Below are 57671 nucleotides of genomic sequence, written 5' to 3'. Positions count from 1 at the left end.
CTGCCCTGAGGCTGGGCCTGCTGCTGGCGGTTGACCCGCTGGTGGCGGCGCTGGAGGGACTGCATGCGGCACTTGATGAAAAGGCGCGGGCGTTCGGGGCGATCCTGAAGGTCGGCCGCACGCAGTTGCGCGATGCCGTGCCCATGACGGTGGGGCAGGAATTCGGGGCGTTCCGCACGATGATCGCCACGGAAATCAGAAGCATAAGGGAACATGCCACCGCCTTTGAGCAGGTCAATCTGGGTGGCACGGCCATCGGGACGGGACTGAATACCGATCCGCGTTATGCGCACACTGCCGTGGCGGAACTGCGTGCCCTGACGGGGCGGCCCATGACCGGTGCGCCGGACCTGATCGAGGCAACATCGGATGTGGGGGCCTTTGTCCTGTTTTCCGGCGTGCTCAAGCGCCTGGCGCTGAAACTGTCGAAGATGTCGAGTGACCTGCGCCTGCTGTCGAGTGGGCCGAGGACCGGGCTGGGCGAAATTGCGCTGCCTGCGGTGCAGGCCGGGTCCTCCATCATGCCGGGCAAGGTCAATCCGGTCATCCCCGAGGCCGTCAATCAGGTTGCCTATCTGGTTGCCGGGCATGACCTGACCATCACCATGTGCGCCGATGGGGGGCAGTTGCAGCTCAACCCGTTCGAACCGATGATCGGCTACTGCCTGTTCACGTCCATCAGGATATTGCGGGCGGCCATCGAAACCCTGACAACGCGCTGCATCAATGGCATTTCGGTGGACCGGGCGCGGTGCCAGTACCTGTCTGACATCAATATCGGGGTCATCACGGCGCTGGTGCCGGTGCTGGGGTATGACACCTGCTCGACCATTGCGCGGCGTGCGCTGTCGGAAAACTGCAGGGTGACGGACCTGATCGTGGAGGAACGGCTGCTCAGTGCCGAACAGCTTGCGGTCCTGCTGCAACCTGATGCGCTGACCAGCCCCAATGTCGGACGGCAGCCTGCCTGATCCGTCAGCCGAATGGCTGGGTGCCGGGCCAGTTATGCGCGGCCGCCATGGCCTGCGCCAGTTCGATCAGCAGTTCGCGCACCGCGACGGAGGCCTCCGTTTCCGGGATGATTTCAGGAATGCACAGCGAGACGTCTTCCTGAATGACCGGGTTGCGCAGCGGATAGATGCGCGACCTGCCCGGCACGACAATCCGGCTGGCGACGGACCATGGCAGGATGGTGCTGCCTATGCCTTCTTCTATCGCGCCCTGTAGGGTGATCAGCGCCTCGATTTCCGCGACGATGCACGGTTCAAGCTGCCTGCGCATGAAGGCCATGTCCACGCTCTTGCGGACAAAATTATGCTTGGGTGGCAGCAGCAGGGGTATGTCGGCAATATCGGCCAGTTGCACGGCGCCGGATTCATCCTGCGGGAATTCCAGTCCGTCAGGGGCAAGCAGGAAGAATTCCTCCTTCATCATGGGCGTGAAAATGACGCCCTTGATCGGCCCCGCGCCATGGATGACCGCCATGTCCAGCCGCCCGGTCATGATCAGTTCGCTGTAGATGTCATCAAAGCTTTCGGTCAGGTGCAGCGTGATGTTGGGCAGGTGTTCACGCACGCGCTGCAGCAGCTTGACCGACAGCGTGGAGCCCGCGCTGTAGGGGGACAGCCCGACCGAAACCTTGCCAACCAGCGGGCCGACGCCACGGCTGATTTCCACCATGGCCCGGTCGAACTGCTTGGTCAGTGTCTGGGCATGCCTGTACAGTTCCTGTCCGGCCGTGGTGGGCGTCACGCCGCTCTTGCTGCGGATGACGAGTTTCTGCCTGAAGGCGTTTTCAAGTGTCGCCAGTTGCTGGCTCAATGCGGGCTGGGCGATATTGAGCAGGTCAGCAGCACGGGAAATGCTGCCAAGGTCGATGATTTTAACAAAAGCCTGCAGTCGTCGTATATCCAACTGGAACTCCATAAATGTTATGGGCGTGTGGCTTTATTGTATTGATAATAAGGATATTTTCGGAATTGTCAATCTGTTGCCGCCCTGGGGCGGATGTTTTCGGGGGCGGGTATTTTCCGGGCGGCCCCTGGCGTTTTTGCCACGGCCTGGGTGTGAAATAGGGGGCATGATACTTGCGGGAGTGGGCAAAAAACGCGACACTTTCAAAATATGTAGCATTTTCAATTGTATAATTCATTGTTGATAAGTAAGAATCCGCCTTGTTCCCCAACATATCAATAATCCATATGACGCCAAATCATAACGGATGCGCATCATAACCCTGCACATGTTCGTTGCGAAACGTCGGGTCGAGTTGCAGGGGAATTCAGATGGCACGCCTATCAAAGCGGAAGTTATATCTGGTGGCTGGGGTTGCGTTCGGTACGTTCGTGCCGGCTATGGGAGACGCCGCGACGGCAACTGTCTCATCCCCTGAAAAACATTACAAGGTCGATACGCGCAAGAAGGCAGCCAGCCCGGCCCATGTCGCACCCACGTCGGTGCATGCCTCCGCGCAACCGGAAGTGATCCATGTGGGGGGACATTCGACCAATTCCGTCTTCTCGCCCGCCACGGCCCAGCACAGCACCACGCAGGTGACGGTCGTAACCGGCGCCGAACTGCTCAAGACCGGTCAGACCAACGTGCTGTCCGCCCTGGCGCAGGCCAATCCCGCCATCACCACCGCGGCCCTGCCCGGTGGTGGCGCGAGTTCGTTTGTCCAGACCATGCAGTTGCGTGGGCAGTCCCCTGACGACACGCTGATCCTGGTCAATGGCCACCGCCGCCATATCGGTGCGAACTTCAATTCGAACTCGGGCACCAACTGGGGCAGTGAACCGGCCGACATCTCGCTCATTCCCATTACGGCGATCGACCATATCGAAGTCATCACCGAAGGGGCTTCGGCGCTGTATGGTCAGGACGCCATCGCGGGTGCCGTCAATATCGTGCTCAAGCGCGATACGCACGGGGGCACCGTCAATTTCAAGAACAGCGGTTATTACGCGGGCGATGGCCAGGGACTTGACGGTTCGGCCAACTATGCGATGGCGCTGGGGAACCGGGGCGGCTACCTCGACCTTGCGGCCCAGGTCACGCACCAGTTGCCGACGACCCGGGGTGGCGACTTCTACGGCACCATGTTTGCCGATCCCACCCGCAACGCCACGGCGGACCGTGACGTGCAGCGCGGGCTTGGCCTGCCCAAAAGCACGCTTGAGACCCTGAGCGAAAACATGTCCATTCCCGTGGCGCACGGGTTCAGTTTCTACAGCACGTCCACCTTCTCCCACCGCCGCGCGAATGTGCCGGAAACATTCCGCGCCAATTCGGGTTCGGACATATGGGTCAATCCGACGCTTTATCCCAATGGTGATCAGCCCTACATCACCATGGACCAGTACGATTTCGAAACGGATAACGGAATTCGTGCGCGTAAATTCGGGTTTGCGTGGGATGCCTATGTCACGTACGGGCGTGACCAGCAGAAATACGGCACCAAGGATTCCGAAAACGCCACGACGTCGGGCGGCGAATATGTCTATGACCCGACCCAGACGTCCTTTTATGATGGCCAGTCGATTTCCTCCGAACTGACGGCAGGGCTGAAGGCGTCACGTTCGTTCCACACCGGCCTGCTGCCCCGGGACATCAACCTGAAATTTGGCGCGGAATACCGTCACGACACCTTCCAGATGACCGAGGGCGAGACCGCGTCATGGGGCGGGCAGGGGGCGACCGACCATCCGGGCAACGTGCCCATGGCGGTCACGAACCAGAACCGCGACGTGTATGAAGGTTTCATCAACCTTGATTTCTACCTGACGAAGAAATGGGAATGGACACTGGGCGGTCGTGTTGACAGTTATAACAACCTGGCCACTGTCGCGACCGGGTCCGTTGGCACGCGTTACAATTTCAACAAGCGCTGGGCCATCCGGGCGAATGTCAATTCCGGATACCGTCCGCCAACGCTGGGCGAGATGTCCTATTTCTACTCGGCGCCCTATCCCGGCTATACCGTGGACCAGGTGCCGGCCAACAGTGCGATTGCCAAATATCTTGGCGCAGGCAGCATGAAGGGCGAATATTCGCGCAGCTATACGATCGGGCTGGATGCGACGCCGGTGGATAATTTCCACATCACCGGCAACCTGTATTACATCGCGATCAATGACCGTCTGGGCAGCACGCAGTCCTATACAGTCAATCAGAATGACACCGTGCTGAAGGGACTGCTGGACGCGGCCAATATTTCAAGCGCGACGTCGCTGTCATATTACGCCAATCTCTATAACACCCAGACGTTTGGCGGGGACCTGAGTGCCGATTATACCCTGCATACGAACAGGTTTGGTAAATTCCGCTTTGCCATGGGCATCAACTTCTCCGATAACGAGATCCGTTCCGCCCGCAACAATCTGGTGAATGAATATACCAAGGAAATGGTGCTGCATTCCGCGCCGAAAAACCGTGAACAGATCAGCGTAAACTGGCAGTACAAGAAGTGGTCGGTCTTCCTGCAGGAAATGCGTTACGGTTCCATCACCTACATGGCTGCGCCCACGGGTGCCGGTGCCGTGCCATTTGAACAGAATCCGGCGTTCATCACCAATCTGGAGGTCGATTATAAGCCCATACCGCGCTGGACGATCGGGGTTGGCGCCAACAACCTTGGCAATAAATACCCGACCCGTATTTCAAGTGCGATTGCCAATTCGCAGCAGGGACTTGCGAAATATGCGTCCTACTCGCCCTATGGGTTCAATGGCGGACTGTATTACGTCAAGACATCACTTGATTTTTAAGGAATATGCAGGAATTTTCCGGTCATGGCGTGCGGTGGTGAGCAGGCCGGAAAAGGAAGCATGACCGATACGGATGATTCCCCTGATATTTTGGGAATCGACTTACCACGCATGATGATTTCAAAAACATAACTGATAAGATAATAAAAACTTTTGGGTGCCGCCTTTTCTCTGAAAAGGCGGCATTCTTTTTTTGGAGAAATTTCATCCCCAGATCCTTCCTGATGACAGGATATGCCTGCCCCTGGGTCATCATGCGACCCTGAAGACCTGACGTGCGCCCACGTTCAACGGCCGCACAGTTCATTGCAGGCCGGAGGGGAACCAAATCCACATGGGCGCTGTTTCTTCAGGACAGGTGAGGGAGACATGTTCGCACCTGCCTGTTGATCGCGGATTTTCCCGAAAAAGAGAGCAGTCCAGCCATGACGTTTCCCTTTGATGCCCTGTCGGCCTGTTGCGCGGATCTTGAGGCGGAGGCAAGCGCCAATGACCCGCAGGCTGCATTCCCGGCCGAAGGGATCGCCCGACTGCGAAAACTTGGCGTCCTGTCGGTAACGCTTCCTGAAACACTGGGGGGGCGGGGATCAGGCACCGGACATCGGGGCGGCATGGAACTGTTGCAACTGCTGCAACTGGTGGGACAGGGAAGCCTGGCGCTTGGCCGTATCGTGGAGGGGCATATCAACGCCATCCGCCTGATTGCATGTTACGGCACCGCGGACCAACTGGCCCGTGCCGCCATGGATGTGCATGATGGCGCCCTGTTTGGCGTATGGGTCACGGATGGGGCGTCACCGCTGCGCATGGAACATTCGGATGGGGGCATCCGGTTGCAGGGGGAGAAACTCTTTGCCTCGGGCGTGCACCATGTCACCCGCGCCCTTGTGACTGCCCGCACGCGGGCCGATACGACGTACATGCTGCTGGTTCCACTGGATGGGACGCGCACGGTGTCCCCCGCTTTTGGTGGCCTTGCGGGTATGCGTGGCGCGGGGACAGGGCGATGTGATTTCAGTGCGACGCGATTGCCGCCAGATGCGATGATCGGGCAGGAGGGGGACTATCTGCGCCAGCCCGAATTCTCCGCGGGTGCATGGCGTGGCATGGCCGTGGCGCTGGGCGGGATCGCGCGGTTGACCTCCCTGTTGCGCCTGCAGTTGGTCGAACGGGGCCGCGCGGAAAGCCCCGCCCAGCAGGCGCGCATCGGCAGGGCGCTGATTGCGGCGGAAAGTGCGTATCTGTGGACGCGGAAAGCCGCGCTGACTGCCGCCGTTCAGGACCGGTATGACGTGGACGAGGTCGCCGCCACCGTCAACCTGGCGCGCATCGCGGTGGAACGGGCCGGTCTGGATGTGCTCGAACTGGTGCAGCGCGGGCTGGGGCTGTCGGCGTTTACCCGCGCCAACGTGGTTGAACGCCTGGTCCGCGACCTTGCCACCTACCTGCGCCAGCCTGCGCCGGATGAAACCCTGTGCGAAGCTGCGGCATGGTTCACCCATCACGACCTGCCCCGGCCGGAGGACATGTCATGAAGGCCGCTGTCCTGCATGACACCTTGCGCGGTCTGCCCGTGGCGCCGTTATCGGCGATCGTGCCGGGGACGGCGCTGATCCTCGCCCCGCATGCCGATGATGAGAGCCTTGGCTGCGGTGGACTGATTGCCGCGTGCTGTGCGGCAGGCCGTCCGCCGCTTGTGGTGATCCTGAGTGATGGCGTGGGATCGCATCCCCATTCCCCGTCATGGCCGGCACCGCGCCTGCGGGCGCAGCGGCAGCACGAGGCGCTGCGTGCTGTATCCTGCCTCGGCCTCGCGGCGGAGCGTCTGCTCTTCCTCGACCTGCCCGACACGGCAGTGCCGCATGCCGGGCCGGTTTTCGAGCGGAGCGTGCGACAGCTTGCGCATCTGTGCAGGGACCATGGCTGTGGCATCGTGCTGGCCCCGTGGCGGGGCGACCCGCATTGCGATCACGAAGCGGCGTGGAAGATGGCCGTTGCGTTGCAGGCGCGCTGCGGGGTCGGGCTTCTGGCCTATCCCGTATGGGGCTGGCTGCTCGCGGCGGAGGCTGAGGTGGAACATGAATGGCCCGTGGGGATGCGTCTGGACATCGCGCCCTATCATAGGGCGAAGGCCCGTGCCGTCAGCATGCATGAAAGCCAGTATGGCAACCTGATTACCGATGACCCCACCGGCTTCAGCCTGCCGGCGGCATTGCTGGCGGCGCTGGTCACGGATTTCGAGGTTTTCATCAGGCCATGACGGGTGCAAGCTGGCCCCGCGCCGTGTTTGAGCGGATGTACGAACACCATCCCGACCCATGGGGGTTTGGAACGCGGGCGTATGAACGCGACAAATACCGCCAGACGCTGGCCCTGCTGGAAGGGCGGCATTTCCATCACGCACTGGAACTTGGCTGTTCCATCGGGGTCATGACGGCCCGCCTTGCGCGGCAGTGTACGCATGTCCTTGCGGTGGACGTGGCGGAAACAGCCATCAGACGCGCCCGGCGTCGCTGTGCCGGATTGCCGGGGGTGTCGTTTTACAGGGGGCAACTTCCCGAAGCGTTTCCTGCCCTGCCGCCACATGCGTGTGATCTGATCGTGATTTCGGAACTGCTGTATTTTCTTGCCGCGCGGGATATCGCCCGCCTTGCGATGCAGTGCCTGCATGTGCGGCGGCCGGGCGCGCCGATCATCCTGGTCAACTGGACCGGTCCGACCGACACGCCCTGCCATGGTGACGAAGCGGCGGCTCATTTCATGAAACAGTGCGCCACCGAAGGCGTGCGGGTGGTGCATGCCCGGCGTTATCCCGGCTATCGTCTGGATATGCTCAATGACAGGCCATCGGCGCGGCAGGTGGAACCGTCACACGCAGGTGGCGGATCGTGATGCATGGAGTTGGCGCAGGATCTGTTCGGCCTGCCATGCATGCAGGTCCAGTTCGGCGCGCCTGACGGGCCTGCGTTCCAGTGTCGGGCTGGCGGCTTCCAACTGGCTCCATGCCATGCCGAAAAACCGCTCCTCCATGACTTCGAGGACGCGGGACAGCGGCAGGCCCAACTGATGGGCCAGGGAGCGGGCTGTTTCATGATGCTGCCTGCCCGGCTGGGGGAGTGCGCGCACCCGGCGCAGGGTGGTGCGTGCCTGCGCCCGAAGCAGGCATGTCCCGGCGGGTTCAAGGCTTTCATCCAGCATCTCGTCCTGCCGGATCAGGCGACGGGCCATCGTGTCGGCCATGCCGCCACGTGCCCGCCCGACAGTACGGCCGGAGACGCGCACCGTGACATCGGGCGCATGCCGGATGGCGGCGTCCCCCTGTCGTAGCGCCGCGAGGAAGCCGCGATCTTCGCCCAGCGGCAGGGGCGGGATGCCCCCCGCCTGCCGCCATGCCCCGACACGCACGGCAATGCTGGCGCCGGAATGTTCCGTATGACGCGGCCACGGATCATGCGGGTCGGGATCGATCAGGTCATGGATACGGTCCAGCATCGTGGCATAGGCCACTTCCGCGCGGTCGTCTTCATGCAGGGCGTGCGGGATCAGCAGGGCTTCCGCCGGGTCGATCAGCGCACGTCCACACACCGCATCGGCCCCGGCATCCAGTGCCGCGACGTTGCGCGCCAGCCAGTCCGGCGCGACGACCCCATCGGCATCGGTCGTCAGCAGGATGCCATCCGGGCCAGACATCGTGCCGGCAATTTCCATGGCTTCGCGCCGTGCGGTTCCCGCATGGGCGATCGGCAATGGATAGGTCCGCTCGATCAGGGAGAGGGAAAAGGGCAGATGCGGGCTTATGGCCCGTATCCTGTCGGCGGTGGTGTCGGTGCAGTTGTTCAGCAGCACGACGGCATGCGTCAGGCCGGCGCCCTGTTGTGTGGCAAGGGCATGCAGGCAGTGGCCGATACGCTCTGCCTCATTACGCACGGGAATGGCAGCGACAAGGGAACGGGCAGGCGGCATGGAACACCCGTTGAAAGGGGATCGGTCAACGCCGGGCCTGCCGCCATGGTTTCATGAAGCAAAGGGCAAGAAGGAATATCGCACAAATCAGCTAAAGGTTTTTGGTGAAGATTTTTTCAAAAAGCTTCAGGAAACGCTGCCTTTTGAAAAAAGGCAGACCCCGGAAATCCTTTGTCCGTCATTCACCATTGCGCACGACAACGCCCCCCTTGGCAACAAAACGCACGGCATGCAGCGTGGTGATATCGCGGGTCGGATCTCCCGCGACGGCCACCAGATCGGCCAGAAGGCCGGGCCGGATCGCGCCCAGCCGGTCATCGATATGGAAGATCCGCGCATTGCCCGATGTCGCCGCCTGCAGGACCGCGGCGGCCGGCATGCCCGCGGCGGCCATGGCCTCAAGTTCCCGGGCGTTGGTGCCATGGGCAAAGACGCCGACATCGCCCCCGACACACAGCGTCACGCCTGCCTTGCGCGCGGCGGCAAAGCTGGCGCGGCTGGTCTGGACGGCCTGCGGGGCCGGTTCCACGCCGTTCCAGCCGCGATAGCGGGCGATGGCTTCCATGGCCGACAGGGTGGGGCACAGCGCCGTGCCGTGATCGTGCATCAGGCGAAAGACCTCCGGCGTGCCTTCCGATCCATGTTCGACGGTATCAACCCCCGCCAGGACGGCACGGCGCATGCCCTCGGCCGAATGCGCATGGGCGGCGACGATCCGGCCCGCCGAGTGGGCCGCCTCCACCGCCGCGCGCATTTCCTCCATCAGGAAGGTCGGGCGGCTGGGCTCACCCGGTCCCCAATGGTAATCCGCATACAGCTTGACCACATCCGCACCCGCCGCGATCTGCGTACGTGCCGCACGGACCAGGTCGGGACCGTCCGCTTCCTGCGCGCCCTGCGGGATGGCGACGCCGGGTTCAAACCCCTTTGGCCCGTAAGAGCCGGTCGCCACCAGCGCGCGCGTCGCCACCAGCATGCGTGGACCGGGGATGATGCCCTGCTCGATGGCCTGTTTGAGGCCCACATCGGCGTAACCCGCCCCCTCGGTCCCCAGGTCGCGGACCGTGGTGAAGCCTGCCATCAGCGTCGCCTTCGCCGCGACGGTGGCACGCGCGGTCCGCAGCGCCAGCGGTTCATGCAGGACCTGATCGTCCCATTTCGTCTCGTTATAGGGATGGAGGAACAGGTGCGAATGACCCTCGATCAGGCCGGGCAGCAGCGTCATGCCCGGCAGGTCGATCACATGTGCGCCAGCAGGCGCGACCAGCGCGGGGCCGGCAGCCACGATGCGCGTGTCATGGACCAGGACCGCCCAGCCTTCGTGCGGATGGGGATCGACCCCGTCAAAGACCCGCGCGGGGCGGATCAGCAGGTCATCGGCCCATGCCGGAACCGCAAGGAGGCTCAGCAGCGATAGGCCCAGAAAATATCTGGCCAAACGCATCATGGTCTTTCCCATGCGGGCGGTCTGTCGGTCTTGCATGTCGTTGCGCCTGTGGATAGATTTTTGCCGATGATAACCCTGCCTCTTCGTGTTGCAACCTCCCGCATTCTCTTTCTTGGGGCCCTGTTCGCGGGAACCGTCCCCTGCGCGCACGCCGCATCGTCCGATGACGCGGCCCGCCTGCGGCAGGAGGCCGGCAGGGTGACGATCACCCGCGATGACTGGGGCATTGCCCATGTGCGCGGCCATACGGATGCCGACGCCGTTTTCGGTGCCAGCTATGCGCAGGCGGAGGATGATTTCAACCGGGTGGAGACGAATTACCTCGTCTCGCTCGGCCGTCTGGCGGAGGCGGAGGGCGAAAGCGCGCTGTGGCAGGACCTGCGCATGCGGATGTTTGTCGATCCGATGCGCCTGCAGGCGGATTACGCCGCATCCCCGCGATGGCTGAAACGCCTGATGGATGCGTGGGCCGATGGCCTCAACTGGTATCTCCGGACACATCCGCAGGTGAAACCGCGCGCCATTGCCCATTTCGAGCCATGGATGGCGCTCAGCTTTACCGAGGGCAGCATCGGTGGCGACGTGGAACGCATCTCGCTCTCGCAGCTTCAGGCGTTCTATGAAAAACGTCCCGTCGCGCCGAGCGCGGAAGAGCGTGGCGCGAAACCGCGGGAGCCGAAGGGGTCGAACGGGATCGCGATCGCGCCCTCCCACACGGCGGACGGGCATGCGCTGCTGCTGATCAACCCGCATACCAGCTTCTTTTTCCGCTCCGAACTGCAGATGACCAGCGATCAGGGGCTTGATGCCTATGGCGCGGTCACATGGGGACAGTTCTTCATCTATCAGGGGTTCAATCCCCATGCCGGGTGGATGCATACGTCAAGCGGCGTCGATGTGGTCGATGAGTTCGCGGAGACGATCACCCGGTGCGGCAGCCAGACCTGTTACCGTTATGGGGGCAGGGATATTCCGGTGGAAACCCGCACGGTCACGCTGCGGGTGCGCACGCCATCAGGGACACTGGCGGAGCGCGAATTCAGCGTCAACGCAACCCGCCATGGACCGATCGTCCGGGCGGACGGGGATAAATGGGTCAGCACCGCCCTGATGTGGAAGCCCATTCCCGCGCTGGAACAGTCGTTCCTGCGCACCAAGGCGAAGGATTACGCGCATTTCCTGAAAGTTTCGGCACTTCAGGCCAATTCGTCGAACAACACCATCTTTGCGGATCGCAAGGGGGAGATCGCCTACCTGCATCCCCAGTTCGTGCCGCGTCGCGATGACCGTTTCGATTACCGCCATCCCGTCGATGGCAGCGACCCGGCGACCGACTGGCATGGGCTGCATGCGCTTTCCGAACTGCCGCAGGTCGTCAACCCGTCAAGTGGCTGGGTCATGAACACCAATGACTGGCCCTGGTCCGCATCAGGTCCCGACAGCCCAAAGCAGGCAGCCTTTCCCCGGTACATGGACATGGTGGGCGAAAACCCGCGTGGCGTTCATGCGACCCGCCTCCTGAGCGAGGGACGGGATTTCACCGCACATTCCCTGATGACGGCGGCCTATGACCCGTGGCTGCCGGAATTTGGCGTAATGGTGCCGCAACTCGTCTCCGCATGGGAACGGCTGCCTGCCGGGTCGCGGCAGAAAGCACGGCTGGCGGGGCCGGTGGCGCTGCTGCGGAACTGGGATGACCGGTGGTCGGCGCAGTCCACGGCAACGTCATTGGCGGTGTTCTGGGGGGATGGGCTGCTGGAACGGGTGCGTCCGCTGGCGAAGGCGGAGGGCGGGTCGCTCTATGATTACCTGAGCACACGGGTCAGCGACGGGGAAAGGCTGGACCGGCTGGATGCCGCAGTGAACCGTCTGGTACACGATTTCGGAAGCTGGCAGGTCCCGTGGGGGAACATCAACCGGTTCCAGCGGATCAATGGCGACCTGACCCAGTCCTTCAGCGATGCGAAACCAAGCCTTCCCGTCCCGTTCACGTCCGCCATATGGGGATCGCTCGCCTCGTTCGGGGCGAAGCGCTATCCGGGGACGAAACGCTATTACGGCACAAGCGGCAACAGCTTTGTCGCCGTGGTGGAGTTCGGCAGGAAGATCCATGCCTGGGCGGTCTCCACCGGGGGGGAGAGCAGCGATCCGGCCTCCCGCCATTTCACCGACCAAGCCCAGCGATATAGTGATGGAAACCTGCGCGAGGTCTATTTCTACCCCGAGCAGTTGCAGGGCCATGTCGAGCGGCGCTACGCGCCCGGCGAATGAGGGAGTGGGTCTGCGTCACGGGGAACAAGTTTCCAGACGGTTTCCGTTGCCGGACAGGCCCCCTTCAGGCCGCCTGGAACGTCGCGCCGTTCCAGGCAGGTCAGCGTAAATTGTTCCTCATAATGCTGCCGTACCTCGGCTTCACCAACGCTGAATGGCGGCCCCGGCCGGCATGGCTGGTCATAATCGAGACAGATCAGCAGTTCGGGGGCCGCGTTCGTGATGGAAACCAGATGCCGGGCATAACGCTGCCTGACGGCGGCGGGCAGGGCGATGAGTGCTGCGCGGTCATAGACCCCGTCAACATGGCCAAGGTCCTGCCGGGTCAGGTCAAAGAAATTGCCGACGAAAATGCACAGGTTCCCGGCGTCGAAACGCTGCAGCGCGCCGAGCGTCGTAATGCGGGGGGACAGGCCAAGTTCGGCAAACAGCCGTTCGACCGCAATGGGGCTCAGTTCAATGCCGCCAACCTGAAATCCCTGTGCCAGCAGCCAGTGGATATCGAGGCTTTTCCCGCACAGGGGGACGAAGATGCGCGCCCCGGCCGGAAAGTGCATCTGCGCGAAATGGCGGAGGAGGAACGCATTGGGCCGCGGTTCATGGAAACCGATTTCATTGCGCTGCCATTTCGCATGCCAGAAGGCATCATTCACAGGATGTTCTTTCATGCGTTCACCCTATACGGCGCAGCCATGGCAGTCACGGGATTGAGAACGGCACAGGCGCGCGGGCGGGGTTATGATGGCGGGGAATGTAGTGCGTTTCGCAGGGGTAATGCCGATCATGCTGTCATCCTTTCTTTCGCGCTGTGCGCTGATACCTGTCCTGTACTGCGCGCTTGCCGGGGGCGGGCAGACTGCGCAGGCGCGGATGGTGGCACGGCCCGTATCGTGGGATTTCGAACATACCCGTTTTGACAGTGTCCTTGTCTATGACGATGCGGTTGCAACAAAGCGGCCCGGCCTGCTGATGGTGCCGGCATGGTTCGGGGTCAATGAAACCGCAATCCACAAGGCGGAACAGATTGCCCGGCAGCGTTATGTCATCCTGCTGACGGACATGTATGGCGCAGGTATCCGGCCGCGTGACACCGCACAGGCGCGTGCCGCCGTATCCCCATTGCTGGCGGATCGGGCGCTGATGCGCCGTCGCGTCGATTTTGCGTTGCAGCAGTTCCGGGCGCAGGCGAAAACCGCGCCACTTGATGCGTCGCGTCTGGCGGCCATCGGGTTCTGTTTCGGCGGTGCCGCTGTCCTCGACCTTGCGCGCAGTGGGGCGGATATCGCGGCGGCGGTTTCGTTCCATGGCAACCTCGGCACGGATAATCCGGCCCTGGCCAAGGATATCCATGCACATGTGCTGGCGATGAATGGCGCGGATGATGCGGCGACTGCGCCCGATTTCGGTCCGTTCATGCAGGAAATGCGGCAAAGCCCCGCCCCGTGGCAGTTCCTGGTCATCGGGCATGCGGTCCATTGCTTTACGGAGACGGAGGCAACCGCCACGACGGGCCAGTGTCGATATGACCCGCAGGCGGCGGCGCAATCCTATGCACTCATGGATCAATGGCTGGTGCGCAGTTTTGAAGGCAGCAGCCCTTAGAGACTGTAGAACATAGTGAAATTTTAAAAGTTTTTGGTGAAGCTTTTTTCAAAAAGCTTCAGGAGATGCCGCCTTTTCAGGTAAAAAGGCGACGCCCGGAAACGTTTATTGTTTTTTTACCCAAAGATTATTTCAAACAAGTCCCCTGACCGTCACTTTACATGGCTGGACATCATCCCTTGCCGGATGGGAAGGGGCCTGCATCTGTTTCGTAAAATCGTGATCATTCCTTATCCCAGCCCTGAGGCAAGCGGAAGCGCCGTATGGTGCGGCCTCGCCGGGAAGAGGGAAGTATGGGAAATTTGAGCACGGGCGTGGGGGGAAGGGGAGGAAGCCTTGCGAAGATCTGTTTGATCTCCGGCGTCATTTCCTTGTGGTCGCCCTGAGATTCCAGTGTTTTCATAAGTTTATGCCCACGCCTGAGCCACTCCTTGTTGGTATCGGGAGCAGATGCGCAGATCGGATCAACAATTTCATGCAGGATCTGCATGAAACGTTCGACGGTGACAAGCGATAGCACGCGAATGAAGGTATCGGTTGTCTTGTCGGATTGCAGATCCAGATACCATCGTGCCTTGATCAGGGGATCAACCTGCTCTGCTGACAGCAGGTGTATCCCGCGCTGCCCGAGGTCGCGGACACGATCCAAATAAAGCAGTGTATCAAGGGCATGTCCGGGAACATCCTGCCACTGTCCCAACTGTGTCAGCAACCGCTTTGTGCTCCATTCCATCAGCGTGGCACGCGCGAAGGGCGGTTCCATGCTTCTGGCGGCACGGTTACGGGCATCCTGCAGTTGCCGCATGGTGGTGTGGTCCGCCTCGGCGCCGCAATATGGCGCCAGTGGTACCGCGCGCCCGCTTCGGTCAACAAACCGCAGTCGGGTACGTGATACCGCGCAGAGTTGCGTCATATGGTTTTCGGGAACCAGTGGAGGGATATCACCACAATACCATAGCGTATCGTCATCATTACGCAGGGCGATATGACCTTCTTTCACCTGTTCGAAACAGGGGCCGGCCCGATGGGGAAGGCCCGTGTCAACCCTGTCGGCAGGATCAGGCGTCTGGCAGGCATCCACCGGCAGTCCGGTCAGCAGGTCATGGCGGGTCTCATCATCATGGAAGTGAAAATATCCATCCCGTGTGACCCTGACCGAAGATGGCAGTATAAGTCCCACTCCCGCCTGCCAGCCCGCCATTTTCGTTTCCTGCGCTTCATCGGACAGGATCAGGACAGGATATCCTTCCATCGGGAAAAACAGGGAGGCAGACAGGTACAGGTCTTCCGCATCCCAATCCAGCAGGTACTGACCCGCCTGTCTGCCATTCCGGTCATAATAGACCAGGGGGGTTAACGTCTGATAGGATGGGTCCGATATCTCCGGACTGGAGACGACCAGCGCGCCTTTCGGCGGTTGATATGCCGACAGGCCCCAGGTCGAGCCCGGACCACAGGTCGTTTCGTCTTTTTCCGCTGTTACCGTAATGCCGGGGGTACCGGATTTGTCCCAGTCGTCCAACTGCAAGACCGTGCTTCGCAACAGGGTCCCCATCTCCATATTCTCGGTGGCAAGCAGCAGCATCCGGTCCGTGTCCAGCCATTGACAGGTATCGAACATGACGGAATGGCTGCTGTCATGATCCTTGTCCAATGTATCAAGTTTCAGGTCATAAAGTATCCCGCTCATGCCAAGGATCAGTATGCCCCCGTCATAGGACTGAAGGGGATCATTATTGTCCTGTGTTCCGTATGCGATGATTTCACGAAGGGGAACATTATATGCCGGCCCCGATGGAAGCTGGCAGATGGACAGGGACTGTATGGTGGCGAAATCTGAATCGGTTCCATACCGGACAACGAATTCATCCCGTCTGCCGTCCTGTGAACGGATGAGGATGGTTTTGTCATACTGGTACGACTGGATCGGAAGCCTGGGCAAGGGGGCGGTATAGGGCGGAAGTATGACCTGGATACTGTCCTCCTGTATCACAAGGATCATGTCACCATTGATGACCTTGACTTTGACGCCGCCCCCCGGTTCGTCCATCTGCATCCACTCTGCTGTCGCCAGACACAGGCCCGGACCTGTTTCGCCCGGACGCCGCAGGACATGGCTCTGCTTGTAGACGTAGTAATAGGCATCATCATCCGGATACCCGGGTGACTGTTCTTCCACGAGGGAAGTACAGACCCACACGGATGCGCCATCAGGAAGCGTGAAGAGACGATACCCTGTATCAGACGGTGATGACCCGGCATTGTCCCGCAGATGGTCACCGCCTGCGGGGCGTGTTACCCGCTTCTTTTTCGGCCGTATGGTCTGGGACGCGGGTTGGGATTCAGGCTTCCGGCCGGGCAGGGTGGAAAAGTAGGCAAAGACCGTTTCCCGTCCCTCTGCGTCACGATGGATGCACGTATCCCCGTCGGCCTCGAAGCTTCCGGCATCCTTTTGGGCTTGCAGGGGGAGTGTGAGCGTTTTGTCAGGTCCGGTCGGTTCAGGCGGACCATAAAGGGAATATGCTCCTTGCGCTTCGACGGCCAGAATCCTGCGTTCGGCGCTGAACAGAAGGCGACGATGCTGGTCCGCGGGCGGAAGGGACAGCACGGTGGTCATCTTCTGTCCCGCCGCATGGTCCTGATCCAGCGAAAGCAGGCAGAGATCAAGGCCGCCTGACAGCTTGATGCCGATCCATGCCTGTTCGATGCCGCGACTGTCACGTTCCATGGCCAGAAGGTAAAAGGCGACGGAAGGAGCATCGGTGGGGGGATAACCGATCGTCACCCGCCCGCGTTCATGCCCGTCGCGTGCATCGAGCAGCATGAAGATGCTGCCATCATACTCATTGTGACGGAGCGTGGGGGAACGGGTGTGAATTCCCCACATAATGACGGCATGTTCCGATCCCGGCCCATATCCCGCCGGGAACTGGGGCCGCATGCAGATGTCCTTTACCCTGCAGTTCGGATCAGCAAGGATGTCCAGCGGCGCACATACGACCCGCAGGGGGGAGGGGGCCTCCGCCATGTGGCGCAACCAGCGGAATGTTTTTCCCTCCCCGCGCAGCCAGTGCATGGCCATGGCATGCAGCGGAGTGTTTTCCCGTTCCGCCAGAAAGACATTCATCAGGCGGGACACCACCATGGAAAACCGCTGCATGATGCCGGTTTCATGCGCGGAGGTGCCATCTTCCATCTTCGGGGTGACGATCAGGCGCTGTATGTAACCGCCCTGCTGGAGCAAGATGTCCAGTAGCGGCGTTATGAACTCCGGCAGGGGAGGGACGGCGCTGGACGACATCTGCTGCAGGCGCCTGAGGTCGTCGATCACTTCCACAAGCAGGCCGGCGGCAATGCGTATGCCCAGTGCGGCCACATCGCCCAGTTGGGCGCAGGCTTTTTCCAGGGCGTCCCGTGGGGTCAGGCACGTCGCCTTCTCTTCGGGAGCAGCGGCGACGTCAAGCAGGAGTGCCGACACCTGCCGCAGTGCCCGCAGGTCGGCCGGGGTGATGTGCCGCCATGCCTGTTCAGGGGCCGTATCCTGCCCGCTCGGGTGAAGCCAGGCATGGGCGACCCTGTCGAACCACAGGGCCAGTGCGCTGCGGCATGTTCCAAGGGAGGGCAGGGACGTGCCGGTTGGTGCGGTAAGCAGGCGTTCGGTGAATTTCTGGTGGAAATACCGGATTGTAATGCCGGACAGGTCCGTCGTGGCCGTTTCGATCAGGAAGGGTTCCAGACGCCCCAGAACGCGTGCGACCAGTACGGGGGGAATCATGTCCGTCCAGATATCCTCCATCTTCCAGTGGGAGGACTTGCTGATACATTCTTTCATGCCGGGAATAAGGCTGATGCTGCCAGCCAGTTCCCGGCGCGACAGGCCAAAACGCGCCAGCGCCAGCATCCTGACAACAGCGGTCGAGACCTCCCTGATGCCGACATGTTCGGCATTTTCCAGCATGGCCTGCACCCATTCCAGCAAGGTCCATGCCTGGCCGCTGGTGCGGGTGCAAAAGACCTGCGTCTCCTCGATCCGGGGATAGGGCGCAAAGGCCAGCGTGGCGGCAATGCGTATGGCAAGGGGTTCGGGCGCATCGCCCAGCAGTTCAAGGAACAGGCTCCGCCTGCCCGGAGGCTGCGTATCATTGAGCCTGCGCGGTATCTTGAGAGTGGCGGTCAGGGCATCGAGCAGGTCCTGCGCCACCGGCGCGTCGGGGTCCGTGGCCGAAAGGCGCAGGACAGGCGTCTCCTGCCTGACGGGCCACCACCCTTCCTCCGGAAGCTTGATCGGCAAGGACCAGTCCGGATCGGCCGGGGTGCCATCTTCGCTGCGGATCCCGACGCACAGCACGAACTGGCGTTTTGTCGCTGTTTCTTTTCCCCTTTCCCTGTTCTTCTCCATTTCCGCGGCTTTGCTCTCGATCGTGCCGCGGAGTCTGGAAAGGCTGTGCGGACCCAGATGCTCAAGCCCGTCAATGACCATCCACAGGGGGGCGGTGTCGGTGCGCGACAGCCAGGTACTTACGTCCTGTTCAAGCCTGTCAAGGCGCAGGCTGTCGGGTGTCGCGCCCACGTAATATTCATGCAGGGCAGGTTCGGGCGTGATCCCCTTCTTCGCCTTGCGCAGCCGTGCCACCAGTGCGGCCATCAGCGTGGTCTTGCCCGCCCCGCCATTGCCGGTCACGATCTGCACGGCGCTTTGTGTCGGGTCCTGCGTGAACAGGGATTCCAGCCTGTCCAGTGTCGGCTGGCGCCCCTGGAAGACGGGCTTGTGGTTCGTCTCGTCCCCCGGGAAAGAATAGAGGGGCAGGCATCTGTTTTCGCCAAAAAACCGGTGGGCATCGGGCAGGCTGACATGTTCATGCAGCAGTTCCTCGACATGCATGCTCAGCCGTTCAAGGACAAACCCGGTATCGAATTTCCAGTACCCCGGTGAAAAATCATCCTGATGGTCACTCCTGCTGAAGTAACGCACCAGTTTATCACGCATGTCGGTGCTGAGCAGTTTTCCCATCTGGCTGTCGGCATCACTGCCGGACTGCGTGCAGAAATCCTCGCGCAGCAGGATGATCGGGTTTTTCACCACCCTCAGCCCCAGCATGACCTCCTGGAATGTGGCGCTGGCACACAGGGCAAGGATACTGTCCCGCTTCCCCGAATGCGACAGTACCCTTATGCTGTAGGCGTCAAACAGTGCCCGCAGGGTCTTTTCGGCCCTTGCCCACGCCGCCTTTTCTTCGGGATCTGTCGTTGTCGGGGCAAGGATACGGACGCTTTCGCCCGGCTCCACCAGGGCGGAGAAGCGGCGGGCGTCATTATTCAGGACCGTGATGTCGGGTTTGTACCAGGTCTCAAGAACCTGTTTTTCGCCAGTGTCATCAGCCAGTTCATAAAGCGCGTCATATAGGTTCTGGCCAAGGATGTTGGGCAGGGGGCGCCAGCCGACGCGGCCGCCCATCAGGCCAAGGAAATTCGGTTTTTCCGTCAGGCGCTGGCAGCGCAGGATTTCATCAAGGCACAGTTCAAGCGTATCCTGGGTCCGGGCATCGGTCTCATTGACGCCCCAGCGCAGGTCGATGACCTCCAGTTCAATCCCCGCATGCGCGAATTTCTTCTCAAGGGCCGGAAAGACCAGTGTATGTAGTAAATGACGTTCTTTCCTGAAGTCCAGAAAGGTGGAGCTTAAGAAAATCCGGAAAACCTGCACTGGACTTATCCTCCAAGCTGGAATTTGATCGGGTGTGCGCGGTGGGCCTGTATCCATGTGCCGTTTTCGGCAAGGGCTTCCTTGCCGAGGGCCGTGGCCAGGTCATTCCAGTCCTGCCACCATATTTTCTGGTCTTCAGCAGTTGCCGGAAGATTGTCCTTCAGGTGTTCCGCCTGCTGTAGCGCGGTATTGAACAGGGCAAGCCCCTGTTCACAGGAATCCCGGGTGTCATCATAGGCACGGGCTTCCTTGAAAAAGAAAAAATACGCAGCCAGCGCCGGCAGGAAACCGATCAATACCGTTGGGGCTTCGCGCAGCCATTCAGGGTCGGTTTCGGGCAACTGCCCGCCATACAGGATCTGAACCACCAGCAGGGAAACCGCCACACAGACAGACCCCGCCAGTGCCCCGACCGCCATGATGTTCACCCATTGCAGGGCACGCTGGTAGGTTTTCTCGGTCTTCTCGAAATATGCGCTCTGGGAGGTGATCCATTGATATAATGGTTCCTTCGTGACGCACGCGGCATCGACCATCTGGATGCCCGTATCCTGCCGTCGCCGCTGGACCAGCAGTGCGGCCCCCACCCCATACAGGGCTGGACCGCGCAGGGCCTGCCTTATCCAGCCCAAGGTTTTTTCCTGATAACGCAGGTAGTTATCTGATACGCCCAGTGACACACCGGATGTTGCCCAGTAGATCTGAACACGAAGGGCCTCTGCAAGGGCGCGATAGTCCTGGTAATTGTCCTGCCAGTTGGAATTCTTGACGACCCGTGCATAAAATGCCCCTGACAGGCCAAGGGTCGTAATGTACCCAAGCAGCCAGAACAGGTTCTTGCCATATTCGCAGTAAATTTCAAAACATGCGGAAGCAATGGGCAGGGTAATCGCAAATACGAACAATGCTCCAAGCGGATACGGCCAGGACCAGAGTTTGGACAAGGGCAGGCCGGGCGCCCATCCCCCCAGAAGTTTCCCCTGACAGCGGAGGGAGAAGACATCGGCGCCGGCATACAGAAGCTTGATCTGGTTCAGCAGGCTGTCAGGAACGTCCTTGCTGGCGGGGACAGACAGATAGCTGATGGACTGCTCACAGCGGCCTATATCCTGCGCCCATGTTTTACGCAGCGTATCGCTGACCTCGACGATCTTGTCGAGATCCTTTGGCAGGACGGCGCGCAGTTTCTCCGCCCCTTGCGCCGTGCGCAGGTCAAATTCCCTGGGGTCGGGCACACCGTAGGATGTGGCCTCAGCCGCGTACCAGATGGCGTGTTCCAGTGGCAGGTCGCACGACGGCGCGCTTTCGCGGGGGGTCACGATATGCAGGACGGGCCCGCTACGGGCGAGTTCCAGACGGGGAAGTCGTTCCGAAAACAGTTCACTGCCTGTAAAAGTAGACACGGGAGTATCGGCATATTCCCCATAAAGCCGCATCGAGACGATGTGGGCCGTTCCCCCCCGTGTCTTGCGCGTATGGTTGACGCGTTTACTTGTCGGGTCCGTATCCTTACCGTTCCATAATGCAATTATGATGTGACACAGACGGCACAGGACGATGCCCATCTGTTCATATTGCAGGATGTCTTCTGCGTCCTCCCTGGCTTTTGTATCGTCCGGTGCAGCCGTAATTCCTTTACTGTCTGTCCGGGGGGGAAGGGTGACCTGCGGAAGTTCAATGATTTCTTCAATGCCGGGCTGGCTCAGGAATTTATCAAAATTATCTTGTGCGAATTGATCTTTCAGTGTGAGCCGGAATTTATCTCGTGCCATGGGAAGCAGCGCGATGACAGGAATCGAACGTTCCAGCGCAAGCTGAACGACAAGCCGATCTGCACCCAGGGCCATGCCGCACACGATCCGTAGATGTGTCTTGTACTTCTTCAGCAGCATATCCAGTGTATGGGCCACCTGCTGGCGGATGGTGTCCTCGGCAGAGGAAGCAATATCTATATGGCCCGCCACACCAACCAGAATAGGCAGATCTGTATTCTTGATAGTTTCAGCAGAAAACGCACTTCCCATATTCGATTTTCCGTCCCGGATAATTATGTGGTTACATGAATACAAAACACAGTATGAATTTATGTATCTGCATGAATGATTTATGGAAAATTGTCATACATGGAAAAATACCGTGTCATATTTTTTGAGATATGTTTACGGTCTATATTTCCTTCCTGCGGGGGATATTGTTCTTTATCGTATCTGCAAAGCAGCCTCGAAAAAAGGTGGCATCCGCTATTTTTAACGATGCGGGGCAAAAAATCGATTGGCCGCCTTCACTTCCTGAACTGGCGCCAAGGAACCCTTTGGGCCGCCAGTCGGCGGTCCTGATCCTTGCGGGGAAGAAAACATGGCGCATGTGACAGACGATCGCGAAGCCCGAGGGAAGCTGGAACCTGCGGGACCCAGCGAATGAGTTTGTGAAGGCAGATATATATACCATGTCGTCCATTTCGGAAGACGGAATGATGCAGGCCATAAAAATCTTTGATCATGGCCGCCGCCCGGCAGGGTGGCCGCATTACCCTGCCGCCGGAGTGGCAGGAAAGCCCATGACCATGGAGAGAAAACGCTGGTTTCCCGCGCTTGCCGGACTGTTTGCACAGGCGCGGAAACAGTGGCGTTTTGAAGCCAGCCCCCCGGTTGTGACCCTGTATCCACGCATTACTGAAATATGCCAGCGGTCTCGTCAGCGATCGCGCTCGGGCAGAGGGTATCGTGCAGGAGTCATGGCTGCGTTTCGTCCGGATTGTCGCGGGCACCCGGCCGGCCGATCCCCTGCGCTATCTCGCGATTGACCATCTGCGTCAGAAGATCGGCGGAAAAGAGGGGGCGCCTGACCGGGTCATGCGCGACAGGCACGCGATCGAATCCTTCGGCGCGTGCGGAGCAGTCGTGGCGCTTCTCATTCACGCTGAAGCAGATACGCCCCGGCATGGGGACAGCCGGAAAACCGGAAGGGCGCGCCGGGACGCGGGTGTTGATGACGTGGCCCGACTGCGCATGCCAATCATGGACATGCAGTCGTGTGCGACATGGATCAGCCCTCTTGCAGATCCGCAGTATGAAGGAAGCATAACGCGATCAGAAGCGGGATGGGAAACAGGAAAAAAGCCGATGTCAGGTCCCGCGCCGGCACGGACAGGAAGGCCCCGGCGATGCAGCAGCCCCACCCAAGGCCGGGCAGCATGGAGATGGGAGACAATGCCCACTTTCCGTCCTTCAGTCCCCACAGGTACGCGATGATGTTGTTGGCGAATTTGATGATGTTGTTCGTGACGACGATGGTCTGTACGGACGCACCGGAAAAGCGCGACAGCACTTCCCCCTGCATGGCCATGGCCACGGTCAGGAGCAGCGTCTCGGTCCGGGAACTGGTGTCAGCGGCATGGGACCAGTGCACGAACTGCGCCAGCAGCAGCAGGACTGCGATCCACAGCCATTCATACCGCCACTGCCGCAGTGACCGGCGCACGATGGCGGCGCCCAGCGCACCCATGAAAAACAGCCCCAGCACGGTCCCCACACTGGCGACCCGCCCCCAGTCATGCCGGGCCAGCGACACGCCAAAGGTCGTGGAATTCCCGGTCATGGCCGCGCTGTAGATACCGTGGAGTTCGACATATCCCACGGCATCCACATAACCGGCGATCAGCCCCAGTGTCGCGACACGCAGGACAGGGTACAGGGCTGGGTTCATCAGACGATAAGGGGCTTGTCCTGGCGCAGTTTCGACAGGGTTTCCTCATCAAGGTTGAGGTGTTCCTTCACCATCTGGCGCGGCGACAGGCCCAGCCACTGGTTGGCAGAGAAATCGGCGAACCTGTCGCTTTTGAAGGCTTCGAGGAACACCATCGGCTCGTCACCGATGTTTTCAAGGTAATGGCCCATGCCAAGCGGCACATACCCGACATCCCCCGCGCAATAATCGAACGTGCGCGCCTTCCCGCCGGAGGCAAAGACGGTCATGCGGGCGCGGCCACGCACGAAATACTGCCACTCATCATTGTTGGGATGCCAGTGCAGTTCACGCATCCGACCCGGTTCGACGACATTGATGGCAGCCGCGATGGTCGAGGCCACGGGGAAATTGCGCGAATCCACGACGCGCACGGTCCCGCCCGCCGCCTTTGCCGGGGGCTGCTGCAGGAAGCGGTGCGTATAGCGGATGGGGGACGGACCCTGCGGGCACCTGATCGCGTCTTCCTTGGCGACGGTGGGTTCGGTGCCGTTGAAGATCCAGCGGGTCTTTTCCACGTCGGTCGGCAGGTTGGCGAACGCCGATTCCGGCACGCCGAAATTCTTGGCAAGGATGTGGCGGGGCGTATGCGCGAACCAGTCGCTGATGAGGAAGGTCTCGTTTTCCGAAAAATTGGCATCGTCGAAGACCAGCAGGAATTCGCATCCTTCGGTGCCCAGTCCCTGGATGGAATGGGGAATGCCGGCGGGGAAGTTCCAGATGTCTCCGGCCTCCACATCATCCACGAACGGGCGGCCTTCGGTATCGAGTGCGGTGACCCGTGCCTTGCCCGCGATCATGAAGCCCCATTCGGCTTCCTTGTGATAATGCAGTTCGCGATACCCGCCCGGCTTGAGGCGCATGTTCACGCCAGCCAGCGTCGTGGCGGCAGGCAGTTCGCGAATGGTGATTTCGCGTGCCCATCCGCCCGATCCCAGGCGGTTGCGCGCGTCGGCATAGGAGAACTTCAGGTTCGGGATGGTCCCGGCGTCCGTATCGGGGGAGGCGAGGAGGTCGGGCACCTCGCGTTCACGCGGAAGGTTGCGGGGGCCAAGAATGCTTGCGCCACGATCACCGCGGATGGGTTCCGGTGCTTCAGGCTTGGAGGTGAGCCAGGGAAGGTCGGTCATTGTCTGGGATTCCTGGAAGATTGCCGCAGTCACGGTATGGGGTGGAAGATCCGGCGCATTGATTGATATCAATATCCGGCCGCCTGCTGCGGTCCTGAAAAGGTCAAAATGGCCATGGTGGCGTGTATGGCAACATATCGAAAAATGGATGGGTATCACTAAAACTATGATGAATGGGTGTTATGCGCGCCTTTGTCGTTGCACCGGCATCGGCATCAGAAACCTGCGCCGGGGGAGGCAGGATGCGGCGTGTCGCGTATCGTCGCCTCGGGCCATGGATGTTGCGTCAGCCAGTCAGGATGACCGTGCCGGGGTCGGATACGCCTTGCCGCCGCAGGGCAGTTTGGTATGAAGGGATATGGCTTCAGGAACGTGCGTTCATGGTATCGTCAGGTTGTGCGGGTTTGCTTCCAATGCTTCGGCGTTCTGTTTTCCTCCTGCTCCTCCTGGCAGCGGGGCTGGCGGGCAACGCACCAGAAGCCATGGCCACAGGGACGTCTTCAGCCATTTCCGTTCCCACCATTATTCTCGATACCCGGGGGGCTTCGGAATGGGTGCGCTGCATGCGCGCCACCAGAACCGACATTGCCCGATGCAACGCCCTGAGTGCCGCTACGGACGGTGGTAAACTGGCGGAACTGTCAGTTCCCACATTTGGCACCTTGCCCGCAGGCACCATTCCGCAGCCATCGGTCCAGAATGTGCAGGAACTTCTGGACAGCATGAACCACTGGCCCATGCACGATATCGCCCGCGATGTTGCCGCCTATGTCCCGCCCCTGAAAGGTTCCGGCCACACTTTGCGCATTTTCGTGGTGGGGAACGGGGTTCCGTTGTTCAGTGACATGTATGTCCGTCATTTTTCATGGCGGCACGGCATACCGTTCCTGAATGAAACATCCGGCGATCCCGTGATGCTGATTGATGCACGGCAGGTTGCATCATACGGAGATACCGGAACAAATTCGGCAGATATCGTAAAAGATCTTCTGCACCATGAAATGTTCCATATCTATTTTTCATGGTACCGTGCCACGGATGCCCGGTGGCAGGCTTTCATGAAAGCCATGACGCCGGAAAGACAGCTTCTGCTGGATGTACAGGACGAAGGCATTGCCCATTATCTGGGGGATCCTGCCTGGAAACAGACCGGCTTTCCCCGTGCGCGTGGACAGGCCGCCATGGATACGCTGGTTAAGGTCATCCTTGCTTTCAGAAATGGCACGGTAACGCCAGACATGCTGCAAAAAGCCAATGAAGGACCATTCTGGGAAAAATATGCCGATATTGCCGGGGGACTGTTTGCGACCGGCATCGATCATGTCTTTGGCCAGGCCGCCGTGCGCCAGTCCGTGCAGGACGGCCCCGCCTGCTTCATCCTGAAATATGATGCCGCCACCCGGTATGATCCCGGCCTTCCTCCCCTGACCGACACCATCCGCCAATGGGCGCGTCAGTCACAATGGAGGCTGTGAGGCACAGGGACATGGCGGGTTATTATGGATGATGGTCTGTCAGGGGCCTGACCCATCTCCATTCCGATGATGGGGCGTAAACGGCACACTGGTGGAAAATCAGGAGCTTTGGCTGCTGCCTTTTTAAATCCGGCATTCTTTGAAGCTTTTTGAAAAAAGCTTCACCAAAAACTTCTTTATGTTTTGGGATAACATTGTGCGGGGGCAATGGTATTGCCCGTTATACTGACGGGGCGTTTTGCCATATTGCCTTGCCTGCTGGCTTCATAACCATCGCATTCAATGGGAAAGTCCGGGCAGGACCGCCTTGAGACCCGCGATGACCATGCCGACGGAAATGGCCAGCAGGATCATCCCCATCAGGCGCGTCGTGATGGTGCGCATTGTCTCGCTCATGACCCTGCCGATTTCCGAGGCAAAGAACAGGGTGGCAAACAGGACAAGAAGTATTCCCGCGATAATGCCGCCTATTTCCACCGAATTGGTCAGGGAACCGCCATGGCCGGTATAGATGATGATGGTCGCAATGGTACCGGGACCAATCAGCATGGGAAAGGTGAGGGGATAGAAGGCCAGTCCCGACAGGTTCTGCAACTGGGCCTGTTCCTGATGGCTGCCCTGATGGGAAGGGATGCTGCTGCCGTTGAGCATCGACCATGAAATCTGGGCCAGCACAATGCCACCCGCCACACGGAACTGGTCAATGGTAATGCCAAAGAAACCGATGATCTTCTGTCCTGCCAGCAGGATGACCAGACACATGATGGCCGAATACACGGTCACCTTGACGGCAAGCGTGCGCTGCTGGGCCACCGAAAACCCCGTTGTCATCGCCAGGAAGACAGGCAGGCTGAGAAAGGGGTTCATGATGGCAAGAAAAGTGCCAAGCGCCTTGACGAGTTCCGTATGGTCCAATGGTTGGTATCTTTCGTAAGATGGCGTGTATGTAAGGGAAAATGAAATACGTCATATGGTTATAATTCCCGCCTGCCAACCTTTTTGCCCTGCGCCGGCAGCGGGGAAGATATGTGCCATCCGTAGCAGGTGCCTTGTTCGTGTCCAGGATGGGAATGGCCCCGATGGCCGGAAAAGAAAAACATGTTCCGATATATCTTGACAAACGATATATCGTGAATTATATCGGGGGTCATGAAACACAGAAACAGACATTCTGGCGGTCATGACCGCCGCGTTTTCTCTCCCGAAGGCATGCCGGCCCCTGCCGGTTCCATGCGCCATCATGGCCGGGGTGGTGGCCGCCATGGGGGCCGGGGTGGTTCCCGTGGTGGCAGGCTTTTCGATTATGGCGAGATGCGCCTGCTGGTCCTTGGCCTGATTTCGGAAAATCCGACCTATGGCTATGAACTCATCAAGACCATCGAGGAAAAATTCGGTGGCAGCTATACGCCAAGTCCCGGCGTGATCTACCCGACCCTCACATGGCTGGAGGAAGGGGGGTATATCCGTCCGACCGGGGACGAAGGGCGCAAAAGCTACGCCATCACTCCCGAAGGGACGGCATTCCTTGCCGCGAACCGCCCGGCGCATGAGGAGATCCTTGCGCGCGCCGCGACGGCCGGCACCGAAGGAAAAGGCAACCGCAGGCACGCGTCGGTGCCGGTGGTGCGGGCCATGGAAAACCTCAAGACGGCGCTGCGCCTGCGGCTTCGCCACGGCAGTCCCGATCCTGAGGCACAGGCACGGATCGCGGCCGTGCTGGACGAGGCCGCCCGCGCGATCGAACAGGCCTGAGGACCCACAGGTCGGGGAGGGGGACATGCACGATATGGATGACAGGATCCGGACGGTTCTCGATCTCTACCACGCCCGCATGGCGGAGGAACGAAGCCGCCCGCGACAGGAACCGCCCGGCGGGCGCGATGGTGGCCAGGACCAGCGCATGCGTGCCATCGGGCCGGATACCGGGCGGATGCTCAACATCCTTGCCCGCAGCCTTGGCCGGGCGACCATTCTCGAACTCGGCACGTCGTTCGGCTATTCCGGGATCTGGCTGGCCGAGGCCGCGCGTGCGACGGGCGGACGGCTGATCACGATGGAACGGCATGGATACAAGACGGACCATGCCCGCAAGATGGCCGACAGGGCCGGACTGGCGGACTGGATCGACTTTCGTGTCGGCGATGCCGTGGCCATGATCGGGGAGTTGCCGCAGAAGGTGGATTTTGTCTTCGTTGACCTGTGGAAAGACCTGTATGTGCCCTGTCTGGATGCATTCTATCCCCGCCTCAATCCGGGGGCGATCGTGGTGGCGGATAACATGATCCGGCCCGCGACCGAGGACGTGAAGCGTTATGGCCGGGCCATCCGGGCGCGTCCCGGTATGTCCAGCGTCCTGCTGCCCGTGGGGACAGGGATCGAGGTCAGCCGTTTTGCGCCGGAAGTGATGTGACGGCGCACCCTCTATCGACTACGACCACAAATATCCGGGGCCGCCGATACCCGTCATGGGGCATCGTGCGGCCTGTCTTGTCATGACGGGAAATCTTCGTGCAGTTTTCTTCCACGGCGGGAACAGCTTCCGCCGCCCGTAACGCGCCACGGCTGATGGTGTTCATCGGCCTGATCCTGACCATGGTCATGGGCGCGCTGGACCAGAGCATCGTTTCCACCGCGCTGCCGACCATCGTCAGCGACCTTGGCGGACTGGCGCACATGTCCTGGGTGGTCACGGCGTTCATGCTGACCTCCACCATCGCGACGCCCCTGTATGGTCGGTTGTCCGACATGTTCGGGCGGCGTCCCCTGCTGGCGTTCAGTATCGGTTCGTTCCTGTGCGCCTCGCTCCTGTGCGGGATGGCGCAGGGCATGTGGGAACTGATCCTGTTCCGCGGGTTGCAGGGCGTGGGGGCCGGCGGCCTGATGACACTGTCGCAGACGGTGATCGGTGACATGGTGACACCACAGCAGCGTGGCCGTTACCAGGGGCTTTTTACCGGCGCGTTCGCGGTCAGCAGCGTGACGGGGCCGTTCCTTGGTGGTGTACTGACCAGTGCGCTGTCATGGCGGTGGGTGTTCCTTGTCAATCTTCCGGTCGGGCTACTGGCGCTGGCGCTGATCATGTTCAGCCTGCCCGCCCGCCGGGCGGAGGCAAGGCCGCGGATCGATTATCCCGGCGCGGCATTGCTGAGCGTCGCGACGGCGGGATTCCTGCTGCTGTTCAATGCGCTGGGAACCTCGCTGCCATGGACATCGCCGCTCACATTTTTTCTGCTGGGCGTTACCATGGCGCTTTTCGTGCTGTTCATCCTGCAGGAACGGCGCGCACCCGAACCCCTCATCAATCTTCACCTGCTGCGCATTGCGGAGTTTTCCGTCTGTGTCGCCGCGACCGGCATAATGTCGTTCGCGATGATGGGGTCTATGATTTTCCTGCCCCTCTATTATCAACTCGTGCTGGGCGAGACACCGGCGGCGTCCGGCCTGATGATGCTGCCGCAGGTCGGCACGATGATGGTCAGTTCGGTGCTGGGGGGCTATGTCTCCTCCCGCACGCAGCGTTACGCGCTGCTGCTGGCCATTGGCGTGGGGATCGAATTTGCGTCGCTGACGCTGATCGCGGTGTGCGCCCATCATGGCGCGCCGGCCCTTTTCTTTCTGCTCAGCCTCGGGTGTCTGGGCCTTGGCATGGGGATCGGCATGCCCAATGCGACCGTCATGATCCAGAATGCCGTGCCGTCTGGCGCGCTGGGTATCGCCACCGCCATGATGTCGTTCATCCGCTCGCTTGGCGGTGCGCTCGGTGTGGCATTATCAGGCGGCGTGATGGCGCTGACGTTGCAGAACCGGCTTCAGGCCCTGCCGCAAAGGATTGATGTATCAGCGTTTCTGCAAAAGGGCATGGCGGCCATCCAGACGCTGTCCCCCGCCATGCACGTACAGGTGACGCAGGCCTATAAGGGGGCGATCAGCGCAAGCCTGAGTGTCAGCAGCAGCTTCATGTTCCTGGCGTTCATGATGATTGTCGGGCTGATGGTGCGCAGGGCACGATCCGCGAAATGAGGTAAGGTCCGGCCCGGTTGAGTATCGGCGTCTACGGGATCAGCCTGCGTGCGCGCATGCTGTCCAGATGGGCCAGCAGCACGTCATCAGAGCGGCGCGTCATGCCGGGAAATCCCGCCTGCCGCGCCCTGGTCACGTCAAAGATCGCATCCTTGCGGACGTGGAAGATGAAGTCCCCGAACGCGCCGGGCGCAATCCGGTCCGGATTGGCTTCGGCCAGTCCGTCGCGTGCCGCAAGCCGTGCCCAGACAGGCCGGAGCGCATGCAGCCGTTCGGCAAGGGAGATCGGTTGCGGTTCCCCCACATCCAGCCCGAACCATTGTGCCAGCCTGGGCCAGACGTGGCACCAGCGAAACACATCCCCGTTGGTGATGTTGAAGGCGCCATCCCTGTTGTTTTCCGCCGCCCATAACGCGGCTTCGCCCAGAACTTCGGTGCCGGTAATGTTGACCAGCGTGTTGCGATAGGCTTCCTCCGGACCCGGGAACTGCATGGCCGTGTTCGTTTCACGGCACAGGGTGCCGTACAGCCCGATGAGGTTGCCGAGGTTCATCGCCGATCCCAGCGAAGGACCAATGACGATATCCGGCCGCAGGGCGGTCCATTTCAGCCCCTCGCGTTCCTGCGCACGGGCGAAGTCCTCATGCCGGAAATAGAGGTTTGGCGGGAAATGACGGCTGTCGTCCTCGCGCGCAGGGGTCTTGTAAACGCCCAGATGCGCGCCATAAACCTTGCCGCCCTGAACGAAGATCAGCCGTTCGAGAGGGGCCGCGGATCTGCGCAGGGCCGCGACAAGGTTTTCCAGCATGGCGGCGTTTTCATCCGCTTCGATCCCCGGATCGGCATTGGGCCTGAGCGCCGCATAAAAGAGATGCGTGATCCCCTTTAGCGCATCGCTTTGGGATGCCAGACTCTCCGGGTCGAGGAGGTCGGCGCTGATATGGGGCGCCTTGCCCGGGCCTGCTGGCGCACGGCCAAGCGTGGTGACCGCCCAGCCAGCCCCAAGGAAAGCCTCAAGCGCCGCAAGGCCGACGACACCGCTGGCTCCGGCAATCAGGACATGGTGACTGTTCATGACATCTCCCGTGGAAAAGAAAATATGTGTCGCTGCAGCCCATCGGGCATCGGTGGCGACAGCGGGACGCACCAGGCGCACTATGACGTGATGACATGCGGGGAAGAACTGATTTCAGCGTGAGGGTTGCCTTCAGTCTCGGGCATGGATGCCGGCTGTTGCGGGGGCGTCGGCGGAAGGCGGGCCTGTCCGGCTGCCTTGGGGGCAGGACGGTCATGGAGAGCGGTTTCGTAGGAAATGGATATCGAAATGTATCCATAATGTAAAAATATCACCTATTTTTTACATGTATGTCAGAGATATACATACAAATGTATCCAATTAGCTGATACCCGTTGCGGATAGCCCTGACCGCTCCCGCGGTCGGGATGTCATGAAGGAACAGGCATGATGCGTACCATTCCTCTGGATCCCCAGGCATCATGGGTGCAGCTTTGCGCGACACAGGATGACTGGGACGCGATGGATCCTGCCATTCTGGATACAATGCTGGTCCGGCTCAGCCTGATACGGGCGTTTGAAGAAAGTGTCCTTGACCTTGCGGGAAATGGCCTGGTCCATGGCCCGGCCCATTCCTCGATCGGGCAGGAAGGCGGCGCGGTGGGAAGCATCCTTCCCCTGTTGCCCGGCGATCAGGTCAATGGATCCCACCGGGGACATCACCAGTTCCTTGCCAAGGCGCTTGGTTATGTCGCGCAACAGCAACCCCTTGTGCACGATGCGCCCCTTGACGGGGCCATCCGGGAAACCCTGCAGGGCGCGCTGGCCGAAATCATGGGGCTTCGGAGCGGGTTCTGCCTCGGGCGTGGCGGGTCGATGCACCTGCGATGGGCCGAAGCCGGGGTGACGGGAACCAACGCGATCGTGGGTGGGGGCGTCCCGCTTGCGGCCGGGGCCGCATGGGCGGACCGCATGGCGGGCACGGACAATGTTTCGGTGACCTATTTCGGGGACGGGGCCGTCAATATCGGTTCCGTCCTTGAAACCATGAACCTTGCGGCGGCATGGAAACTTCCGCTGGTGTTCTTTATCGAAAACAATCTCTATGCCGTCTCCACCCATGTTGACGAGGCCACGGCCGAACCGCGCCTGTCATCGCGGGGACTGGCCTTTGGCATTCCGTCATGGCGGGTCGATGGCATGGACCCTGTCGCCACGTACATGGCGATGCAGCAGGCGCTGTCGGTCTGTCGCGCGGGACAGGGGCCGGCGGTTATCGAAGCCACGGTCTATCGTTATTTCCACCAGAACGGGAAACTTCCCGGCAGCGCCTTTGGCTATCGTGACAAGGGGGAGGAGGCCGCGTGGCGCGAGCGTGACCCGATAGAGCAGGTCGGTCGGGAAATGATCCGGCGCGACCTGCTGACGGCAAAGGATATCTCCGACCTGCGTGAACGCTGCCGCGCGGTCATGGAGGAGATCTCCGCCGAACTGACGGTCATGGAGGGCAACCGCCGCGCCGTCCGTTCGGAACTGTGGCCGGCAGCCTCCTTCCGGGATGTGGGGATCCGCAGCGACCTTGACGAGATCAGTGCCCTGCCGCGCCTTTCGCAGGGAACGGCGGGAGAAAGCACAAAACGAAAATTTGTCGATGTTGTCGCCGATGTCATGAACCAACGGATGGAACAGGACCCCCGCATTGTCGTGCTGGGCGAAGATGTCCATCGCCTCAAAGGCGGGACAAATGGCGCCACGCGTGATCTGGCCGCCAATTTTCCGGGGCGCGTGTTCGGCACGCCAATCAGCGAGAATGCGTTCATGGGCCTTGCCGGCGGCCTTGCCATGGATGGGCGTTTCAGGCCGGTGGTGGAGTTCATGTATCCCGATTTCATGTGGGTGGCGGCGGACCAGGTGTTCAATCAGGTGGGCAAGGCGCGGCATATGTTTGGCGGCGCGATTGATGTTCCCCTTGTCCTGCGCACCAAGGTTGCGATGGGAACGGGATACGGGTCACAACATTCCATGGACCCGGCGGGGATTTTCGCAACGGCGCCGGGTTGGCGCATCGTGGCGCCGTCATGTCCTGCCGATTATGTCGGGTTGATGAATGCCGCCCTTGCCATCAATGACCCGGTGCTGGTGATCGAACATGTGGACCTGTACCAGCAGATGCTTCCGGCTCCCGTTGACCTCGATGGCATTATCCCGCCGGGTTCCGCCGCATTGCGCAGGTCAGGAAGTAAAGTGACGGTCATTACCTATCTTGCGATGGTGCAGCCTGTTCTCGATATTGTTGATGAACTTGATGCGGATGTGGACGTCATTGATCTGCGCTGGCTGGATCGCGCCAGTCTTGACTGGGACACGATAGGAGAAAGTATCCGCAGGACAAACCGTGTGCTTCTGGTGGAACAGGGCGCGCGTGGAACGTCCTATGGCGGGTGGCTGGCGGACGAAATCCAGCGACGCCTGTTCGACTGGCTGGATGGCCCGATCATGCGGGTGACGGGTGGCGAAGCCTCCCCCAGCATCTCGAAAGTTCTGGAACGCGCGGCATGTGCCGGACGGGAGGAAATCAGTGCGGCCCTCGGGGAACTGCTTGAACTGGCCTAGCGGCCATTCCCGGAGAGGCCTTCTGGCACCGGTCCCGTTTATCTATGGAGACTGCAATGCAGGAATTTACAGGTCGTGCCCTGCTCCTGACCGGGGCGGCAGGGGGCATTGGCCGCGAAATCGCCGCGCTTTTTTTCGCGCGTGGGGCCAGCCTGCTTCTGGCGGACCTTGATGAGGGCGCCGTCACGGAGATGGCGCGCCAGATGGACCCGAAGGCGGAGCGTGTCATCGCGGCACGTTATGACGCGGGCCGCGAAGATGATGCGCAGGACATTGTCGATCGTGCGGTCCATCATTTTGGTGGCATTGATTTCGTGGTGCCGGGTGCTGGCATTTACCCGGAATGTCCGGTCGTGCGGATGGATGCCGCCGACTGGCGCAGGGTCATTGCCATAAACCTGGATAGCGTCTTTTACCTGTGCAAGGCGGCCATGCCCGCCTTGCGCGATGACAGCGCGATCGTGACCCTGACATCCGTCGCCGCCCATCGTGGCAGCCAGAACCATGCCCATTATTCCGCCTCCAAGGGCGCGGTTCTCAGCCTGACGCGTTCGCTTGCCATGGAACTTGCCGGGCGCACGCGTGCCAATGCGGTGTCACCCGGGATCATCGAGACCGCGATGACACGTGACCTGCGCGGCCAGAAAGGCGAGATGCTCAAGGCCCAGACACCGGCCCGACGTTTCGGCCAGCCCGGCGAAGTGGCGTCCGTCGTGGCGTTCCTGTGCGGGAATGATGCGAGTTTTGTCAACGGGGAAGTCATTCATGTCAATGGCGGCCTCTATATGGCCGGGTGACGCCTGTCAGCGAGGTAGACCTTCATGGCTGTCAATATTTTCATGCCGGACCTGTCCGCATCCTCAGGGACGGTTACACTGGCCCGCTGGCTCCGGGCCGAAGGGGATGCGATTTCTGCCGGGGACATCCTTGCGGAGATGGAGGCGGACAAGGCCACGATAGAAATAGAAGCGCCAGCGGACGGCATCCTGGGGCGTATCCTTGTCCCGGACGGTACACAGGGCGTCTGCGCGGATCAGGTGGTCGGTATCGTTGTCAGGTCGGATGAGAAGGTTCCCGACATATCCGGCATGGATGTCCGAACCGTACCGAACCCGGCGCAGGAAACTGTGGCGGAGGTTCCTTTGCCGGTCAGGGAGGAGAAGGCCCGCGCCCCTGTTGTGTCAGGCAGGGAAACACGGGCACGTATTTTCGCATCCCCTGTCGCACGTCGCCTTGCGCGCCTGCATGAAGTGGACCTGAAGCAGGTCGATGGCAGCGGCCCACAGGGCAGGATCCTGCGCCGCGACATCGATTGCCTGCTGTCCGGTAGCAAAACGGTTGCTCAGGAAACGGAAAAACCGAAGGACGAAGGTGACCGTGTCGCCATGTCGGGCATGCGGCGCGTCATTGCGGAGCGCCTGACGAAAGCCAAGCAGACGATCCCGCATTTCTATGTCTCCGTTGATGTGCAGGTCGATGCCCTCCTGACGCTGCGTGATGAACTCAACCGCGTTGCGCCAGCACCGGATGCCCCGGATACGTTTTGCCTGTCGGTCAATGACATGCTGATCCGTGCCGCCAGTGTGGCGTTTGTCGCGGTGCCGTCGATGAATGTCATGTATTCGGAGGAGGCGCTGCTATTCCCGCGGCAGGTCGATATTGCCGTCGCGGTCTCGGTGCCCGACGGGTTGCTGGTGCCTGTCGTGCGTGATGCGGGGCGCAAGTCGCTTGCCACCACCAGCAGGGAGGTCCGTGCCCTGATTGAACGTGCACGTGCGGGAAAACTGCGCGCGGATGAAATGCAGGGTGGCTGTTTCACGATTTCCAATGTCGGGATGTTCGGTGTTGATACGGTCACCCCCATCATCAACCCGCCCCATGCCGCGATACTTGGGATCGGGGCCATCAGTCGCAGGCCGGTGGTCAGGGAGGAGCAGTTTGCGATTGCGTCACTCATGACCTGCACCCTTTGTGTCGATCACCGCGTTGTCGATGGTGCACTGGCCGCGCAATGGCTGGGCACATTCAGGAATATCGTTGAACAACCCATAAGATTGCTGACCTGACAAACATTTTCTTCAGATGACGCCCCGGAAGAAGGGCGCGGGAGACAGGATAATGGCTGACAGCAAATTACGGTGCTACATGCCCGACCTTGGCCGTCTGCTGGAACAGTTGCCCAAGAACTGGGGGCGGTGGGGCAAGGATGACGAGGTCGGTTCCCTCAATTTCCTGACCGCGCAGGAAGTCCTGCGTGGTGTTGCCTCCGTAAGGCAGGGAAAAGTATTTACCCTGGGGATCCGTATTGCAGCACCGGAAGGGGACCCGATCTGGCCCGGACGTGCGACGGCGCACCGGGTCAATGTCATGGATCGCGCCCATTTCATGTGTGGAAAGGCCGAACCCCTGTCGGGTGGGGGCGAATGGGCCGATGACATGGTGGTGATGTACCTGCAGGGATCCAGCCAGTACGATGCGCTGGGACATGTCTGGTACGACAATACCCTCTATAACGGCTATCCCGCGACGACGACGGTGGGCGCGATGAGCAAGGCCAGCGTGCTGCCCATCGCGGAACGTGGCGTGGTCGGGCGCGGTGTACTGATCGACATGGCGCGTTTCCGGGGCAAGGACTGTCTGGACCGGGGCGAGACCTTCACGCATGAGGACCTTGAGGCGGCGGCGGCACAGCAGGGCGTCGAGATCATGCCCCATGACGTGCTGGTGATCCGCACGGGCTGGATCGGGAAATTCTATCGCACGCCCAAGGAAGAATTCTACAAGGACTTTCTGGAACCCGGCCTGACCTACAGCCCTGAACTGGTCCACTGGTTCCACAAGAAGGAAATTCCCAACCTTGTGACCGACACGATCGCCAACGAGGTGACCGTCGATCCCGAAAGCGGGGTTGTCCTGCCGTTGCATTGTGCGCTGATGCGTAATCTCGGCATCACCTTTACCGAGATCATCGCCCTTGATGCGCTGGCGGAGGACTGTGCTGCCGATGGGCAGTGGTCGTTCCTGTACACCGCCGCCCCGCTGAAGGTTGTCGGCGGTTCCGGCGCGCCAGTGAATCCGGTTGTCATAAAATAAGAATACCGTTCAGCGGAGAAAATCCATGAAATCACTTTCCGGCAGCACGGCGCTTGTCACGGGCGCGGGATCGGGCATTGGCCGTGAAACCGCCATCGCCCTTGCGGGGGCAGGGGCCGTTGTCCTGGTCAATGATGTCGCGGAAAAAGCGGCGCAGGCGACATGTGCCGCCATTGGCGAGGCCGGGGGACAGGCCAGTCCCTACGTCGCGTCCGTGGCCGACCCGGACGCCGTGCGCAGCCTGTTCCGCCAGTTTGATGAGGAAGGGAAAGCCCCCGACATTCTGGTCAACAATGCAGGCATCAGCGGGAACGGCCCGACACTTGACCTGACGGATGAAAGCTGGCTGCGTGTCGTGGGCATCAACCTCAACGGCCCGTTTTTCTGCAGCCGGGAGGCCGCGCGCCGCATGAGTGGCGCGGGCAGGGGCACCATCGTCAATATCGGCTCGATCTATTCCCTTGTCGCCGCGCCGCAGCGTCTTTCGTACTGTACGACCAAGGCCGCGATCGCGATGATGACGAAATGCCTTGCCCTTGAATGGGCGGATTATGGCATCCGCGTCAACTGCGTGGCGCCCGGATATGTGGACAGCGCCCTGACGCGTGAACTTGCGGCATCGGGGCGACTGGACATGGCCGCGCTGGAACGGCGCACCCCGCAGCATCGCCTTGGCAAGGCGAGCGAGATCGCGGATGCGGTGCTGTATCTGTGCGAACCGCGCAGCGCCCATGTCACGGGTCATGTCCTGTCGGTGGACGGTGGCTGGACGGCGAATGGATATCTGTGAATCCCGCGCCTGCCGCAGGGTTTCGCGTAATGAAAGAAGGTCGTCATGGACCAGTCCCGTCCGGTGCCGGGGGTCAGGTGGCGTATTGGCTGTCTGCTCGCCCTTGGGGTTTTCGTCAATTATATCGACCGTATCGCCCTTTCGGTGGCATCGCCGCAGATCCAGGGGGAATATGGCCTGACAAACATTCAGCTTGGCTGGCTTTTCAGCGGGTTTTTCTGGGTCTATGCCTTCGCCCAGATCCCCAGCGGGCTGCTGGCCGATCGCTTTGGTGCGCGCGCGACAATGCGCTTCAGCACGGTGCTGTGGACGGTATCATCGGGATTGATGGCGCTGGCACAGGGGTTCGCGGGGTTCTTTGGCGCGCGCATGCTGCTGGGACTGGCGGAGGCACCGGCTTATCCGGCCGGTACGAAAGCCACCGGATACTGGTTCCCGCGCAGTGAACGCGGAACGGCGACGGCCGTGTTTGATGCGTCCGCGCGGTTTGCCAATGTGGTGGGCGTCCCGCTTGTTGCCCTTGTCGCGGTCCATCTTGGCTGGCGCTGGTCCTTTGTCATGACCGCATGTTTCAGCCTGTGTTACGCGGTTGCCTTTTTCCTTGGCTATCGCGATCCGTCCCGGCATCCGCGTCTGACGGCACAGGAACATCGTTACATACTGGCGGGCGGGGCCTGTGCCGAAGGGACGGCTACGGCCGGAAGTGGCTGGGCCACCATTCCCCACCTGCTGCGGCAGCGCAAGATCTGGGGCATCATCCTGGGCTTTGCCGCATACGGGTATTTTTTCACGCTGTTCCTGACATGGATGCCCAATTACCTTGTCCGTGAACTGCATGTCAGCATGATGCAGTCCGCCATCTACGTCATGATACCGTGGGGTGTCGCGACCCTTGGCGAACTGTTTGTCGGGGGCTGGCTGATTGATGCGCTGTGCCGCCGTGGATATGACGACACATGGACACGCAAGGCCATGCTCATGCTGGGTTTCATGCTTGGCATGGCGATGATCGGGGCCATTTTTACGCATCGTCCCGGATGGGCGGTGTTCTGGATATCCATCTCCCTTGGGGGCCTGTCCAGTGCCGCCCCGATCATCTGGAGCCTGCCTTCACTGGTTGCGCCGCGTGGGGTCGGGGGCACGGTGACCGGGATTGCGAATTTCGTCAATAACGGCGCGGGGATCATCGCAACCGTCCTGACGGGATATCTGGTAAGCCTGACCGGATCGTTTGGTGCGGCGTTCCTCTGCGCATCGGTCATGTTGCTGGCGGGATTTGTCGCTATTGCCATACTGGTGGAATCCTTTACACCCGTTGGCGAACCGCCAGCATGCGGGATTGCCGTGCCCCTTTCGGGACTGGCGGAGGACGGGCCGGTGAAATCCTGATGGCGGTGGGATCATGATTTTCCATGCAGGGTAACGTATGACCGACAATGCAGCCTCCCAGCCACTTGCACCTACGGCCCGCCGGATTGCCGATGCGTTGCGGCACGATATCCTGTCGGGCGTACTTGCACCGGGAACACGCATTCGCCAGGAAGATTACTCGGCACATTTCGGCGCCAGCCGTATTCCCGTCAGGGAAGCGCTCAAGGCCCTGCAAAGCGAAGGCCTGCTGACGCTTCAGGCGAACCGGGGCGCATGGGTTGCCCACATGAACCAGGCGCAATGCCTGGAGATCTACAAGATCCGTGAACGTATAGAACCCCTTGCCCTGAGCGAAAGCACACAGCGCATGCCGGCAGAGGCCATGGACGGGCTTGAGGCGCTTGTGGAGCGGATGGAACAGGTCACGACCGTCGAGGCGTTCATTCCCCTGGACCGGGAATTCCATCTGCGAAGTTATGAATATTCATCATTGCCTGAACTGAACGCCATGATCGTGCGCTACTGGAACACGACACAGCAATATCGCCGGGCCTATATGAATGAAGTCGGGTTCAGCCTGCGGACGATTGTTGATTCCGAACACAGGCTGTTGATGGACGCGATCCGGCGGCGCGACAGTTACAATGCGGAGCGCCTTTTGCAGGTGCATATCCGCAGGACACGCCTTGAATTCGAAAAGAACGAAGCTGCAGTGGCGGGTCAGATGTAACGCCAGGGCAACCTCAGACGGAAGGGATGCGGTCATGGTCGGATTGCCGGGGTTGCGCGGTGTGGAACATGTCGGTTTTACCGTGCCGGATATTGAAGAGGCCACCAGTTTTTTCGTCGATGTCATCGGGTGCGAACAGGTCTATTCCCTTGGGCCGTTCCGGTCCGCTGATGACTGGATGACAGAACACCTGAATGTTCCTGCCGACGCCATCATGCGTGAGTTGAGGTTTTTCCGGTGCCGGAATGGCCCGAACTTTGAAATTTTCCAGTACGAGGTCTCGGGGCAACGCCTCTCTCCCCCGCTCAACAGTGATGTCGGGGGCCATCACCTGGCGTTTTATGTCGATGATTTTGAGGCGGCCCTTGCGTATCTGAAAAGACATGGCATACGGCTGCTGGGGCAGCCGACCTATCGCGATAGCGGACCGAGCGCGGGCCAGACATGGATATATTTTCTGGCCCCGTGGGGGATGCAACTGGAACTGGTCAGCTTTCCGCAAGGGAAGCTGTATGAAAAAACGGCCACGACCCTGTTGTGGCAGCCGTCCGCGATTTTGTGACGGTAATATTCCCCCGCGGCAAAGCAACCCGTGCGGGGCCGGACCCGTTATAACGGGCAACGAAATTCCTGCAGGACACAATCAGACATTCATATCGGTACACGCTTTGAAGATGTTTTCGGGGTGGTTGCATTGATGGCGCAATGATTCTGGTGAGATGGGATCATAAAAGTGTTTTGTAGGAATATCCGTTATATTCGTGGCTAACAATAAATAAAAATAATTCACGAACCCGGTAAAAGCCAGACTGATACATGCCCTGAACATGACCACACGCATCAGGCCCGCGAACAGGTGCGCGACCGTTCCGGATTGATGCTGATGGTTCATGGATCCCCGAAAAAAACGAACGGGCAGCATTTGATGTCATCAGGTCTGGTTTGATTCAGGTTCATGATCTTCATCAGGATGAGGTTCAGGGCATGCGCGTCCTTCATGAATCATTTTTCCCGTCCGTTTTGAATTGCCTGCTCCCGGTCATATGGCGTTCATGTCACCGGAAAATCATGAAACTACCGTTCTGGATTGCCGCCTGTCTGGGCTGTATCCTTATGTACCAGTCCGTGGCCGTAGCGGCGGAGGACCAGAATACAACGGTACAGTCCGTGCAGGATACCTCCGTGCAGGACACCCAGGAACAGCAGACCCAGCCCGCGACGCAGAATTCGCAGGATGTCAAACTTCCACGCTGGATCCAGAAAATCCTGGGCGAGAAGACCAAGGCCAAAGGGCCGCCGGAAGTTTCCAACCCCACGCCCTATGGCGAAACCCAGCCGACGACGCCGTTGTACCAGACCATTCCGGGCTTCCTGCAGGCGCCATATGGCCCACCGGCCTTTGGTCCACCATTCGGCACGACCCATCTGCTGGGCGATTGGGGCGGTGTGCAGCCATGGCTTCAGAAACGCGGGCTGTATCTTGCTTTTGACGTTTATGAAGACCTTGCGGGTAATGTTTCTGGCGGCAAAAAGCGCGATGAAACTGTTGCAGGACAGGTTGGTGTCACGCTGGATGTCGATTGGGAAAAACTGCTGAATGCAGGATCATGGTCCAGGGACCTGTGGCTCCACCTGCTTGTGGTGAACGGGCATGGCCGGAACCTGAGCCGACTTTTTGGCGACAACGACAACCAGGTGCAGCAGATCTATGGCAGCCGTGGCAACGTGATTGCCCATATGGTCTGGGCCTATTTTGAAAAAGCCTGGCTTGATCGCAAGATCGACATGTCTGTCGGCTGGATTCCGACCGGGGTGTTTTTCCAGAACTCGCCATGGGTCTGCAACTTCATGAACGTCTGGTTGTGTGGTGGGGAGGCGCCGACAAAATTCATGACGGGTGGTCGTGGCTGGCCCTCGGGAAATATCGGTACGGTTCTGCGCCTGATGCCGATAAGGCAATTCTATATCATGGGGGGGCTGTTTGCAGTTTCTCCGCATGCCTATAACGGCGGTATCTCCGGGTGGTCATGGGGACAGGACGGACTGGGGAAACTCTCCACGCAGGTTGAAATCGGCTGGATTCCGGAATTCGGTCGTAACCACCTTATCGGGCATTACAAGGTGGGCGTGATGTATGACAATTCCCGCTACAATCATTTGTATGAAGATATCAATGGCGAACCTTGGGTGCTGAGCGGACTCCCCGCGCGCAAGGAAAGCGGGCAGACATCGCTGTGGGTCATTGCGGATCAGATGCTGCTCCGGCATGGGCCGGGTGAACTGAACGGTCTGATCCTTGGCGGGTATTATGCCTATGGTTCGGGACAGACATCGCAGATCAATCATACCCTTGTCGGGGTCCTGATGGATACCGGGGCGGCGTGGAAGCGCCCGCTGGACAGCGTGGGGATTGCGGTCCTGTGGGCGAATTTCAGCCGTTCCGCCATTCTGGCGGAGGAAGCCGCCGCAACGCATGGCCTGCCCCTTCCGGGGGCGAACTTTGGCGTGCCATATGGCATTCAGGGGCACGAAACGATCTATGAAGCCTATTACGGTTTCCACATCATGGATGGCCTGTCGATCAAGCCAGACTTCCAGTATGTCAACCATGTTGGCGGAACAAGGACGTTCAAGGACGCCGTGGTATTGAGCACGGCCGTCAACATTGCCTTCTGATGCATTGATGTCACATCGGAAAGATTGCTGTCGTGGTCTTCCCGATGCTGGCGCGTCACGCAGTCGCGCGCTGGCGGCGCTGGAGTTCATAAACCTGCAGGTTGAGGTTGGTCAGGTCAAGAAGCGGTGTTTCGAGACCATGTTTCCGGGCCCGTGCGACCAGGTCACCGATGATCTGGTGGGCTTCTACCGGTGCGCCCTGGGACAGGTCACGGAACATGGACGACGTGAGCGGCGAACCATTTTTGCAAAGTAGCCGGGTCGTGTCGTCGATGGTTTTTGCATCCGGGCAATGGCCTTCTGCCGTGGCGATCGCGGCACATTCCCTGATGACCGCGCATGTAAAGTCTGTTCCATGTGGCTGTTCGGCGATTTCCCCCACGGTGCCCCGCATCAGGCAGCATATGCTGCCCAGGGACGCCAGCAGGATCCATTTATTCCACATATCCTGTACGATATGTTGCGAACAGATGGTTTCAAATCCGGGGCTGGAAAAGGCTTTTTCAATCTGTCGTGCCTGCGCTGTTTCCTGTCCTGACATTTCCCCGAACGACAGTCGTGGCAGGGGGCCGCTCTGGATGATCCGGCCCTCCTTGTCCAGTTTGCTGACAATGAAACAGGTTCCACCCATGACAGCATTCTGGCCAAAACGCTCCGCCAGCAGATCAAGATGCAGCATGCCATTGAGAAGCGGTATGATACGGGTCGCAGGTCCCACGGCAGGAGAGAAATCGTCCATTGCCGCGTCAAGGGAATATGCCTTTACACTGAGCAGGACGATATCGTAAGGGGCCGTAATGTCCTGGGCCGTCACCATTGTGGGACTGATGGTTGTATCCCCGATGGTGCTGCGCAGGGACAGGCCCTCGGCAAGCAGTTGGGCATGCCGCCGGGGACGCACCAGGAATGTAACGTCATGTCCGGCCGATGCCATGCGGGCTCCGAAATATCCACCCACAGCGCCAGCACCGACAACAAGGATTCTGGAGTTCATCAACCTGTTTCCTGTCTTTGTTCTTTTATGGAACTGGTATTCATGAAGTCGAAAGAGAGGGAGGGAGTCTGCACCTGTTCTATCGCCGGATCATCCACATGATCAGCGAAACCGCGCCACCCAGCAGCAGGCATGTCGTAATGGGGGCATAGAATGTGAAATTCTGCCGCTGGATCAAAATGTCACCGGGAAGCCTGCCAATCGGCAGGCGTGAAAGAAAGGGCCATAATATTCCCGCCAGGACAAGAAGCAGGCCGGCAGCGATCAGGAGGCGAGGCATGATGGGATATCCATGAGGTGTCCGACAGGTTGCTCCGGGACGTGGAAGTGAGCCTGCATATTCGGACAGTTTCAGGAAATGAACAAGCCATACCCTGTTGACGTCATGCCTCCACGGGGCATCGTGAAGATGCCTGCCCCAAACGTGATGCCATGACACGTGCGACGGCAGGCCGGATCAATCAGAAATCAGCGGTCAGTGACACCATCGCCGTAAAGGCGGACCCCACGACGTAGGTCGGTGTGGAGGCGCTGACCGTATTGCCCTGAATTCCCTTGCGGGTCACGGCGGTCATGCCAAACCCATTGATGGAAGACAGGTAGTTGACACCGCCCATGTTGACCAGGTTAAGCATTATTTTCGGATGGACATGGGTATGGAACGATGGGAGCGTGCGGCCGATATTCAGGTCCGCCGTAATATATCCGGGGATTTTCTGGTCATTCATCAGGGTGGAATACTGCCGCCCCTGATAACGCAGGTTGAAATTGCTGAAATAGGTTCCGTCGTCATAGGTCAGGCCGATCGCGCCGCTCCATTTGGGGGAACCGGGTTCCTCCTTCCCTTTGGTAGGCAGGTAATCCGTGCCTGCGTTCACATTATTGCCAATCGCAGTATGGAGATACTGGCCCGAAGCATAGGCACTGATATGGTGCCAGGGACGTGTGCCGATTTCGCCCTGAAATCCCCATGCCTCCTCACCGCCGGCGGAAATTGGAGTACTGATCAGTACGCTTGTTCCCGGAAGGTAGGATGAACTTGAAATCTGATGATTCGTCAGGTTGTAATGAAACCATGATGCGGAAAAGTTGATCGGACCATTATGCCGGTAACCGACTTCTTCGCCGATAAAATATTCCGCATTCAGGTTGGCGGTCGGCTCACTCGAAGGTTTGGGGGACGTCATGGAGAACTGCTGCACATACGGACTCCATCCGGCAGGCAGTCGGTAGGATGTCGTGGCATTCATGTAGACCTGATCTGCCCGGGTGATGTTATAGCTGGCCAGAAACTGTGGCGTAGGCTCGAAATAATTCTTCCCGGCCTTGTAGGGCGTCGCCCCCGGCAGATCTTCCGTTGCGGTAACCGATGCCATGGAGGCCTTGAAGCCAGCATCAAGGACAAGCCGGCCGCCAAGCAGGGTGACCTTGTCATCAATGCCGATGGCGTTGACCTGCTGGCGTGTATTTTCCTGATATCCGGTAACACGCATACCGTTGGCCGTCAGGTATTTTTCTCCATAATTCCATGAACCGGTGGAGGAGAGGGGATACTGGTCCTGATATTCGGTGTGACCGCCATAGGAATACCAGTAAAATACGGAAAGCGAATTGTGTTTCGTCTTCCAGTTCAGGTTGGTCGTAAAGCCGCTGGTGTTCTGTCGCCACGGATGTACGCTCTCAACCGTAACCTTGCCGGACTGCCCTGCGTAGCCGTCAAGGTAGCTGTATTGCTGCGTTCCGATATACCCCCCGGCGATGGGGATCGTGGAGCCATAATTGTTCGGGCCACTCTGGAAAGTAGTGTAGGGTTCAACATGTAACGTCAGTCCCTTGGCAAGGGCGAAGTCGTTATGTATCGCGCCGAACACGACATTTGTGAAACGTTCGTTAATGGCGTAATAGTTCGAATCCCCGGCCTGATACTTGCCATCATAATTGAAGCTGGTCCCATACTGGTTCCACTGTGCCAGGGATGGATTGCGATAGATATTCTGGTGGGACGTGGTATATCCAAATACGATATCGGATGTACTGTTGCGTGACCATCGTTTTTCGAGATTGGCATCAATATGATAACGCTCGATATTGCCCATCCCGCGCCACAGGTTGCCTGCGGAGTGGGAGAACGAAGCGAAGGCCCTGACATCGCTATGGCCGATTTCACCGGAATTGAGGCGAATGAACTGCTTTTGCAGGCTGTGGGTGCCGCCGGCGAAATCAACGCTGCCGCCGAATTTGTCCGAAGGACGGATTTCCTGCATCGAAACAATGGCCCCGTCCGCATTGTAAAGCGGCGCAGACAGATCAACGGACCCCTGCGTGACCTTGACCGAGGCGATGTTTTCATTATCGACCATTGACGACGCCCAGGGCGCATAACTGAAGGCGTCCGAGACCGGGACACCTTCAAACAGGAAACCGATCTGTGTCTGGTCCAGTCCGCGGATATGCATGGTTTCCGTTTCGGTGTTCAATGGACCTTCGTTACCTGCCTGAACGCCCGGAAGGCTGGCGATCAATTGTGTTGGCGAAACGGTTGGAACCTGTTTGGAAATATAGGCACGCGAAACTTCACTGACGGCAACAGGCGCTGTCTGGCGGACCAGAAGGCCGCCTCCGGAATTGCGATGTTGCGCAACGACACTCAGTTCTTCGCTCTCCTGACGCGGTCTGGTCTCCTTGCGCGTCGTTGTCGAAGGCGCATGCGAACGGGGGGAGCCAGATGTTACGTTCCCGAATTTTCCTGACGGGGATGTCCTGTCAGATTGTGCGGCAAAGGACTGCTCCGTGTTCATCAGAATACCGCAGGTCATCATGATGCACGAGGAAAAAAGATGGCAACGCAGGCGGCCATATGATGTGCCGTATTTTCTGATGGTCAGAATTTTCATTGAAAACACCCGGATCTGGAAAGGTAAGGTTCAGAAAAGGAAGCTTATGGAAAGAAATGCGAACAGACATGACGGCAGCCATCATGATGCAGTCATGGCAATGTCCGGATCTGTCCTGCCCCCGTTCATTTCGTGTCCAGCATGGTAAGCGGTCCCGTAGATGTGTTCCTTTTGAGGATGGGACACTTCTACGGAATGCATGAAAGAAGACGTGTGATTGTTTCGTGATGTTTTTATTTCTGTTTCATGAAAATCATCTGTCGGCAGTCGTGGAACTGGTTTCGTTCGCTTTTCTTCTGTAGGAACCATCTTGTTTGCGATATCCTGCATGCAGTCCATGGCGCTGCCCCGTGGATATTCTTCACGTCTGTCAAGGAAGTGAAATTTGAGAAAAATACTGTTCAGGACACGTCTTGTTATTATATGTGCCGGGTTGTTCGGCGCCGTGTCACCAATGGCGGCACAAACTATCCCGCAGGAGCGGGATCATGTCACCGAGAGCCTGCAGCGTCGGATATTTCCGCAGTTTTCGGACATCATGTCGAATGCAGGATTGAAAAAAACCATTTTTTCCGAAGGTGATATACAGAAAATCCTGCAGGATCGCCGTATGCGCGCCGTTGATGCACTGAAATGCATGCCCGCACCACGATGTGAGGTGGAGGCATGGAAAATTACATCGGATGAGCGGCGCATTATCGGGGAGGTCTTTGCACGTCTTGCTGCGCGCCTGCCTGTATTCAGGACCTATGGCGCTGCGCAATGGCAACGTGATGCGGATGCGGTCAATTATATCCTGTCCGTATATGGCGAAGGCGCATCACCACATTACCCGCGTATCGACGCGATGGCGCAGGATGCAACAGCAAAGGATTACGGTCAGTTGGTCTCCGGCCTGCAACTGCACGCCCTTCAGGTGGCACCGCAGCCAGATGAGGACGTTTTTTCTGCGCCGATACATTATGCCATGCTCATGCTGGACATGAACGATCGTGATGATGCCATACATTTTCCGATGCTGTGGCAGGAATGGAACGCGCAGGCCCTTCATGCCGCGCGAAACCTGAACTGGCGGCACTATGCCTATACCGCAATAATCGTACCCGGTGCAGGACCGGAACAGGCGGGTGTGGCGTTGTCGGCGATGGGGAAATTCCGCCTGATGCTGGCGGTAGAGGCATTCCGCAAAGGGTTGGCGCCTTTCATCCTTGTTTCGGGTGGGGCTGTCCATCCCGCGCAGACCCGTTATGTTGAAGCAGAAGAAATGCGTCGTGCACTGGTCACGCGTTTTGGGATTCCGGAACGCAATGTCATCATGGAACCATATGCCCGGCATACCACGACCAATCTGCGCAATGCGTCACGCCAACTGGCCACCCTCAATGCGCCGCAACAGCAGCCTGCCCTGATTATTACGGATCAGGACCAGAGTGCCTATATCGAAAGCCAGACCTTTGCACAGCGGAACCAGAAGGAACTGGGATGTGAACCGGGGACTTTGGGTAAGCGTATCTCACCTTTTGCCATTCCCTTTCATCCTGATGCACGCTGCAATGCAACGGATCCCCGGGATCCGCTGGACCCATGAATATCAAGAATGCAATCAGGGCTTGCCTGTCATGGCAACTGCTCAACAGGTATGACGGCCAATGGCCGGATCGGTTGTGCTGTCACGTCCTGTTTCGACATGTCCGGCAATACGCCATGTAAGATGATGATGCCTGTCGCGCAGGATCAGGTTATACCATCCGGATGTCTCCTTGGTCTGTATGTCCAATTGGACCGGGGAGGCAGAAGCTGGGCAGTCCGTCACATGGCCTGTATAGGCATCTTCGACCCGAAAGTGGGTCAATGGGGCATGCAGCATGAGGATACATTTCCCGGTAACAGGATCATTTTCAGATGCGACCGATATCTCTCCGTATTTTCGGTGCATCCGTCCGGCAAAGCCACGAAAGAAACCATTGGGACCGTGGATATCGAGATCATAATGACCATGGGCATCTGTCATCCATCGGTCCGAAAGTGTCCCGCCCGGTGCGACGCCATAGGAGCGTGGCGGGGCATCCCCGGCAATGTCGCGCACATGGAATATTGCTGCTGCCTTGCCGGAGTTGACGAACATGACCTGTATATCCGTGCCGCCATGATCGATACGCGCAGTGACATGCAGGTCATAGGGAAGGGGCCGCGCACGCCGGATGCCCTGTTCCTGGACCGGCATGGTCTGGTGCGTGGGAAGGGTGACGACGGAACTGGGGTGAACATTTTGGTCCCGGGGGGCATAGGATGTGGTGGCGGGAAGCGGGGGGAGTGCCGTGTTCGGGTCTGCAAAATCAAATGCGGACGTCAGGTCGCCGCAGATGGCGCGCCGCCACGGGGTGATCTGTGTTTCCACCAGTCCGGGATGATCCCCTGCAAAACGCCGTTCGATAAAACGGATGAGGGAGGTATGGTCAAAGACCTCGGAATTGACCCATCCGCCCCTGCTCCATGGGGAGATGACCAGCATCGGAACACGCGGTCCCAGTCCGTAAGGGCCTGCATCATGCATGGCGCTGCCGGGAAAGATTTCATGTTCTGTTGAAATGCTGGACTGCCCCTGTGTCGGATCGGCCGGGGGGACGGGGGGCATGATGTGGTCAAAAAAACCATCATTCTCGTCATAGGTGATGAAAAGGGCGGTCCGGCCCCAGACGTCCGGGTTGGACGTCAATGTCTCGATGATCCGCGATATGAACCATGCGCCATAATTTGCGGGCCAGTTGGGATGTTCGTCATAGGCATTGGGACACATCAGCCATGAAACCTGCGGCAGCGTGGTGTTTGCCACATCCCGCCGGAGGTCATCGAACAGTGTGCCTGACACGGCGATGTTCGTGCCGCTTCGGGCCTTGCGTGCCAGTGGGCTGCGTGCTTTTGCGGTCTGGTAATTGACGAAGCGAAGAAGGGTATTGTTGGCCGAATTTCCGATATAGTGGTTCTGATCGTCACCCCATCTGTTCCGGGCCGTCAGGCCGGAGCCAACGTCCTGATAGACCTTCCATGACACGCCTGCGGCTTCCAGTCGTTCAGGATAGGTCGGCCAGTCACAGACCATGTCGTTCGTGTCGAGTTGCGGACCATATCCCCTGCCATCATTGCCCGTCCATCCGGTAAACATGTAGTTGCGATTGGGATAGGTCGGCCCCATGACCGAACAGTGATAGCTGTCGCAGATGGTGAACGCATCGGCCAGCGCGTAATGGAAGGGGATATCCGCCCGGTTGAAGTGGATCATGGTGGAAGGCGTCTTGTGCGCGACCCAGCCATCCCATCGGCCATGGTTCCATGCGCGATGCGTGCTGTTCCAGTCATGAGGGGTGTCACCGATGAAACTCAGGCCGAGGTTATCCACCGCCGGGCGAAACGGCAGCAGCACGCCCTTCCCATGTGGCTGTTCCCAGACCGGCCGCCCGTTGGGCAGGCGCATGGCCCGGGGGTCACCAAACCCGCGCACCCCGGAAAGTGTACCGTAATAATGGTCAAAGGACCGGTTTTCCTGCATCAGGATGACGATGTGCTCGACATCCCTGATGGAGCGTGTACGGGTGTTGGCCGGAAGCGCAAGGGCGCTGCGGATGCTGTCATGCAATGCTGTGGCGGTTACGCCTGCTCCCAGGAATTTCAGAAAGGAACGGCGATCCGACTGCTTCATGGCATGCTCCGCAGGTAACATCAGCAATAAAGATGTTACCCTACGGCAGCACAGGAATGGTGAGTGTGGATTTTACATGAAGGTTTCATGACGGATTACTGACGGCTGCCATCATCCCTTCAGTGTGGCGATGCTTTTCCTGATGTCAGGGAGCGTGCCGATAAGGTTTTCCTTGTGAAAGGCGGCCGCGATTTCTTCCTGCTGTGCAATGCTGTCGTCATCCATGGCATTGAACCTGAAGGGCAGTTTTTCGACGGAATTGCGCACGATATCGGGTGCCAGTCCGGTGCTGCTGGCCAGGATCCGCGTGACATCTTCCCTGTGTGCCTGCGCCCAGTTGTCGCATTCGATGATGGCGTTCCTGACGGCCACAAGAAGGTCGGGACTGTTCTGATAGAAAGAAACGCTGGAGAGGTAGAAAGACATCGCGCCCTTTATGTCCGCGCCAGTGGCAAGGGCGCGTGTTTTCTGCCCCACGGCGGAGAGGTAGGGATCCCATATCGCCCAGGCGTCGATGGTTCCGGCCTCGAACGCTGGCCTTGCGGCGGCAGGCAGGAGATAGGAAAGGTGAATGTCATGAAACGAAAGCCCTTTTTGCAAAAGGCTCGACAACAGCAGCCAGTTGGCGTCCGATCCGCGTGTCACCGCGACCCTTCGGCCTTTCAGGTCCTCAATGCTCCGGATCGGGCTGTCATCATGGACAATGATGGCCTCGCTTGACCCGGATTTGGGTTCATGACCGAAATAGACGATGGAATCCGGAATATTGGCCTGGGCAAAGACAGGGGGCAGGTCGCCGGTCTGCCCCACATCTATCGCCCCTGCGGCCATGGCCTGCAGCAGGGGAGGGCCGGCAGGAAACTGCGACCATTCGACCGTAATGCCCGTATTGGCCAGCGCGGTCTCCAGAAAGCCCTTTTCCTTGATGAGGACAAGTGTCCCGTATTTCTGATACCCGATCCTTATCCTTTTTTCGGCTGCAAACGCTTTCTTTTCAAGCAGCATGCCCGTGGCGCCTGAAAGCATCAATGTCATCAGGGTGCGTCGGTCCAGCATCATCTGGTTTTCCTTCCTGCCATGTTTTCAGAGGTGATAGGTGAATTCGCCGCCAAACATGGCAGGATCGCCCAGTTGTCCATAAAACAGCCCCCCGTTGGCCTGCGGGGTCATGGTAATGAAATAGCGTTTGTCCAGCATGTTATGTCCCCAGAAACTGACGTCCCATTTTCCTGAACGCGGGCGTGTGCCGATATGGGCATCGAACAGGCCATATGGCGCGATCCGGGTGTAGGCGGATTCGGACGGATCCGCGTAATAACTGCTGCGATAGGTATAATCCCCGCCAATATAGAGCAGGAGGTTGGATCCCCAGTGCGCGGAGGCAGGGAGGAACGACTGGAACGCAATGGTGTATTCCAGCCCCGCCGAAAGGTTCCATTTGGAATTGAGCGGGATCTGGTTTCCTGAAAGGTCTTTCATGGTCTTGACGTTGGAGGATTCAAGCGGCTGTGTCGCATTGCGAAACGATGCATAGAACGCATCCGTATAGGCAGCGGACAGCCGCCCCTCCAGCCCCGGTGCCAGCGTGCCGCGCGCATCGAGTTCGAACCCGCGCGAAATGACGTGATTCGCATTGGTAAGATAGGAAATGATCGTTCCCGTTGGCGTATAGTAGCTGGCGCTGGTAATGTAGTTGTGGATGTTGTTCCAGTATGCCGATGCGTTCAGCAGGAGCCTTTTGTTGAAAAAGGCGTTCTTGATGCCAAATTCGAACATGTCATTCAGTTCCGGCTTCACGTCGGGATTGGCGCCCTGCGATACATTCAGGTTCGCCACGTTGATGCCACCGTTCCTGACGCCACGGCTGTATGTCGCATAAAGCAACTGCGCGCCATTGGGCCTGTAAACAAGGCTGAGGCTGCCGCTGGGTTCCGTTTCACGATGAAAGGCACGATAGGACATCGGCGCCCCGAACATGGAATTGCGCAATGTCGTCGCAAGGCTGGCATCCGCTGCCGACAGGCCGGAAAATGACTGACCGGAACTTGTAAATGACTCATATCCGCCGGATTTGGTGACGAAGGAGTAGCGGAATCCGCCTTCCACGCTCAGTTTCCGGCTGATCTGGTATTTCGCCCTGACATACCCGGCCAGGGAGTTCGTAACCGGGTCGTCCGATGCGCTGTAGCCATAACCATTCAGGGCGGCGTTATAGACCGCAGGGCTGTAGCCATAGCCATAATATTTCGCCCCCTGCGGGGTAATGGCGTCATAGATGGAATCGGGCACGGCCTCGTACATGTAAAACACGCCGCCGCTGACCTGCCATGGCCGGTTTTCCGGGGAGGAGATGCGCAGTTCCTCTGTCGCATGCTGTTCATAGACCTGGTTGTTGCCAGCGGTCTGTGCCCAGATGCCCGGAATGATGCCTGTCCCGCCGGTATAGGCATTGTGCGGATACCAGTACCATGTCCGCCACGCGGCGATGTTTTCCAGTTTCCAGCCGTGGGGAAGGCGATAGTTGAGGTCCAGAGACACGCCGTAGGATTCCTGGTCATAGGCCTGGCTGCCCGGACCGCTGATCAGCATGTCCCTGAAACTGTGCGCCGGAATTGCCGTCGCCCCGGCATAGGCCGCGCGCTGTGCATAGGTGCCAGAAATTGCCGCGCCATTGGCGTAATTTGACAGCATCGTGGAGGGAACGGACACGCAGCAACTGCCCCGCAGATGCGTGTAATCGGCAATCAGGCGCAGGCTCAGCCTGTCCGTCGGGTTGGCAAGGATCTGCCCCTTTACGCCGATATCATGGTAATCCTGATACATGCGCCCGGTTGTCACGTTTCTGACGTAACCGTCGCGGTTATTGGAAAAACCGGAGATGCTGTAGGCAACCCTGTCACTGTTGCCGACGGCCCCGGTCGCACGCAGCCGGATGTTTCCCGTATTGTAACTGCCGTAATCGCCCGTGACGCTGTACTGCCGTCTGAAGGACGGGGCGGCCGTGGTGATGTTGATGATCCCGCCATCATTATCGACGCCGCCACGTGTCGCCTGCGGTCCCTTGAGCACCTCGAACCCGCTCAGATCCGTGATATCGTAAAGGACGGCCCCCGGCCGGGTCTGGTAAACGCCGTCGATATAGACCGCCGTTCCATTTTCCAGACCATCCTGCGCGGTGGAACTGAAATTCCCCAGGCCACGTATGTTGATTGCCGTATTGCGCGGATTCGTGACCTGAAGTGTCACCGACGGCAGAAGTTTCTGCGCCTGCTGCAGGTTGGTGATCTGGTGTGACTGCAGGTCCTTTTCCGTCACGGTCGTGACGGAGACGGGATCATTCTGATGTGCAAGCACCTGGCGGCGGGACGTCGATGCCGCCCCACGCACATGTATGGTTTCCATGCCGTGGCTGATGACAGGAGCGCTGGCGGCGGCCTTGCCCCTGACAAGATGCGGCGTGGGCCGGGCCGTGTCCTGCGACGCTGTCCGGGTGGCCGCATGGGCGTCAGGGGTAATGAACAGGCAGCAGGCAAAAAAGGTCGACGTCATGACAAGCCGTTCCGGGACGCCGGGGCCCGGTCGGTTCGCCTTCCGCGTGGATATTGGCGGCTGCATGTTCGTGAAAGCCATAAAACAACACTTCCGAATCGGTCGAAGGTGAAACAACATCACCGTAACGTGGAAAATTGGCAATAGTTTTATAAATATGCATTGACAACAGTTATATGATGGATTTGCATGCTGACAGAAGTGAAAAGCGCGATGGAAAAAGGCGCGTGCGTTGCCGCAGGCCATCACATGTCGGGAGGATCAATCAGGCGTCATGAAGGAACTGACAGATATCGGCGCAGACCGCCGGCAGGAGGGGGCAGTCCGCATTCCCCATCCCTCATGGCGTGCCCGCCTGGGCGCATGGGGTGGGGGATGGCGGCGTTATGCATCGTCCGTGATCATGCTTGGCGGCTGGCAGGCGGCTTCATCGGCAGGCCTCATCCCGCCGCGCATCCTCTCGTCTCCGCTTCAGATCCTGCAGACCGGATGGGCGCTGGCATGTGACGGGACGTTGTCCGCCAACCTCGAAATCTCGCTCCTGCGGGCGTCGGCGGGGCTGATTCTGGCCGTGGTGGTGGGGGTGGCCCTTGCGCTTGTGGCGGGACTGTCGCGCACGGGGGAAGACATCGTGGACGCCCCATTGCAGGTGATCCGGACGCTGCCGGCGCTGGCGCTGGTGCCGCTGTTCATCCTGTGGTTCGGGATCGGGGAACTGCCCAAGATCCTGCTGGTGGCCCTGGGGGCGATGTTTCCCGTCTATCTCAACCTGCACAAGGGCATTCGCGCGGTGGACCCCAAACTGATGGAGATGGCGTCGCTGCTTGGCCTGTCGCGCCGGGCGACCATCCGTCACGTGGTCATTCCCGGCGCGCTGCCCGATTTCCTGGTCGGACTGCGGTTTGCCGTCGGGATTTCATGGCTGATGCTTGTGGTGGCGGAGCAGGTGAATGCGGAAAGCGGCATCGGCCACATGATGATGGATGCACAGGATTTCCTGCGGACCGACATCATTCTGGTCGGACTGGTCATCTATGGCGTGCTGGGACTGCTTTCGGATCAGGTCGTGCGTTTCCTGGAGGCGCGGCTGCTGGTCTGGCGTCCCCTGCGCGAGAGGAAGGTGTAACATGACGCATGCTCCTTTGGCCCTGCGGCAGCGTGGTGACGTGCAGGTGCGTGGCCTCATGCACCGGTTCGGGGAAGGGCGACCTGTCCTGAACGACCTTGACCTGACGATCGGGGCGGGGGAATTCGTCGCCCTGCTGGGGCGGAGTGGTTCGGGCAAGTCAACGCTGCTGCGGATGCTGGCCGGACTGGACCATCCCACACGCGGGGAGGTCGTGGTGCCCGCCAACAAGGCGGTCATGTTTCAGGAAAGCCGCCTGCTGCCATGGATGCGCGTCTGGCAGAATGTCGCGCTGGCGACCCTGCCGGAAGGGAAAGCCGATCGCGGCAGCGCCGAGCGACTGCTGGGCGAGGTCGGCCTGTCGCATCGCACGGAGGCATGGCCCCTGACGCTTTCCGGTGGGGAGGCGCAGCGTGTCGCCCTGTCGCGTGCGCTGGTGTGTGATCCGGATTTCATCATGCTTGACGAACCTTTCGGCGCGCTCGATGCACTGACGCGGTTGCAGATGCAGCGTCTGGTGCTGCGGCTATGGTCCCGGCATGCCTGTTCGATCCTGCTGGTGACGCATGATGTGGACGAGGCGCTTTTGCTGGCGGACCGGGTTCTGGTGCTGCAGGAAGGACGGATCCATATGGATGTGCCAATCGACATTCCCCGTCCGCGCCATCATGCGGACCCGGATTTCGAGGCATTGCGGACAACGCTGCTGAATGCTCTGGGCGTTTTTGGGGACTGATCTGTTATTTCAGAAAACTTTTCCATGGAAATGAAAGTTTCCGGGCGCGGCCTTTGGCCTGAAAAGGCGGAAAATGCCGGGATTTCATGAAAATGTCATGGCGATCCAAACGGTTTGTATGGGGGATTTTTTTGTGACACAATCGTATCGAACCCCATGTGACCGAGACCCAGATGACCCTTGCACACCGTGCCCCGGCCTTCAGAACCCTGCTCCTGCTTTCCGTCCTGACGCTTCCGGCGGTCATGCCGCCTGCCAGTGCCCATGCTGACGATGTGGGGCAGGTGGCCCCGAAAAGCGGCTATGTCGCGAAAGAGGTGATGATCGCCATGCGTGATGGCGCGCACCTGCAGACCGTGATCGTCACCCCCGCGCACCAGAGCGGGCCGCTGCCGATCCTGATCATCCGCACGCCCTATGGCGTACCGGATCAGGCAACCGTCGATCGGGAATCCGTCAAGCCCGTCTCAAGGGAACTGCCAAGCTGGCAGGCATTCCAGAAGGACGGGTACATCATGGTGTACCAGAACCTTCGCGGACGGTTCAAATCGGAAGGCGAGTTTCTCAAGACCTCGCGTTATGACAGGAATGATCCCAAGCAGGCCAACGAGGTCAATGATGCATGGGACACCATCGACTGGCTGGTGAAAAACGTCCCGCAGAATAATGGCCGTGTCGGCATCTACGGCGTGTCGTATGCCGGCCTGACGGCGGGCCTTACGCTTCTGAACCCGCATCCCGCGCTCAAGGCGATCAGTGAGCAGGCATCGCCTGCCGATCAGTGGATGAATGATGACGATCATCATTATGGTGCGCTCAGGGAAAGCTATACCTTCGAATATACCGTGCTGGAGGAGGCGGACCGCAATGCGAACACCAACTTCGATTTCAGTAAACATGACGTTTATGACTGGTATCTTTCGCTTGGTCCGCTGACCAATATCAACGCGAAATACCTGCATGGGAAGCTGGATTACTGGAACAGCGTCATGGCCCATCCCGATTATGACGCATTCTGGAAAGAGGAGGCCTGGGTCAACAAGGTTCATGCCTCCACCGTCCCGAACCTGAATGTCGCGGGATTCTGGGACCAGGAAGATCCGTGGGGGCCGTGGAAGATCTTCCGCGGGGCAGAGCAGCATGACCCGGACAACACGAATTTCATTGTCGGTGGCCCATGGTATCATGGAGGCTGGCAGCGGACGGACGGGGAAAATATCGGCCTGCTGCCCATGGGAGGCCACAGGACGGCGGAGGAATTCCGCGAACAGATCGAAGCCCCCTTCTTCCGCTATTACCTGCATGAAAAAGGGGAAAAGCCGAACTGGAAGGCCAAGATGTTCGAAACCGGGTCGAACCGGTGGCGCCAGTACGCCACATGGCCGCCTGCCGACGTCACGCCGAAGGAGCTGTATTTCCATTCCGACGGCACGCTGTCCTTCACGCCGCCGAAATCGGGCGAGGCCCCGTTCCGGCAGTATGTTTCGGACCCGGCCAATCCCGTTCCCTATCGCGCGCGACCGATTTCACCGACCTATCCGACGCCGGAATGGCGGACATGGGAAACCAATGACCAGCGCTTTGTCGATCATCGTCCCGATGTGCTGACCTTCACCAGTGCGCCGCTGGAGGAGGAACTGCGGGTTGCCGGCCCACTGGAGGCGCACCTGTTCGCCTCCACGTCGGGCCGGGATTCCGATTTCGTCGTGAAACTCATTGATGTGTTCCCGGAAAAGGACCAGAAGGCCTTTGTCGCGCATCCGGACGCAGCGACATGGGCGGATTCCCTTGACGGGTATGAACTTCCCATCGCCATGGAGGTCCGGCGTGGGCGTTACCTGCACGATTTCTCCCATCCCGCACCGCTTGTACCGGGCAAGGTGCAGGACTGGGACGTGCCGCTGCGTGACCATGACCATGTGTTCCTCAAGGGGCATCGCGTGATGGTGCAGGTGCAGTCCACATGGTTCCCGCTGATTGACCGTAATCCGCAGACATGGGTCGAGAGCATCTACCAGGCAAAGGAAACGGACTTCAAGCCAGCCACACAGCGTATCTTTGCAACGGCGGCAAGCCCGTCGCACATCACGTTGCCGGTGCTTCCTGCCGGGCAGTAAGGCTGGATCTTCTGCTCCGTAATGTCGCCTTTTTTAAAAAGGCGACATTATTGAGGGTTTTTTTTGGGGCCTGTTGGGAATTATGCTTTTTTCAAGCATCTGCATATGATTCAAAGCCTGTATGGATCGCTTCGTACTGACAGACGCC

The 57671-nt window shown here is 59.5% G+C and carries 41 protein-coding genes (1 of these 41 running past the window's edge); 24 read left to right on the top strand and 17 right to left on the bottom strand.

Going from position 1 to position 57671, the window contains the following annotated elements; genetic code table 11:
- Positions 1 to 971 carry the 3' portion of an aspartate ammonia-lyase gene (locus HNH97_RS12500; RefSeq protein WP_244949431.1) on the top strand. Its footprint begins 487 nt before the window's first position, so only the last 971 of its 1458 coding nucleotides appear in the window; its start codon lies off the left edge, out of view; it ends in the stop codon at positions 969 to 971.
- A 4-nt stretch (positions 972 to 975) separates the two neighbouring features.
- Here the strand turns inward: HNH97_RS12500 and HNH97_RS12495 are convergent, their stop codons facing one another.
- Complete coding sequence (locus HNH97_RS12495) at positions 976 to 1914, bottom strand: LysR substrate-binding domain-containing protein (RefSeq protein WP_171791109.1); 939 nt, start codon at positions 1912 to 1914, stop codon at positions 976 to 978.
- A 371-nt stretch (positions 1915 to 2285) separates the two neighbouring features.
- Between HNH97_RS12495 and HNH97_RS12490 the strand changes: the two genes are divergently transcribed.
- The 4 genes from HNH97_RS12490 to HNH97_RS12475 all read left to right on the top strand — a co-directional run bounded on the left by HNH97_RS12490 (position 2286) and on the right by HNH97_RS12475 (position 7658).
- On the top strand, positions 2286 to 4766 hold the full coding sequence (locus tag HNH97_RS12490; RefSeq protein ID WP_171791108.1) for a TonB-dependent receptor plug domain-containing protein: 2481 nt from the start codon (positions 2286 to 2288) through the stop codon (positions 4764 to 4766).
- Positions 4767 to 5191: 425 nt separating this feature from the next.
- On the top strand, positions 5192 to 6301 hold the full coding sequence (locus HNH97_RS12485; protein ID WP_171791107.1) for an acyl-CoA dehydrogenase family protein: 1110 nt from the start codon (positions 5192 to 5194) through the stop codon (positions 6299 to 6301).
- Positions 6298 to 7026, top strand: a complete 729-nt coding sequence (locus HNH97_RS12480) for a PIG-L deacetylase family protein (RefSeq protein WP_171791106.1) — start codon at positions 6298 to 6300, stop codon at positions 7024 to 7026. Before HNH97_RS12485 ends, HNH97_RS12480 begins: the two co-directional genes overlap by 4 nt.
- On the top strand, positions 7023 to 7658 hold the full coding sequence (locus HNH97_RS12475) for a class I SAM-dependent methyltransferase (RefSeq protein WP_171791105.1): 636 nt from the start codon (positions 7023 to 7025) through the stop codon (positions 7656 to 7658). Before HNH97_RS12480 ends, HNH97_RS12475 begins: the two co-directional genes overlap by 4 nt.
- Here HNH97_RS12475 and HNH97_RS12470 read toward each other — a convergent pair.
- Positions 7635 to 8729, bottom strand: coding sequence for a glycosyltransferase (locus HNH97_RS12470; RefSeq protein ID WP_171791104.1), 1095 nt, complete (start codon positions 8727 to 8729; stop codon positions 7635 to 7637). The two genes, HNH97_RS12475 and HNH97_RS12470, sit on opposite strands and share 24 nt — an antisense overlap.
- Positions 8730 to 8907: 178 nt before the next feature.
- Complete coding sequence (locus tag HNH97_RS12465) at positions 8908 to 10212, bottom strand: metal-dependent hydrolase family protein (RefSeq protein WP_244949427.1); 1305 nt, start codon at positions 10210 to 10212, stop codon at positions 8908 to 8910.
- Between the two features lie 30 nt (positions 10213 to 10242).
- On the opposite strand from HNH97_RS12465, the gene HNH97_RS12460 reads away from it, so the two are divergent.
- Complete coding sequence (locus tag HNH97_RS12460) at positions 10243 to 12447, top strand: penicillin acylase family protein (protein ID WP_171791103.1); 2205 nt, start codon at positions 10243 to 10245, stop codon at positions 12445 to 12447.
- Here the strand turns inward: HNH97_RS12460 and tmpT are convergent.
- On the bottom strand, positions 12429 to 13115 hold the full coding sequence (gene tmpT, locus HNH97_RS12455) for a thiopurine S-methyltransferase (protein ID WP_216657650.1): 687 nt from the start codon (positions 13113 to 13115) through the stop codon (positions 12429 to 12431). The two genes, HNH97_RS12460 and tmpT, sit on opposite strands and share 19 nt — an antisense overlap.
- A gap of 115 nt (positions 13116 to 13230) precedes the next feature.
- On the opposite strand from tmpT, the gene HNH97_RS12450 reads away from it, so the two are divergent.
- Positions 13231 to 14049, top strand: coding sequence for a dienelactone hydrolase family protein (locus HNH97_RS12450; protein WP_171791102.1), 819 nt, complete (start codon positions 13231 to 13233; stop codon positions 14047 to 14049).
- Positions 14050 to 14272: 223 nt separating this feature from the next.
- On the opposite strand, the gene HNH97_RS12445 is transcribed toward HNH97_RS12450, so the two are convergent.
- From HNH97_RS12445 to HNH97_RS12420, 5 genes are all read right to left on the bottom strand, one after another.
- Positions 14273 to 19753 carry a DUF4062 domain-containing protein gene (locus tag HNH97_RS12445; protein ID WP_171791101.1) on the bottom strand — a complete coding sequence of 1827 codons (5481 nt, stop codon included), beginning with the start codon at positions 19751 to 19753 and terminating at the stop codon, positions 14273 to 14275.
- Positions 19754 to 19758: 5 nt separating this feature from the next.
- On the bottom strand, positions 19759 to 21777 hold the full coding sequence (locus tag HNH97_RS12440) for a hypothetical protein (RefSeq protein WP_171791100.1): 2019 nt from the start codon (positions 21775 to 21777) through the stop codon (positions 19759 to 19761).
- Between the two features lie 708 nt (positions 21778 to 22485).
- The gene (locus HNH97_RS12430; RefSeq protein WP_171791098.1) at positions 22486 to 22695 is read right to left on the bottom strand and encodes a hypothetical protein; all 210 of its coding nucleotides are present in this window, start codon (positions 22693 to 22695) and stop codon (positions 22486 to 22488) included.
- Positions 22696 to 22798: 103 nt separating this feature from the next.
- A complete protein-coding gene (locus tag HNH97_RS12425) occupies positions 22799 to 23458 on the bottom strand; it encodes a YoaK family protein (protein ID WP_171791097.1) in 660 nt (219 codons plus the stop codon).
- Positions 23458 to 24627 carry an oxalate decarboxylase family bicupin gene (locus tag HNH97_RS12420; protein ID WP_034928629.1) on the bottom strand — a complete coding sequence of 390 codons (1170 nt, stop codon included), beginning with the start codon at positions 24625 to 24627 and terminating at the stop codon, positions 23458 to 23460. Before HNH97_RS12420 ends, HNH97_RS12425 begins: the two co-directional genes overlap by 1 nt.
- A gap of 413 nt (positions 24628 to 25040) precedes the next feature.
- On the opposite strand from HNH97_RS12420, the gene HNH97_RS12415 reads away from it, so the two are divergent.
- Positions 25041 to 26102: a DUF5700 domain-containing putative Zn-dependent protease gene (locus HNH97_RS12415; RefSeq protein ID WP_171791096.1), complete on the top strand. Its 1062-nt coding sequence runs from the start codon at positions 25041 to 25043 to the stop codon at positions 26100 to 26102.
- A 279-nt stretch (positions 26103 to 26381) separates the two neighbouring features.
- On the opposite strand, the gene HNH97_RS12410 is transcribed toward HNH97_RS12415, so the two are convergent.
- Positions 26382 to 27017, bottom strand: coding sequence for a MarC family protein (locus HNH97_RS12410; RefSeq protein ID WP_171791095.1), 636 nt, complete (start codon positions 27015 to 27017; stop codon positions 26382 to 26384).
- Between the two features lie 234 nt (positions 27018 to 27251).
- On the opposite strand from HNH97_RS12410, the gene HNH97_RS12405 reads away from it, so the two are divergent.
- The 3 genes from HNH97_RS12405 (at position 27252) to HNH97_RS12395 (ending at position 30122) form a co-directional block, all read left to right on the top strand.
- Positions 27252 to 27854, top strand: coding sequence for a PadR family transcriptional regulator (locus HNH97_RS12405; protein ID WP_171791094.1), 603 nt, complete (start codon positions 27252 to 27254; stop codon positions 27852 to 27854).
- Positions 27855 to 27888: 34 nt separating this feature from the next.
- Entirely contained in the window at positions 27889 to 28512 is a 624-nt protein-coding gene (locus HNH97_RS12400; RefSeq protein ID WP_110913225.1) for an O-methyltransferase, read from the top strand.
- A 98-nt stretch (positions 28513 to 28610) separates the two neighbouring features.
- Positions 28611 to 30122: an MDR family MFS transporter gene (locus HNH97_RS12395; RefSeq protein WP_407716813.1), complete on the top strand. Its 1512-nt coding sequence runs from the start codon at positions 28611 to 28613 to the stop codon at positions 30120 to 30122.
- Between the two features lie 31 nt (positions 30123 to 30153).
- Here the strand turns inward: HNH97_RS12395 and HNH97_RS12390 are convergent, their stop codons facing one another.
- The gene (locus HNH97_RS12390; RefSeq protein ID WP_171791093.1) at positions 30154 to 31197 is read right to left on the bottom strand and encodes an SDR family oxidoreductase; all 1044 of its coding nucleotides are present in this window, start codon (positions 31195 to 31197) and stop codon (positions 30154 to 30156) included.
- 387 nt (positions 31198 to 31584) lie between these two features.
- Between HNH97_RS12390 and HNH97_RS12385 the strand changes: the two genes are divergently transcribed.
- The 9 genes from HNH97_RS12385 to HNH97_RS12345 all read left to right on the top strand — a co-directional run bounded on the left by HNH97_RS12385 (position 31585) and on the right by HNH97_RS12345 (position 42410).
- Positions 31585 to 33750 carry an alpha-ketoacid dehydrogenase subunit alpha/beta gene (locus HNH97_RS12385; RefSeq protein ID WP_171791092.1) on the top strand — a complete coding sequence of 722 codons (2166 nt, stop codon included), beginning with the start codon at positions 31585 to 31587 and terminating at the stop codon, positions 33748 to 33750.
- A 56-nt stretch (positions 33751 to 33806) separates the two neighbouring features.
- Positions 33807 to 34547 carry an SDR family NAD(P)-dependent oxidoreductase gene (locus HNH97_RS12380; protein ID WP_110095343.1) on the top strand — a complete coding sequence of 247 codons (741 nt, stop codon included), beginning with the start codon at positions 33807 to 33809 and terminating at the stop codon, positions 34545 to 34547.
- A gap of 24 nt (positions 34548 to 34571) precedes the next feature.
- Positions 34572 to 35816 (top strand): dihydrolipoamide acetyltransferase family protein, encoded by a 1245-nt coding sequence (locus HNH97_RS12375; protein WP_171791091.1) that lies wholly within the window; start codon positions 34572 to 34574, stop codon positions 35814 to 35816.
- 52 nt (positions 35817 to 35868) lie between these two features.
- Complete coding sequence (locus HNH97_RS12370; RefSeq protein ID WP_171791090.1) at positions 35869 to 36843, top strand: cyclase family protein; 975 nt, start codon at positions 35869 to 35871, stop codon at positions 36841 to 36843.
- A 25-nt stretch (positions 36844 to 36868) separates the two neighbouring features.
- Complete coding sequence (locus HNH97_RS12365; RefSeq protein WP_171791089.1) at positions 36869 to 37633, top strand: SDR family NAD(P)-dependent oxidoreductase; 765 nt, start codon at positions 36869 to 36871, stop codon at positions 37631 to 37633.
- Between the two features lie 45 nt (positions 37634 to 37678).
- Positions 37679 to 39022, top strand: coding sequence for an MFS transporter (locus HNH97_RS12360; RefSeq protein WP_171791088.1), 1344 nt, complete (start codon positions 37679 to 37681; stop codon positions 39020 to 39022).
- 37 nt (positions 39023 to 39059) lie between these two features.
- Positions 39060 to 39734: a GntR family transcriptional regulator gene (locus tag HNH97_RS12355; protein ID WP_110914149.1), complete on the top strand. Its 675-nt coding sequence runs from the start codon at positions 39060 to 39062 to the stop codon at positions 39732 to 39734.
- A gap of 34 nt (positions 39735 to 39768) precedes the next feature.
- Positions 39769 to 40296, top strand: coding sequence for a VOC family protein (locus HNH97_RS12350; RefSeq protein WP_171791087.1), 528 nt, complete (start codon positions 39769 to 39771; stop codon positions 40294 to 40296).
- A gap of 506 nt (positions 40297 to 40802) precedes the next feature.
- Positions 40803 to 42410 (top strand): carbohydrate porin, encoded by a 1608-nt coding sequence (locus tag HNH97_RS12345; protein ID WP_244949424.1) that lies wholly within the window; start codon positions 40803 to 40805, stop codon positions 42408 to 42410.
- A gap of 55 nt (positions 42411 to 42465) precedes the next feature.
- Here the strand turns inward: HNH97_RS12345 and HNH97_RS12340 are convergent, their stop codons facing one another.
- The 3 genes from HNH97_RS12340 to HNH97_RS12330 all read right to left on the bottom strand — a co-directional run bounded on the left by HNH97_RS12340 (position 42466) and on the right by HNH97_RS12330 (position 46202).
- Complete coding sequence (locus HNH97_RS12340) at positions 42466 to 43404, bottom strand: ketopantoate reductase family protein (protein ID WP_171791086.1); 939 nt, start codon at positions 43402 to 43404, stop codon at positions 42466 to 42468.
- Between the two features lie 79 nt (positions 43405 to 43483).
- Entirely contained in the window at positions 43484 to 43684 is a 201-nt protein-coding gene (locus HNH97_RS12335) for a DUF2905 domain-containing protein (protein ID WP_110914145.1), read from the bottom strand.
- Positions 43685 to 43865: 181 nt separating this feature from the next.
- Positions 43866 to 46202, bottom strand: a complete 2337-nt coding sequence (locus HNH97_RS12330) for a TonB-dependent receptor (protein WP_244949422.1) — start codon at positions 46200 to 46202, stop codon at positions 43866 to 43868.
- A 943-nt stretch (positions 46203 to 47145) separates the two neighbouring features.
- On the opposite strand from HNH97_RS12330, the gene HNH97_RS12325 reads away from it, so the two are divergent.
- Positions 47146 to 47886: a YdcF family protein gene (locus HNH97_RS12325; RefSeq protein WP_171791085.1), complete on the top strand. Its 741-nt coding sequence runs from the start codon at positions 47146 to 47148 to the stop codon at positions 47884 to 47886.
- Between the two features lie 42 nt (positions 47887 to 47928).
- Here the strand turns inward: HNH97_RS12325 and HNH97_RS12320 are convergent, their stop codons facing one another.
- The 3 genes from HNH97_RS12320 to HNH97_RS12310 form a co-directional block, all read right to left on the bottom strand.
- Positions 47929 to 49995 (bottom strand): phosphocholine-specific phospholipase C, encoded by a 2067-nt coding sequence (locus HNH97_RS12320; RefSeq protein ID WP_171791084.1) that lies wholly within the window; start codon positions 49993 to 49995, stop codon positions 47929 to 47931.
- A 111-nt stretch (positions 49996 to 50106) separates the two neighbouring features.
- A complete protein-coding gene (locus HNH97_RS12315) occupies positions 50107 to 51054 on the bottom strand; it encodes an aliphatic sulfonate ABC transporter substrate-binding protein (protein ID WP_171791083.1) in 948 nt (315 codons plus the stop codon).
- Between the two features lie 24 nt (positions 51055 to 51078).
- Positions 51079 to 53544, bottom strand: a complete 2466-nt coding sequence (locus tag HNH97_RS12310) for a TonB-dependent receptor (RefSeq protein ID WP_244949421.1) — start codon at positions 53542 to 53544, stop codon at positions 51079 to 51081.
- Between the two features lie 403 nt (positions 53545 to 53947).
- Between HNH97_RS12310 and HNH97_RS12305 the strand changes: the two genes are divergently transcribed.
- The 3 genes from HNH97_RS12305 (at position 53948) to HNH97_RS12295 (ending at position 57523) form a co-directional block, all read left to right on the top strand.
- Positions 53948 to 54670 (top strand): ABC transporter permease, encoded by a 723-nt coding sequence (locus HNH97_RS12305; protein WP_244949430.1) that lies wholly within the window; start codon positions 53948 to 53950, stop codon positions 54668 to 54670.
- 1 nt (position 54671) lies between these two features.
- Entirely contained in the window at positions 54672 to 55406 is a 735-nt protein-coding gene (locus tag HNH97_RS12300) for an ABC transporter ATP-binding protein (protein WP_171791080.1), read from the top strand.
- Between the two features lie 173 nt (positions 55407 to 55579).
- Complete coding sequence (locus HNH97_RS12295) at positions 55580 to 57523, top strand: CocE/NonD family hydrolase (RefSeq protein WP_171791079.1); 1944 nt, start codon at positions 55580 to 55582, stop codon at positions 57521 to 57523.
- Positions 57524 to 57671: the final 148 nt, after the last annotated feature.

It is taken from the genome of Gluconacetobacter entanii (assembly GCF_013155425.1).
Taxonomy (GTDB): Bacteria; Pseudomonadota; Alphaproteobacteria; order Acetobacterales; family Acetobacteraceae; genus Novacetimonas; species Novacetimonas entanii.
This window is presented reverse-complemented; position numbering and strand designations above follow the sequence as displayed.

What these genes read in the sequence shown, in the direction of transcription:
- HNH97_RS12490 (WP_171791108.1), top strand. Translation starts at nt 2,286, where the DNA reads ATGGCACGCCTATCAAAGCGGAAGTTATATCTGGTGGCTGGGGTTGCG.
- HNH97_RS12485 (WP_171791107.1), top strand. Translation starts at nt 5,192, where the DNA reads ATGACGTTTCCCTTTGATGCCCTGTCGGCCTGTTGCGCGGATCTTGAG.
- HNH97_RS12480 (WP_171791106.1), top strand. Translation starts at nt 6,298, where the DNA reads ATGAAGGCCGCTGTCCTGCATGACACCTTGCGCGGTCTGCCCGTGGCG.
- HNH97_RS12475 (WP_171791105.1), top strand. Translation starts at nt 7,023, where the DNA reads ATGACGGGTGCAAGCTGGCCCCGCGCCGTGTTTGAGCGGATGTACGAA.
- HNH97_RS12470 (WP_171791104.1), bottom strand. Translation starts at nt 8,729, where the DNA reads ATGCCGCCTGCCCGTTCCCTTGTCGCTGCCATTCCCGTGCGTAATGAG.
- HNH97_RS12465 (WP_244949427.1), bottom strand. Translation starts at nt 10,212, where the DNA reads ATGCAAGACCGACAGACCGCCCGCATGGGAAAGACCATGATGCGTTTG.
- HNH97_RS12460 (WP_171791103.1), top strand. Translation starts at nt 10,243, where the DNA reads ATGATAACCCTGCCTCTTCGTGTTGCAACCTCCCGCATTCTCTTTCTT.
- tmpT (WP_216657650.1), bottom strand. Translation starts at nt 13,115, where the DNA reads ATGAAAGAACATCCTGTGAATGATGCCTTCTGGCATGCGAAATGGCAG.
- HNH97_RS12450 (WP_171791102.1), top strand. Translation starts at nt 13,231, where the DNA reads ATGCTGTCATCCTTTCTTTCGCGCTGTGCGCTGATACCTGTCCTGTAC.
- HNH97_RS12440 (WP_171791100.1), bottom strand. Translation starts at nt 21,777, where the DNA reads ATGGGAAGTGCGTTTTCTGCTGAAACTATCAAGAATACAGATCTGCCT.
- HNH97_RS12430 (WP_171791098.1), bottom strand. Translation starts at nt 22,695, where the DNA reads ATGCCGGGGCGTATCTGCTTCAGCGTGAATGAGAAGCGCCACGACTGC.
- HNH97_RS12425 (WP_171791097.1), bottom strand. Translation starts at nt 23,458, where the DNA reads ATGAACCCAGCCCTGTACCCTGTCCTGCGTGTCGCGACACTGGGGCTG.
- HNH97_RS12420 (WP_034928629.1), bottom strand. Translation starts at nt 24,627, where the DNA reads ATGACCGACCTTCCCTGGCTCACCTCCAAGCCTGAAGCACCGGAACCC.
- HNH97_RS12415 (WP_171791096.1), top strand. Translation starts at nt 25,041, where the DNA reads ATGCTTCGGCGTTCTGTTTTCCTCCTGCTCCTCCTGGCAGCGGGGCTG.
- HNH97_RS12405 (WP_171791094.1), top strand. Translation starts at nt 27,252, where the DNA reads ATGAAACACAGAAACAGACATTCTGGCGGTCATGACCGCCGCGTTTTC.
- HNH97_RS12400 (WP_110913225.1), top strand. Translation starts at nt 27,889, where the DNA reads ATGGATGACAGGATCCGGACGGTTCTCGATCTCTACCACGCCCGCATG.
- HNH97_RS12390 (WP_171791093.1), bottom strand. Translation starts at nt 31,197, where the DNA reads ATGAACAGTCACCATGTCCTGATTGCCGGAGCCAGCGGTGTCGTCGGC.
- HNH97_RS12385 (WP_171791092.1), top strand. Translation starts at nt 31,585, where the DNA reads ATGATGCGTACCATTCCTCTGGATCCCCAGGCATCATGGGTGCAGCTT.
- HNH97_RS12380 (WP_110095343.1), top strand. Translation starts at nt 33,807, where the DNA reads ATGCAGGAATTTACAGGTCGTGCCCTGCTCCTGACCGGGGCGGCAGGG.
- HNH97_RS12375 (WP_171791091.1), top strand. Translation starts at nt 34,572, where the DNA reads ATGGCTGTCAATATTTTCATGCCGGACCTGTCCGCATCCTCAGGGACG.
- HNH97_RS12370 (WP_171791090.1), top strand. Translation starts at nt 35,869, where the DNA reads ATGGCTGACAGCAAATTACGGTGCTACATGCCCGACCTTGGCCGTCTG.
- HNH97_RS12365 (WP_171791089.1), top strand. Translation starts at nt 36,869, where the DNA reads ATGAAATCACTTTCCGGCAGCACGGCGCTTGTCACGGGCGCGGGATCG.
- HNH97_RS12360 (WP_171791088.1), top strand. Translation starts at nt 37,679, where the DNA reads ATGGACCAGTCCCGTCCGGTGCCGGGGGTCAGGTGGCGTATTGGCTGT.
- HNH97_RS12355 (WP_110914149.1), top strand. Translation starts at nt 39,060, where the DNA reads ATGACCGACAATGCAGCCTCCCAGCCACTTGCACCTACGGCCCGCCGG.
- HNH97_RS12350 (WP_171791087.1), top strand. Translation starts at nt 39,769, where the DNA reads ATGGTCGGATTGCCGGGGTTGCGCGGTGTGGAACATGTCGGTTTTACC.
- HNH97_RS12345 (WP_244949424.1), top strand. Translation starts at nt 40,803, where the DNA reads ATGAAACTACCGTTCTGGATTGCCGCCTGTCTGGGCTGTATCCTTATG.
- HNH97_RS12340 (WP_171791086.1), bottom strand. Translation starts at nt 43,404, where the DNA reads ATGAACTCCAGAATCCTTGTTGTCGGTGCTGGCGCTGTGGGTGGATAT.
- HNH97_RS12335 (WP_110914145.1), bottom strand. Translation starts at nt 43,684, where the DNA reads ATGCCTCGCCTCCTGATCGCTGCCGGCCTGCTTCTTGTCCTGGCGGGA.
- HNH97_RS12330 (WP_244949422.1), bottom strand. Translation starts at nt 46,202, where the DNA reads ATGAACACGGAGCAGTCCTTTGCCGCACAATCTGACAGGACATCCCCG.
- HNH97_RS12325 (WP_171791085.1), top strand. Translation starts at nt 47,146, where the DNA reads ATGGCGCAGGATGCAACAGCAAAGGATTACGGTCAGTTGGTCTCCGGC.
- HNH97_RS12320 (WP_171791084.1), bottom strand. Translation starts at nt 49,995, where the DNA reads ATGAAGCAGTCGGATCGCCGTTCCTTTCTGAAATTCCTGGGAGCAGGC.
- HNH97_RS12315 (WP_171791083.1), bottom strand. Translation starts at nt 51,054, where the DNA reads ATGATGCTGGACCGACGCACCCTGATGACATTGATGCTTTCAGGCGCC.
- HNH97_RS12310 (WP_244949421.1), bottom strand. Translation starts at nt 53,544, where the DNA reads ATGACGTCGACCTTTTTTGCCTGCTGCCTGTTCATTACCCCTGACGCC.
- HNH97_RS12305 (WP_244949430.1), top strand. Translation starts at nt 53,948, where the DNA reads ATGCTTGGCGGCTGGCAGGCGGCTTCATCGGCAGGCCTCATCCCGCCG.
- HNH97_RS12300 (WP_171791080.1), top strand. Translation starts at nt 54,672, where the DNA reads ATGACGCATGCTCCTTTGGCCCTGCGGCAGCGTGGTGACGTGCAGGTG.
- HNH97_RS12295 (WP_171791079.1), top strand. Translation starts at nt 55,580, where the DNA reads ATGACCCTTGCACACCGTGCCCCGGCCTTCAGAACCCTGCTCCTGCTT.